The organism is Mucilaginibacter pankratovii (assembly GCF_014773265.1).
Taxonomy (GTDB): domain Bacteria; phylum Bacteroidota; class Bacteroidia; order Sphingobacteriales; family Sphingobacteriaceae; genus Mucilaginibacter; species Mucilaginibacter pankratovii.
Genome location: NZ_JACWMY010000021.1, coordinates 1 through 57,671, shown reverse-complemented (window position 1 = coordinate 57,671; position 57,671 = coordinate 1). Strand labels below are relative to the sequence as shown.

Genomic DNA, 57,671 nt, shown 5'->3' with positions numbered 1-57,671 from the left:
TTATTACCAGCAGCAGGTTGTTTGATGCCGACTTTAGCGCCTCCATCAGCTCCTCATCATACGCAGATTTGGCGGTTATCATGCCAGAGATGGTAGTAACCGCGTTTAGCGGCGTACGTATCTCGTGGCTCATGGTTGATAAAAACTCCTGCTTCATCCGGGCAGATTGCTCGGCGCGCTTTTGCTTTTCTTCGTTGGCCTCCCGCTCTTTCTGTAGTTTTGCTTCCTTCTCCAGCGATTCCATTTTGGTGATGAGCTCGTAATTCTCAATCACTTTAAGGGTTTGGGTATTAATAACGGCTTCCTTCTGATGCAGGTAAAGTTCCAGATATTCTAATGATTTCACCGTGTCGTTCTCCATTTTACTTACCTGGTAAAGCAGGTAATTGCATTTAAAGCGTATAATGGCTATAGTATACCGGTTGCAAAAATCGAGGCACTTTTGCAGGATGGCCTTGGCTTTATCTAACCGCCCCATGGCAATATATAGTTCGCCCATTTTTTGGTAGGCCATCCCAAGCCCCAGCTTTTCGCCGGCGTTTACATGGATCTCTATGGCGTTTTTATAATCGTTCTCGGCCTCCTGCAGCCGACCGGTAAACGCGTAAACCTTTCCACGCCCGTATAAAGCAAAAGCCAGCCCCCGTATATCGCCCGTTTTTGATTTTATGGCGATAGATTCCTGGATAATACGCAGGGCCTTTTCTACCTTACCCTGGTTAAGGTAAATGCCCGAGAGCGGATTGTACGCGTTTGATACCAAGTTAAGGTCTTTTACCCGGCGGGCGGCTTCTATGGCCGATTCGTAAGAACGTACGGCGTTTTTAGGGTCGCCAAAGTATTCGTATATGGTGCCCAATGATTTTAAGGTACGCGCCTGGTTGTGGTGATCCTGGTACTTGCGGTATATTTTAAGGCAATCAAAAAGGCAGATGAGCCCTAAATGGTAATTATCTGTTTTATAATAAACGCCTGCTATGCTGTATTTGGCATCAGCAATGCCCCGGTCGTCCTGCAGTTCTTCAAAATAGCGAATGGCTTCCTTGGCCATATTTACCGAGCGCTTATGGGCTCCCTGTATCATATAAAATAACGAAAGCTGGTTCAGGCTTTTACCTATAAGCGGCTTTTCGGCCCATTTCCGGCTCAGCATAAGGGCTTCGGTGGCCAGCTTTACGCTGTATTTTAAATTGTGGACACGGTTGCTGTATGCATCATCCAGCAATTGGTTGATGGTGCCGTATTCCGTAGTGTCTGCAGCCTCCATTATCCGTTTTTATACAATACTAATATACTGAATATTAATTTACAAACCCACCGGTGTTTAAACACAGCAGCGATAGATAAGTTGCTGACTACCAAAAATAAAAAAGGCCATACCATTCATTAACGAACGGTATGGCCTTTTAAGTTGCTTCCGCTTAAATTATTTTATCGCTTCAAATTTCACTACCAGTTCCCAGCGTTTTTTATTTTCAACAAGTTTAAACATCGGGTCGGCGCTATCGTTAAACTCGCAACGGCGGATATTGGTAAAACCGGCATCGCGCAGCTCTTTCTCAGTCGATTCCCAATCCCAAAGCCAAAGATGCTCCAAGTAGCCAAAAAGGTGCTTGGTAACCGCCATAAAATTGCGGGGGCGTACTTCTACGCCCATCATCATGCGTTTAATAAGGGTGATGGATGCCTCAGGATCGTGCTTTACATCTTTATCATGGATGTAATCGCGCACCAATACTTCCAGATCGGGCATAATAATGCGAAAGATGCCTCCCGGCTTTAGCATTTTATATGTATTACGTAAGGCGATGCGGAAATGCTCGAATGACATATGCTCCAGCACATGCGAGCAGTAGGCCCCATCAACGGTGCCATCTTTAATGCCCGGCAGCCCTTCGGTTATGTCGCCATAGCTTACATTGCCATCAAATACCTGGCCCAGGCTCTTTCTCATTAAAAACCCCAAAACCGGCGTTTTTTGAATACGTAATGTTGGCGATACATCGAAATTCCTCCACTCGGGAGGGGCGGCCTGGCCGCAGCCATAATGCACGTATATTTTTTCTTCTATGGGCATTTTTAAAGATGGATATGCTGTAAATTGATATTAAAAAGCAAAACTATTTGCCGTTTTAAATATAATTGATTTTGATAAATAAAGCAGAAAATTTAAATGTTATTGTAGTGTGTACACTTGCAGGTTGTGAGTAATTGAAAATAATATTATTAGTTTAGCAGAAAGAACCATTGCCATGTTAACCAACCGTAATATACTATGCATAAGCGGCACCGAATGGCATGGCAACTACATTAAGGCGGTTGTTGAACTGATGAAGGTTCTATCGGCCGATAATAAGATCTTGTTTGTTGAGAATGCCTACACTTATAAGGATGCCATTGCGGGCGTAAAGGGAAAAAACGAGGTAGATTACGTGCAAGCCCTTGGCCTTAAAAGCCGCCTCAGCGAGATCCATCCCGAGCATGGCGGCACAGTTTACATCCTTACTCCCCCCCTTGTTTTCCCGGTTAGTTTTTTACCTCCCGGCAGGTTTTACAAAGCAATGCTTAACTATAACGGCTGGTTGCTGCGCGGAAGTATCCGCAAAGCGCTAAAGCAGCTTAACATGAACCACGAACTGATCAACTTTGTATCGTTTAACCCGGGCATGGGGGTAATGACGGGGCGCCGGTTCAACGAAAAAACGCTGATATACCATTGTTATGATGAGGTAAAAGGCGCACACTCCTGGCTAAGCAAGCATGGCGTAAAGCTGGAGCAGACTTTTATGAAAATGGTGGATGCCGTTATCGTAACCTCCAAGGGGCTGTTTAATAGCAAACACGCCCAAACCAAACGCTGCTACATCGTAAATAACGCGGTTAAAGCGTCTTTGTTCCGCCAGGGTTTTAACCCGGTTGTTAGCCCCGATAAAAAAGTAATAGGCTACGTAGGCAGCGTGGATGACAGGCTGGATTACGATATATTACAGTACCTGTTTACCCAAATGCCCGATGCTACCTTCACTTTTGTTGGCCGCATCACCAGCGAGCGCGGGGAAGCAATCCTGAAGAAATACAAAAACGTAAAACTGGAGGGTGCCAAAGCCCCCGAACTGTTGCCTGCTTACTCCAGGGAGTTTTCGGTTGGCGTCATCCCGTTTATTAAGGATGAGTTTACTAAGGGTATCTACCCCATGAAGATAAACGAATACCTGGCCGCCGGCCTACCGGTGGTGAGCACGGATTTTAGCGACCTGTCGGATTTTGAAGATATCATCAGGATAGCTAACAACAAAGAGGACTTCCTTAAATATCTTTTAGAAGAAATAAACACCGATACCACTGCCAAACGCCAAAGCCGCCTTGCTATAGCCGAAGGCAATACCTGGGGCAAACGTGCCGAAGAACTTTCTGATGTAATAGAGAAAGTTGAAATGGAACTTTACCCGGCATAAACTCGGTATGCTTGGTTTATTAAAAAGATATATCAGCTTAAATGTTGAGATCGGCGACGCGGAGCTTAATCTGATTGCCAGCTATTTTACACCACTGAAAGCCAAACGCGGCACGCTCTTATATAGCCACGGCGATATTTGCGATAAGCTCTTCTTCATCAACCAAGGTTGTTTGAGGGTTTATACCTTTCTGAACAAGGTACCCAGCGCACCCGGTTTTTTGCTTTTGAAGGAATGACCTCAACCGCGCTGGCCAGCTTTATGTCCCGCGAGCCTTCATTTGAATTTGTGGAAGTATTGGAAGAAGCCGAACTGCTTGCCATCACCCGCGCCGATTTTTTTAAATTGACTACGGAGCTCCCCGCATGGAAGGATTTTTATTGCCGCCTGCTGGAACTGGCTTATATCCACAACAACCATATGATAGAAAGCCTGGTAACGCTTACCGCCAAAGAACGTTACCAGCAGCTGTTGAACCAAAACCCGCGTATTGTGCAGCGAATTCCTAATAAAATTGTGGCATCTTACCTCGATATCACTCCCGAAACTTTAAGCCGCCTTAAATCAAGCTGAATTTATTGACCTGTATCAATGCGTATTAAAATATAGCAGGCTACTATTGTTAAAAATATTCACCATGAATTTTGACCCGGAAAACAAAGTAGTAAAATTATGCGCACAAGGTATGCAGGCCGAAGCGGAAGGTAAAATTGACGAAGCCAACGCCTGCTTTAAACAAGCCTGGGATGCTGCCACTAATGATTTTGAACGCGTTACCGCGGCCCATTACTGCGCCCGCAACCAACCCAACCCATTAATAAACCTGCAATGGAATTTGGATGCTTTAAAGTATGCCGATGCCATTAAGGAAGACTCGTTAAAAGGCCATTACCCATCGCTTTATCTCAACATCGGCAAATCCTACGAAAACCTGGGTGATTTTGCATCCGCCGGTACTTATTATCAATTAGCTGCCGATAATGCCATTTACCTGCCCGAAGGCGGTTATGGCAATATGCTGAAAGCCGGCATAGCAGATGGCCTAAAGCGCACGGGGCTTAAACCTTTCAGCAACGCAGTATTGGATGGCTTGATAAGCGCCTGGTGCGAGCGTAAGGATCTGCGCCCGCTATCGCTGGTTTTGTCGGCCTACCTGCAGTGTATGGGTACAGAAAGCGATATTAATAAACTGATAACTGCATTGAGTTATTTGAGTGCAACACGTTGCCTTAGTGCGGAAGAGCAGGGGAAGGTTGAAGAGATTATTGCGGAGTTGGCGGGTTAATCAAACTCATACATTCACCCTTACGTCATTGCGAGGAACGAAGCAATCTCCAAACTATGCGTTCCGATTTGCTTAGCGGCTTGTCCAGCGTAGAGATTGCTTCGTTCCTCGCAATGACGCGGTTGTTTTACAAATACGTAACCCCATCAAATATCGATCGGGTATAATAGATCGGTTTAAAGGCTTCTTCATCTACAAACTCGCAGGCAGCGCGGATATTGGTGCAATACACATCACCAAAAATGCTGGCAATGGCGGCATCAGCGGCATCGCGACCGGTGGCTATTTTTACCAGGCCATTTAATGGTATCAGGCGGGTAGCATCAAACAATACCCAGTCGCCGCCCAAATAAGCTTCAAAGCAAGCATGAAAATCGGGTGGTCGCAACTGGTAGGCGTAGCCGGTAAAATAGCGCGCAGGGATAGTTAATGCCCGGCAAAGCGCTATACCCAAATGCGCAAAATCGCGGCAAACGCCGGCCTGCTGAGTAACGGTATCGTAGGCAGAAGTTTCGGAGTTAGTGAAACCGCTGAGGTATTCAACGTTTTTATAGATCCAGTCGGTAATGGCAAACACCTGCTCAAACGACGTGCGGATATTGCCGAAGGTATTGTTGGCTAAGCGGTATAGTTTGTCCGACTGGCAATACCTGCTTGGGTTTAAGTAGGGCAGTACCGATGCATCAAACTTGGCCACAGGGATCTCCTCCACATTGGAGTGGTCCTTCACTTCGTAGTAATTATCTACAATCGCCTCGTACTTAATATTGATGAGCCCGGTATCGGGGATATCCAGCCTGGCGAAACGGTTCTCGCCGTTCATGGCGTTCAGTTCTTCAATTTTTATGTAGGGAGAAATGAGGAGCGTTTCATTCAGCACGGTTTGGTGTGCTGTTCTTAGGGCATGTACGTTTAATATTAGGGTGCTCGGCGCCTTTACATCATATTCCAACTCCGCCGATACTTTAAATTTCATTGTGCTATTTTGGTATTTTTTTAAACGCTTTATCCATCCATTCGCCCGGAATGTTCACCAGGGCATTTTTCAACTCTTCGTCCCACTGGGCCGATATGTCTGCCATGTCCCGCTGTGTGTACCGCTGCTCCACAATTTCAAAAGAATCCTTTTTATACAGCGCCACATCTATCGGAAAATCTACATTGTTGCTGCTTACCCGCGTACTGTCGAAGGAGAGGAAACCTGCTTTCAGCGCCAATTTCATGTCCGAGTCTTCGTTTAGTATCCGGTTGAGTATTGCCTTACCATGCCCCGAGTTGCCTATCACTACAAAAGGTGCGCCAAGCCCAAGTTCTACCCAATTCCCCTCGGGATAAAGCAAAAACAGCTTGTGCTCCTCGTCATCTTTCAACTGCCCGCCAATAATGGTATTGAGGTCGAATTTGAAGCCGTTCTTTTCCAAAGTTTCACGGTCCTCATCAGCAACGCGCCTCACCTGCTGTCCAAAGGCATTTACGGCCTGGTACAACTTGCTGAATTCGGCGGTATCTAACAGTTCATCAAAATAAACAATGGCTTTATCCCTTACAGAGCGTAAGCCGCTGGTCATCACAAACAGGGAGTAGTGCTCTTTTTGAATAATGGTGATCTTCTTTTTAACCGTAGTATCTGTCCCTGTAGTAATGCGGGTATCGGCTATAGCTACTAATCCTTCTTTAACCTTAATTCCTAAGCAGTAAGTCATTCTAAAAAATATGTTTATAATTCCGTTTATTGCTGCTGCTGCTGTTGTTGCTGCTGCTGAATTATTTCCATATACCTTTCATAACTATTGCGTGATACGGTAGTTTTTTCGGGCGTTGGAAATGTTGAAACGGTAAATATATCTTTTTCCTGTGGTAAACTGCTTTCATCTTCGTAACCTACCGAAACCGACACTTCCAGTATGTGCCTTGCCGAACCTTTGTAAACACCTTTTACAGGCGAGCAATCACTAAAGTTACGGCCCACGGCCAGGCGCACGTGCATTTCGTTTGCTACACAATTGTTTGTAGGGTCTAAGCCCAGCCAGCCGTAACCCGGCAGGTAAGCTTCGGCCCAGGCATGGGTTGCACCTTCACCTCGCATACCATCGCGGTTGGGGCAAATGTAACCGCTAACGTAGCGGGCCGGGATACCAACCAGGCGCAGCATCACCATTAGCAGGTGTGCAAAATCCTGGCAAACACCGGCTTTAAGCGCCCAGATCTCGTCGAGCGTGGTTTCCACGGTGGTTACGCCTTTTATGTATTCAAAATTCTTGTAAACGTATTCGGTAAATTTTAAGGCTGCCCGATAAGGGGTATCGTTTGTTTGGCGTTCGCCCTCCACTATCGGGAACAGTTCGCTCAGCCCTTCAAAGTATTCCTGCTTTAAAAAATCGATATAGGGAACAATATATTTAATGCTGTATAACTCGTCCCACTGCGCTATCGAATCCACCTCATCTGTTGGCAAAGGGCGCGGATGCGTATTTACCGATACCTGCGAATTGATCACCAGCATATTATGCGGCTCGGTGTAGGTAAAACTGCCTACTTCGTTACCATAATAATCTACATAGGTATCTATCTGCGGGTGCCCGGTGATGATCAGGTCGTGCTTCAGCACATCCTGGTAAATATCCACAATCGGGAACAGGATGATCTTATTGGCGCTATCTCGTACAAGATTGTCGTACGAGTATTTGGTAACGTGCTGGATCTTAAATTCGGGCATGGTCGATCAATGTTTTAATTTGATGATTTGATGATTTGAAAATGAAGCACCGGAATACGCACATTTTCAAATCATCAAATCATCTCATTTTCAAATTAGAAATTAGGAGTTTGCAAAGTAGTATTCGTTTAGCGAATTACCAATTTTATAAAGATCATCTTTTATCAATGTTAAAAACTGGTGCAACCCCTGGTTGGTAATACTTTTTACCGAACTGTATTTGATGTTGCTTTGCAGCTTCCCTATCTGGAACGAGATCTCGCGGTAATCGTTCACATTGCTGTTATTCTTCAACCTGTCGAAATACCGCTGGATATTGTTTACCGAATAGATAACCGAACGCGGGAAATCATTGTTGAGGATGATCTGTTCAATTACGTTCTGCGCTTCTAACCCGTCGCGGTAGGTTTTCAGGTACAGCTCGTAACCGCCTATAGATAACAGCAGGTGCTTCCAGTAGGTAATATCCGTTAGCAGCGTTGGGTTAGTGTTGGTTGGCTTGTATTTGATATCGAGGATGTCTATCGATTGGATCGCCCGTTCCAAATACTTGCCAATATTCATAAAACTGCGTCCCTGGCCGCGCTCCATGGTAATTTCGGCGGTACCATAATACAGCATTACCTGTTTTATAATAACATCCAGCACGGTTATCGGGTCTTCCCGCTGCAGGCGGATATCCAGCTTGGGATCTTTTACGGTATGGTAATACTCGTTAAGGCATTGCCAAAGATCCTTCGGGATATGCTCCTGCACACTGCGGGCGTTTTCACGCGCGAAGGTGATGATGTTGAGGATGGAGTTCTGGTTACTTTTATCGGTAACCATATAACGTAAGATCGTACGGCTATCGTTGCCCAATTTCGCCTCCAACTCCTCATCCAGGCCCGAAAAAACACGGATAACGGGCGCCCATGTAAACCCCTCGGTAGAATCCTGCGAGGAGTTATAGTTGATCTTAAGCATCCTCAAGATCCCGTCACTCCTTTCAATATACCGGCTTAACCAATAAAAACTTGCTGCTACCCTGCTTAACATAATTTCTTTATTTCGGATGTCGAATTTTCGATCTCGGATTTATATTGATCCTTTGATTTCGAATATCGAGTTTTCAATTTCGGATTTTTTTTTGTCTTGATTCTTGCTTCTTATCTCTTGCCTCTTTTAAGAAAGCACCCATGTATCCTTACTTCCCCCGCCCTGCGAGCTATTTACTACCAGCGAGCCTTCGGTTAGTGCCACACGGGTTAAACCACCGGGCACTATTTCGATGCCATCCGGGCCGCATAAGGCGTATGGGCGAAGGTCGATCCTCCGTGGCTGTAACACACCGCCAATATAACAGGGTGCCGCCGAAAGGCTGATGGTTGGCTGCGCGATAAAATCCCGCGGGGCCTTTAGTATCTCCGCTTTGTAATCTTCAATTTCTTCCTCTGTAGATGCATGGCCCATCAGCATACCGTAACCGCCGCTGCCGTTGGTTTTCTTAACCACCATTGTGTTGATGTTTTTGAAAACGTGCTCGCGCTCGTCCGGGTCGCTCAGGCGATGGGTAGGCACGTTCTTTAGTATCGGCTCTTCGTTAAGGTAATATTTGATCATATCGGGCACGTAAATATACGTTGCCTTATCATCTGCTACACCATTGCCTATCGCGTTTACAATGGCCACATTGCCTTTACGATACGCGCCCATCAACCCGGCTACGCCCAATACGCTGTTCGGGTTAAACACCAGCGGATCTAAAAACTCATCATCCACGCGGCGGTAAATTACATCTATTTGTTGTAAACCCGTAGTGGTTTTCATGTACACTTTGTGGTTGTTCACTACCAAATCCCGGCCTTCTACCAATTCCACGCCCATTAAACGCGCAAGGGTGGTATGCTCAAAGTAGGCCGAGTTATAAATACCCGGACTCAGCAATACAATTGTGGGGTTACTTATCTGCCTCGGCGAAAGCGATAACAGGTTTTTATACAGGATTGACGGGTATTCGGTAACGCTGCGTACATTACAGTTCGGCAGCAGATCGGGAAACAGGCGTTTGGTTATCTCGCGGTTCTCCAGCATATAGCTTACGCCCGATGGGGTGCGCAGATTATCTTCCAGCACGTAAAAAGTACCGTCGTGATCGCGGATCAGATCGATGCCGGCGATATGCACATAAACGTCATAGGGCACGTCCAGCTGGTACATTTCGCGCAGAAAATGCGGGCAGGAGTAGATAATATCTATCGGTACAATGCCGTCCTTTATGATGAACTGGTTGTGATAAATGTCTTTCAGGAATAAGTTGAGCGCGGTAAGGCGCTGCTTTATGCCTTTCTCCACAAAGGCCCATTCTGCAGCAGTGATGATGCGCGGAATAATATCAAACGGAAAGATCTTTTCGATGCCCTCTCCGCTATTATAAACGGTAAAGGTGATCCCCTGGGTCATGAAAAGCCTTTTGGCCAGTTCTTCTTTTTTATTGAGATCATCCGGCGATTCGTTGGCCAGATATTCAATTACTTTTTGATAATGGTCGCGAACAATGCTGTTTTGATTGTACATTTCGTCCCATACGCCATTAATTAGATTGTATTTGTCAAAATGCTGCGATTGGTACATAAAAACTCCCCCTTGTTGCCTGAATTGTCGCTGAAATGGTTTATAAGATTGTAAGTATAATCAATAAACGCATTAAAGCAGTATATTTTTTGGTAAATTATGAAAAAAATAAGGTAATTAATGCAAGTTTTGTATTAATTTAAAATATAACTGCCAAAAAGCATGATAATTTCTGCAAAATACTGTCTGCTTAATTATCCGTTAAAAAGCAGCCTGGGGATCTTCTAAAAGTTTATAATTATATGTAGGCCGTAATTGCCATGTTTTAGCTCCATAATAACGCCGTTTAACCAGGAAAGTTTAATACAAAAACCCGCTAAATAAAAATGCCCCATTAATGGGACATTTTTATTTAGATTCATCATTCGGCGCAATAAAAGCTCCTGGGATTATCCTATATCTCGCTCAAATACTTATGCACAAAGCTGATAGCCATAGAGCCCTCGCCCACCGCTGAGGCAACCCGGTTCATGGCCCCGGCGCGTACATCGCCGGCCGCGAATATGCCGGGGATACTGGTCTCCAGCAAGTAGGGGTCGCGTTTAGATTTCCAGATCTTTTCAAAATCCTGGCAGGTATTCAAATCGCGGCCGGTTTCTACAAAGCCGCGGTCATTTTTTATAACAGCCTTGCCCAGCCATTCGGTGAAGGGTTTAGCTCCTATAAAAATGTAAAGCGCATCAGCATCAACTGTATTGCTTTCCTTTGTATCGAGGTTTTGTATTATCAGTTGCTGTAAACGGTTTTCGCCTTTTGCCTCCATAATTTCGCTGCAAGGCATCAGGGTGATGTTGCTCACGCCGTCTATCTGGTCGATAAGGTATGACGACATGGTAGCCGCCAAACTCTCCTTTCTGATCAAAATATAAACATGCCGGGCGAATTTAGAGAGGTACATAGCCCCCTGGCCGGCAGAGTTACCTCCGCCTACAATATATACATTGGCATCCTTGCAGGATGCAGCCTCCGTCATCGCCGCGCCGTAGTAAATACCAGCCCCGGTGAATTGCTCGATGCCCGGGGTTGTTAGCTGGCGATAATCAACGCCGGTGGTAATAACCACCGATTTGGTAAGTACCTCGGAATTATCATCCATTACTATGGTTTTATAATTATCCTTCAGTTTGATTTCTTTTACCGATTGCGGCGACAAAAAATCTGTACCAAAGCGGGTAGACTGCGTAATCGCCCTGCGCGTAAGATCAGCGCCGCTTAAACCCGCCGGGAAACCAAGGTAATTCTCAATCCGCGAACTGGTGCCCGCCTGGCCACCGGGTGCTTTGCGTTCTATCAATAAAGTTTTTAAACCCTCGGACGAGCCATAAACCGACGCCGCCAAGCCAGCCGGCCCGGCACCAATAATTACCACGTCATACAGTTCGTTTTTCGCCGATTGGCTCAGCCCTATCTTAGCTGCAATATCTTTTACAGCCGGTGTTTTAAGCACGGTACCGTCCGCGAAAATAATGGCGGGCAAGTCTTTGGCATCCAGTTTATTTAAACCGGATAACTTTTTGGCCTCCTCTGAGTTTGCATCCAGCCATAAATAAGGCACCAAGTAGCCCGACAGGAACTCCTTAATGTCGTGCGATTTGGGCGAAAACTGGTAGCCGATCACTTTGATACCCTTAAAGTCGGGCCGGTAATTGCCTTGCCAGTCTTCCAGCATATCGGTTATCAGCGGGTATAGTTTTTCTTCGGGTGGGTCCCAGGGTTTGGTGAGGTAATAATCAAGCTTTACATCGTTTATAGCTTTAATAGCAGCCTCAGTATCGGCGTAAGCAGTAAGCAAAACACGCTTCGCGTTCGGGAAAAAATTCATGGCTTTGCACAAGAAGTCTACGCCTTCCATCTCGGGCATGCGTTGGTCTGATACAAACATTGCCACTACTTCGCCTTTGTTCTTTAACTCCAAAAGGCTGTCTAATGCCTCTTTCACCGATGTGGTGCTTAGGATGCGATAGTCCTGCCGATAATGATTCTTCAGGTCGCGCGTTATGGCCCGCAATACCTGCGGGTCGTCGTCAATAGCAAATATGATAGGTTGGTCCATGTTGTTTTAAAATCTTAATTAATCATCATTAATAGGGAAGCAGATCACAAATTCGGTGCTCCCAGGTACCGAGTGCACTTTTACCGTGCCGTTATGCTGGCGGATAATGCGGGTAACCACGTCCAGCCCCAGTCCTGTGCCTTTGCCCATATCCTTGGTTGTAAAAAACGGGTCGAAGATCTGCGACTGCAGTTCCTCGGGTATGCCGGGGCCATTGTCTTTTATCGTAATCTGCACAAACTGCCTATCCTGCCGGGTTTCTATTTCCAGCGTACCGCCGCCGTTTACTTCCATGGCGTCGATGGCGTTATCAATCACGTTTGTCCAAACTTGGTTCAGTTCGCCGGCCATGGCTTTTACCTGCGGCAGGTTCAGGTCAAAATTTTCGACTAATTTAACATTGCCTTTCTTTAATTTATAATCCAACATAGTAAGGGTATTGCGGATGCCGGTGTGAATATCCAGCAATTGCTTATCGCCGTCCCTGTCCATGTGCGTAAAATTCTTTACCGAGTTTACCAGTTGCGATACCCGCTGCGATGACTCCTTTATATCGGCTATCATTTTGCTGGCCAACAAATAATTATTCACCCATGCCAATACGATCTCCAACTGCTGCGAAACCGGTGTACAGGCGTTCATGTGGTCCAGGTCCTCCGGCTTAAAATCAAAGTCGACCAGGTTTTCAGCAAATTCCAGCTTTTTTATTTCATGGTCCATCAGCCAGTCGGCCAGGTCATCCTCGCGGTCGGCCTTATCCATCATGCTTAGTACCGGCCTGTCGGTTTGGTTGGCGCGGGTAACCAGTAACTCGTTAATAGTATCAACTTTTTCGGGTGTCATGTTCAGGCTTACTATCGCCTTAAACATGGCCGGCAGGTTTTGGATCTGTGCATTTAATGACGATGCACCCCTGCTGATGGCTGCCGCCGGGTTATTCAACTCGTGCGCCAGCCCTGCGGATAGTTTACCCAAAGCAAACATTTTTTCGTTCTGCTGCTGTAGCGATGTAAAATCGCGGATGCGGCTGGTCATGGTATGTACCAGCGCTTCTGTCAATTCGTAATGGAGTTGGGTTGCTTCTTTTATCTTTTCGGCCGGCACCCTAAAAATACGTCCTCTTTTGGTGCATTCGCCAAAACCCGGCGTTTTCTTGGCCCGGGAGAATGGCAGGTAGCCCGTAATGCCCTGCTCGCGGATAACCGCTATCTCGCGGAATTTTCCGTTCTGCATTACACATATACGTATGCGACCCTCTAATACTATGGAGGTCATGTTTACGGGTTCGCCCACTTCAAATACGCGCTGGCCTTCTTCCATCTCTACTATTTCGCCATTATCCAAAAACCATTGCAGTTGCTCATCGGGCACCTCGCTTAGTACGGGTATGGCTTTTAATTCTTCTAAGGTTAACTCGCTCATGCTTCTGGTATATAAGGCCCGCCGGGTACGCCCCAACCCCATTTGGGCATTGGTGCATCCTGCTGTAAAGGGTTATCGGTTAGTTTTGAATTGATGACGGCAATACGGCTACCCCATTCCAGGTAAGCTACCAATGCCGAGCGGAACTCCGGGTCGTCGGCCAGTTGCAGTTCATCCACGCTTTGCAGCAACAGGGCTATCCAGCGTTGGCGCTGCTCTTCGCTCAGTAGCTTACCTATGTGGTGCGCTACCATTTTGGAGTGGCTGCCCTCATCGCCCTGCGTATATAGGGGCGGACCGCCAAACACTTCGCCTATAAAATGCGCCACGTATTTGGTATGCGCTGCCGACATGTTTTTAAACAACGGCTCCAGCAGATCATCCCGCAAAACTTTATCGTAAAAAACTTTGGTGAGGTTTTCTAAAGTCTCATTACCGCCCACCCAGTCGTACAAGGTTGGTATGTTTTTCATAGTTCATAAAATTAGTAATAAAAAATGCTTGGTTGCAAAGAGTCGGGAGGTGAAAATATTTAGAGGGTTTATAACCCGTTGCTCCTGAGCGGTTGCGTTAGATGCATTTTTATTCGCGGGCCATTAAGGTTTTTAACTGCAAACGCGGGCAAAAAAGTTTACAAAAGTTTACACACTTTCATATGTTAACTTTTTAAGTTACTCATAATCAAATAATTGTACTTTTACAGGGTTAACATAGAATGTGCGCTTTTAACGTTGCTTTTTTATTAAAGTGCTACTCTTTTCCCTAAAACCGTGAAGCTTGTTTTCTGTACAACCAACCCCGTAAGATATAGGCAACTGTATACAACCCGGCAACTACCCTCTTAAAGCAGTTTTCCATCAATTAAATTTATTTAAAAATAAATTTGCGTAAGCGAATGCTTACCTATTATATTTGTAAGCGAACGCTTACATAATGTACTGATGAGAAGAGATGTTTTCCAGGCCATTGCCGACCCAACCCGCAGAGATATTATCAATTTAATAGCCTATAAGCCCTTAAATTTAAACAGCATAGCCGACAATTTTGAAGTGAGCCGACCCGCCATATCGCAACATATTAAAATACTGATGGAGTGCGGGCTGATAGAAATGAAAAAACAGGGGCGCGAACGCTATTGCGAAGCCAAACTGGAACAACTGCACGAGGTATCGCAATGGATAGAGCAATACCGCAAGCTTTGGGCCGATAAGTTCGACCGGATGGACGATATTTTAGAGGAGTTAAAAAACGCCCCACCTAAATCCTCCCCGGAAGGGAGGACTCAGAATAATGCGAACAAAGCTTGAGTCTCCCCTTCCGGGGGAGATTAGAGGGGGCTAACATTGCTTGCGCGCCGCCTTTGGCCCGTTAAATGGTCGCATTACCACCCTATGGGAGTTGATGCACGACAGTACTTTTGATAAACACCTGTAAACTAAATATTATGCAAAAGATCACACCGTTTTTATGGTTCGATGGCCAGGTAGAAGAAGCTATCAACTATTACACTTCCGTTTTTAAAAATTCAAAGATCAAAGATGTGCGTAACCATCCCGATGAACGCCCGGGACAGAAAGGCAAGGTTTTCACTGCTACTTTCGAGCTGGAAGGCGTGGAGTTTATGATATTGGATGGGGGCCCGTATTACAAGATAGAGAACCCGGGCATATCCTTTTTTGTAAAATGCAAGGACCAGGCCGAAGTGGATGAACTATGGGATAAAATTGCCGAAGAAGGCACGCCCATGAGATGTGGCTGGATAACCGATAAGTACGGTGTATCCTGGCAGATCATCCCCGATATCTTAGGCAAAGTGCTTGGCGGCCCGGATCCGGCAGGGGCGCAACGCGCTATGCAGGCCATGATGCAAATGGTAAAATTAGATGTAGCCAAACTGGAGGCTGCTTACAACAATGAGTAAGCATTATGAGAACCCCAAAAGATGTTGAAGAGTATTTTACCTGGTTCCCGCAGGAAACACAGGAGAAAATGAAGCAGGTAAAAGCTACTATACTAAAGGCTGTGCCGCGGGCAGAAGAAAGTATTAGTTACGCTATGCCAACGTACAAATACAAGGGCTTGCTTGCGCATTTTGCGGCATACGAAAAGCATATCGGGTTTTACCCTGGCTCCAAAGCTATCGAAGTATTTGCAGATGATATTACGGGATATAAAAGCGCAAAGGGCTCCATACAATTCCCACTGAATAAGCCGATGCCTTTGGAACTGGTGACCAAAATTGTTGAATTCAGGTTGATGGAAAATTTAAAGGATCCAAAAAAATCTAAATAACACTACTATGGCAAGCAAAAATGAAACAAGCATTAAAGCCGAACCCGGCAAACAGGAGCTATTTATAACCCGCGAGTTTGATGCCCCGCGCGAATTGGTATTTAAAGTATTTACCGACCCCGAACTGGTCCCCCGCTGGCTTGGTCCGCGCGAATTGACCATGAAAATTGATAAATGGGATGCCCGCAGCGGCGGCCACTACCGCTACGTGCATTCGGATGCGCAGGGTAATGCTTATGGTTTTCATGGGGTGATGCACGAAGTAACTGCGCCCGAACGCATTATCCAAACCTTCGAGTTTGAAGGAATGCCCGAGCGGGGCCACGTATCATTAGAAATAGCGCGGCTGGAAGAGCTGCCCGGCGGCAGGACCAAAGTGGTAGTGCAATCCATCTTTCCATCCGTTGCCGATAGGGATGGCATGATCCAATCAGGCATGGAACGCGGTGTGAAAGATTCGCACAGGCGGCTGGATGAGTTGTTTGAGGAACTGGCGAAATAAAGTATTGTAAACGATGCAGATGCTTATATTTGATATAATCTAAATATAAGCATCTGCATTTAAATGAATTATTACGCCATCCCCTGCAAGCCAAACTTAAGCGCCCATGTGCGCTTCTTTTGGGTGCTGGAACATGATGGGGTTACCGCCGCCCGGCCCTACACCCACCGTTCTATGGCGGATGGTTGCTGCGAAATGGTGTTTCATTATAAGGGGCGCTTTACAGATATTGCTAACGATGGCTCGTCGAGTGCTTCTTTTACCTCGGGCGTTGGCGGCCCATCTCAACATTTCAGCAGGTTTCATGCGCAGGAGGCTTTTGGCATTTTCGGCGTGTACTTGTACCCTTACGCCATTGCTGCCTTATTCGGCGTGCCGGCATCTGCTATTGCCAATCAGCAGGTGTCGCTTTCAAGTCTTCTCGGCCAAACTGGGGCCAATATAGAAGAACAGGTAATGCTGGCTGCCGATAACCATGCGCGCGCTGCCATCTTAACCACCTTTTTCGAAGCCCAGCTTCAGCACCGCCATAAACAGCCACCCGCCGTTTTTAATGCCATCAGTTATATCATCAAAAGCAAAGGCACGGTTACCGTAGATGCATTGGCTCAAAAGCATTTCCTCTCTACCCGGCAGTTCGAGCGTAATTTTAAGGAGTTTGCAGGCTTTAGTCCCAAATTGTATTCGCGTATTATCCGTTTCCAGTCGGCAATAGAAAAATACAAGGATAAAGGCCGCTCGCTCACCGATATTGCTTACGATTGTGGTTATTACGACCAATCGCACTTTATTCACGATTTTAAGCACTTCTCGGGCTATCATCCCAAAACCTACTTCAAGGGCAATAACGAGGCTACTGATTGGAAAGAAGCGGAATAATGTCGCGTTTTTCCAATTTTGGCCATGCGGGGCAGGCTACTTTTGATGTATTATTTAACTAATCAACCAACAAAAATGGAGATCCCAAAAGTACACCAGGCCATTATGCCTTACCTGATGCTGAAGAATGCAGCCGGGTTTATTGATTTTACCCAAACTGTTTTTAATGCCGATGCGGGTATGAAGCGCCTGCGCGATGATGTTGAAACCATTATGCACGCCGAGATGATGATCAGTGGCTGCACCATTATGTTGTGCGAAGCCAGCGACCAGTGGGCCGTAGCCAATGCCAACCTGTTTATTTATGTGGATGACGCAGATACTACCTACAATCTCGCCATCGCCAACGGCGCAACAACGGTTATGCCACTCAGCGACCAGGATTACGGCCGTACCTGCGGCGTAACCGACCCGTTTGGTAATACCTGGTGCATAACGTCTGTAAAAATGTAAAGTCGCTTTTTAAATTAACAAGGCGGCCAGCTGGACCTGCTTTGTTAATTTAAACCCATTTTACCCGTTATTCTTATAGCCGACGTATAAATAACGTAATATGTTAGTTACCACGGCATAAACTAAAACAAAACGGGCTTATAACCTTTGTAAGATAAATTACTCGCAATGCCTAAGTGGTTAAAAATATTATTAAAAGTACTGGGAGCTTTGATCCTCCTTTTCATCCTGCTCGCAGTGGGGGTAACTATTTACGTGGCTAATAATAAAGAAAAGGTGCTGGCGCAAGTCACAAAAAAACTAAATGAGAATTTAGATGGTACGTTAACCGTAGGTGATATTAAGCCTTCTTTTTTTTCCAATTTTCCGGCTGTTTCGCTGGTGTTGAAAAACGTAGTCATCCGCGACAGGCAGTTCCCCAGGCATCATCATACCCTGCTTGATGCTAAGGACTTTAATGTGTCTGTAAATGCAGCTTCATTGTTTCGTGGCGTTATCAGCATTAACAATATAGGTATTAACAATGCATCTATTGATTTGTACACCGATAGCACGGGCTATAGTAATACGGCCGTTTTTAAAAAAGGCAAAAAAGACAGCGTTAAGGCAGATGCCAACGAGGGGAATTCATCAACTCAGCTCAAAAAATTCAGTTTGAGCAACGTGAGTTTCACCATCAACAATCAAAAAAATTATAAGCTCTTCAATTTTGCCGTGAGCAGCCTTAATGGCAAAATGAACTACCCGGATACGGGCTGGCACGCCAATGTGCATTTAAATGTATTGGCCAAAAGCATGGCTTTTAACACTAAACGCGGCAGTTTTATAAAAAACAAACAGATAAACACCGATCTGGAGGCTGGCTTTAATGAGGAAACGGGCAAGATCTCGGTAAAATCGGACAATTTCGATATCGGCGGCGATGTATTTGGGCTAAACGCGCTGTTTGTTACCGGTAAAGGTGATGACAGCTTTTCCTTTCATTTAACTAATGATAAACTGTTGTGGCGCAACGCATCGGCCTTACTGGCACCCAACATCACCAAAGTACTTAACAGGTTTAACCTGGATAAGCCCATCGGCGTTAAGGCTATCATCTCGGGCAGTTTTGACGGCGGAGACCCTTATTTTCATGTTGCCGCAGTGGTGAACAATAATAAGCTTACTATCCCCGGCGGTGTGATAGATGATTGTAACTTCAATGCGGTTTTTACCAATGAAAACATCAAAGGCAAAGGCTTTTCGGATGCCAACTCGGTTATCAAACTGGCTAAATTTAAGGGTAGCTACAGCAATTTACCTTTCGCGATAGATACCGGCAGCATTACCAACCTGGAAGTACCTATAGCCACCGGGAATTTTAAAGCAAACTTCCCGGTTACTAACTTCAATAGCCTGTTGGGTGCCAAAGTTGCTAAATTCACAAAGGGCACTGCCGATATGAACCTGCGCTACAAAGCAGACATTATTAACCTGCAGCTGAATAAACCGGTTGTACAAGGCACTATTAACCTCAAGGGCATCAATATCAGCTATATCCCACGAAACCTGAACTTAACCAATAGCTCTATCTCGCTGGATTTTACCGGCAACGATCTGCTGCTTAAAAACATCCGCCTGCAAAGCGGGCAAAGCATTGTGCGGATGGAGGGACAAGTGAAGAACTTTATGAACCTGTACTACAGCGCACCCGAGAAAATACTGATCAACTGGCAGGTGACCAGTCCGCAAATTTACCTGGCAGAGTTCCTGGGGTTTCTAAACACGGCCAAACCATCGGGCAAACCGGCTAAACGCACGAATAGCGAAAATGCCGTTAAGCAATTAGCCACCGTGCTTAATAGTGCCAAGGCCGATATGCACATGCGGATAAACGAATTGCATTACCGTAAATTTTTGGCCAGTAATGTAAATGCCGATCTGCTGCTCTCCGAGGATGGTATCCGCATTAACCAGGTGAGCCTTAATACAGCAGGAGGCTCGTTAAAATTAAATGGCAATTTGGTGCAAAAGGGCCGGGTAAACGATTTTATTGTGGCAACCACCATAAGCAGCGTAAACGTAAGCCAGTTTTTTTATGCATTTGACAACTTTGGGTTGACTGACCTGACCAATGAAAACCTCAGGGGCTTCCTATCAGCAAAAACAAGCACCACTGGCTCTATTACCAACACCGGCGACATTGTAAAACACTCTATCAGAGGCAAGGTACTGATCAATCTAAAAGACGGTGCTCTGTTAAATTTCAAGCCCATTAAAAGCGTGGGTAAGTTCGCCTTTCCTTTCCGCGATCTTGATAACATCACCCTGTCTGCTTTAAACGGCGATTTTGACATCATGGGCGACAGAATAACCATTAACCCAATGGAGATCAGTTCCAGCGTGCTGAACATGGACGTAGCCGGGGTTTATGGACTGACCAACGGTACCGATATTGCCCTGGATGTGCCCCTGAGGAACCCCAAAAACGACTCGAAAATAACCGATAAGGAAGAGTTACAAAAAAAACGGTTTAAAGGCATTGTATTGCACATCCGCGCGCACGAAGAAGAGGGCAAGCTTAAAATAGGCTGGAATAAAAACCATAAATAATTTGCATACCAATTGGTATATTTGCTGAATGGAAAGCAAATTATCCAAGGCAGAGAAAACCCGGCAGTTTATTATTGAAACCACGGCAGACATCTTTAATACAAAGGGTTATGCGGGTACTTCCATGTCGGATATTACCGATGCAACCCGCCTGACAAAGGGCAGCATCTACGGAAATTTTGAAAATAAGGAGGATGTAGCCCTTGCCGTTTTTGATCACAACCACGCCCGGGTGCGTAAGGTAATACAGCAACGCATGCAGCAAGCTGTTACCTATCACGAGAAATTAATGGTTTACGTGCAGGTTTATGATCATTTTACCCGTTTAAATTACTTCCCGCGTGGTGGCTGCCCCATCCTGAACACTTCGGTAGAAGCCGACGATACCAACAGTTTACTTAAAGAGCGCGCTGCCAAAGCGGTATTGGAATGGAAAAAAAACATACAGGCTTTGATACAGGAAGGCATCGCCGCCAAGGAATTTAAATACGACGTTGACGACTCGCGTATCGCCTTATCCCTCATCGCGCTGATAGAAGGCGGCATTATGATAGCCAAAGTTACAGATAGCCAGGCCAATTTAAACCAAGTGATGAAGACAGCCGAGCTGCTGATCAAAATGATCCGTGTGTAAAAAATTTGACATAAAATATACCGATTGGTATATTTTATGTTTTAACATTGCATCGCCAAAACAGAACAAGTGGCGGCATAAAAAATAAAAACGCTCACGAAACTAAAAATACCGATTGGTATAATATCATGTCGCCCTTAAAAAGACAACTCCTCATCTTCACCGTTATCCTGGCAGCCATTATGGAGCTGATAGATACCTCCATCGTTAACGTTGCGCTATCGTATATGAGCGGAAATTTAGGTTCCACGCTGGAAGATACCTCCTGGGTGATCACCTCTTACGCTATCGCCAATGTGATCATCATCCCCATGACGAGTTTCCTCACCGCCAAACTTGGCCGCAGGAATTACTATATCGGCTCTATCATCCTCTTTACCTTTTGTTCGCTGATGTGCGGGCTGGCAAGCAGCTTATGGACCCTGGTATTGTTCCGCTTTTTGCAGGGATTGGGCGGCGGCGCTTTGTTATCAGTATCGCAGGCCGTAGTGTTTGAGCTATTCCCAAAAGAAAAGCAGGGGGTTGCAAGCGCCTTGTTTGGCATAGGTGTGTTCCTGGGCCCAACCATTGGCCCAACGCTGGGCGGTTTTATTACCGAGCAAATTTCCTGGCCCTGGATCTTTTATATCAATATCCCTATTGGGATAGCGGCAGCCGTTTCCTGTTATTTCCTCTTAACCGAAGCCCCCATAAAGGTCGTCGTTAAAAGTATCGACTGGACGGGCATCGCACTGCTGGCAATTGGCGTAAGCACCCTGCAAACCGTATTAGAACGCGGCGAAACCGAGGACTGGTTTGAAACTAACTATATCATCTGGTTTACGGTTATCGCCATTATTGCTTTAACCGCCTTTATTCTTTGGGAGTTGAAGACCGAGCACCCCGTGGTGAACCTGCGGGTGCTTAAAAGCAAAACTTTAAGCATCGCAGCCATCTTAACTTTTGTTACCGGCATTGGCATGTTTACCTCTGTGTTTTTAACACCAGTGGTTGCACAGCGCTTATTAGGTTTTACACCCTCGCAAACCGGCTTGCTACTACTCCCGGGAGCAATTCTTGCCATTATAGGGTTGATGATATCCGGCACGCTTTTGCAAAAGGGTGTGCCCGCGGTTGGCATCATCGCGGTTGGGTTCTTCTGTTTCATTTATTTTAACTGGCGCATGGCGCAGATCACGCTGGAATCGCCCGCTTCTGAGATCACCTTCACTTTGGTTTTCCGTGCATTGGGGCTGGCCTTTCTTACGGTGCCATTAACGGCATTGGCCATCTCCTCGCTGGCGCCAGCCGACGTGCCGCAGGGTGCTGCTTTAAATAATATGATGAGGCAATTGGGCGGCTCATTCGGTATCTCCATCATCAATACCTACTCTTTCCAGCGCATTGCATCACATCGGGTAGATCTGATAACGCATGTTACCGCCACCAATACACAAGTTACCGATAGGCTGAACGGCTACGTAACCAATTTTCAAAAACACGGCATTGGTTTATTGGATGCCAAACAGAAAGCTATGAAATTGCTCGACCTCAGCATTGTAAAACAATCTACCCTGATGAGCTACCTCGACAGTTACATGCTGATAGGCTTGCTGTTCGTGCTGGCATTACCGCTGCTGCTTTTTGTACTGAAGGCGAAGAAGCCGGCGCCCGGAGCCATCATCTCAGATCACTAATTAATTCACAACAATCTATACACAACAATAAAATTTAACATCATGAAAATTACAAATAAAACAGTGCTGATAACCGGAGGAGGTTCTGGTATCGGCTTCGAAATTGCAAAACAATTGATCGAACAAGGGAATAAAGTGATCATCACCGGTCGTAGTGCCGACAGGTTGAAAGAAGCGGCCACCCTACTTAGCGGTGCAGATACTTTTGCATTTGATGTTACCAGCGCAGCAGATACCGATAATCTGGTTGCCTACCTCGCCGAGAACCACCCCACATTGGATGTGCTCATCAATAATGCCGGGCAGGCTTTCTATTACAACCTGGCAACCGAGGAAAACACCTACGAAAAAGCCAGTGCAGAAATGCTAACTAATTTTACAGCCATTCTGCGCCTTACTGATAAATTATTGCCGGTATTAAAAGCACAACCCGAAGCTGCAATTGTGAACGTGAGCTCCATTTTGGGCCTGGCTCCGCACTATACCATCCCAACCTATTCGGCAAGTAAAGCGGCTTTGCATGCCTATACCCAATCATTAAGGTACTCATTGCAGCAAAAAGGCAGCACTGTAAAGGTATTTGAGCTGATGCCGCCACTGGTAAACACCGAATTTTCTAAAGAAATTGGCGGCGAAAACGGCATCCCGGCTTCCCAGGTAGCAACGGAGCTTTTACAAGCTTTTGAAACCGACACCTACGAGATCCACGTTGGCGGCACAGCTGATTTTTACAATGGCTTTTTTACCAAATCAGAAGCGGCGTTTGCTGCGTTGAATAGTAAAGGTGAGTAATTGAAAAAATTTGGAATAAGATTCCTTTAGCAAATTGCTAAAGGAATTTCTATTCCGTAGGTAACTTACTTATATCAATAACCGGCGCTTTTCCATTTGCTGCCCGCTTAAAAGGCGTATTCAGCGGCACCAATTCATCAAAAAAGCCGCCGTTCTTTAAAAAGAACATGCCGCCATTGCTGCCGCCTGCATAATCTTTACGATAGTTGGCTTTGGCGGTTGCATCGCCGGTATAGGTGGCACCGATGGTTTCGTACCATTTATCGTTGGCATCGCCGAGCCATTGGTTTTTAAAATTGGCGAGTCGGATCTGGTCGCCGCTGTCGGGTTCGAAATTTTCTACAAAAGAATACAAGCTGGTTAAATAGGTATCGGTTTGCGGGCGGCTGAAACTGGCCACCAGCAACCATTTATCTGCTGCAACATCTTTAAACCAGGCGGTATAAGTGGTGTGCCTACTAACTTTATCAGGCTCGGCACGCAGCAGGAAAGCATAAGTTTTGCCGGCTTGCCATGGGTACAGCATATAGCTTTGTCCGCCCGAGCCTTCGTCGCCAAACTCGCCACCGTGTACCGTTGCACCTTTTTTCAGGAGTTTTACTTTGAGGCTATCGGGGATGCTTTTAGGGTCATCGGTAGTAAAGGGGCTCCATACGGAGAACAGCACGCGGCGTTCGGTGGGCGAATTTACCTGCATACCAAAATAGCCGCCGCTAAATCCGTCTGCCATAAAATAAGAACCTACCACATCCATCTTCGCGGGCACGCTGATCTCGTTATAAAACCATTTTACTTCTTTTTTAATTTCTCCCGGGATATCGTAACGCAAATGTACCGACGGCCCGCGCCGGCCGAAGTGGTAAGAAGAGCCAACCCTTACATAAGTAAATTTCTTCTCGTCTTCTGCGCCCGTAATAATAAGATCGGTTACATCGGCGTAACGAGGACCCGTTTTGCTCAACCCTTTCAAACTAACTTTTACATAGCCTGCCTGCCCGATATTTATTTTGCCGATGGCTATGGTGTCATAGGCAGCATTACTAAACTCCTTTGCAAACAGTGTTTTGCCAACGGTGATGCTGATCTTACTTTTCCCAGCGGGTACGCGTAAACGCAATGATAGCGTTAACTCCTGCTTATCTGGCACGCGGAAATAAATATTGGCGGTTGATTTTGGGCTTGTCCATTGCATCAGGCCGTCGTCCGTTATCAGTGCGCTGCCGTTGACCCAGGCATTTCCTCCAAGCGGAATTACAACTGGTTTTTCATCGCCAAAGGCGAAAGCAGTAAGTCCAAGAAAACAGGCTAATAGCAACAAGATCTTCTTCATAAGCAGAGAATGAGAACGCTAAATTAAAACTATTCCCATTTGATTACCATGGTTTCTTCTGTATCAATACTGATATGGTTGCCCCCCGTTTTGCCACCCTTGTTGGCAAATAACACCATCGGTTCGGGTGAGTTACCCTGCATCACAAGGTTGAACTCCTTGCGCTCAGCAGATTTATTGACGATGATGGTTAATGTACTGTCGCCGCTGCGCATAGTCTTCATCAGCATGCCTTTTTGCGGTGTTTCGAACATAAAAGGGATAGTCAGGCCGGAGTAATCGAGCGCCGATTTCAGGAAAATGTTAAGCCCGGTATAATCTTCCAATAACCTGCTGCCCAAACCGATCATCGACGGGATCCACCATGCCTCCCCTCTGCCGTAATTGTTTTTCACCGCACATATCTCCTTGTCGTTGCCTGCTATCGCGGTGCCGCTGGTTGGGCGAAGCAGCCCTGTCCATTGAAATGCGGGAAGCAATGTACCGGCAACGGTGAGGTCTGCTATATTGTCGATAGCTTTATACTCCAGAATATCCGCGCCAAACATAGCCTTCAACGGCGAACCCAGCCTCATGGTGCCAACCGCATTCTCGTCGTAATAACCGGTAAGTCCGTCGGCTATGAGTTTGCCGCCTTTCTGCACAAAAAGGTGCAAACTTGTCCAGTATTTGGATGGAATAGATACCTGGTGCGCAAGGATAATGCAGATTCCTTCATAACTCTCCTTCGAAAAATCAAACTCGCTGATCTCTTTAAAGTTCACCTGCAACCCGGCCTCGCTCAAAGCTTCAAAATAAGCCAGCGCCGATTTCATTACCCCGCCCTCGTCGCGGCCTTCGTAGCTTTTGCCGTGCATTTGCAATGTCCTCTCTATCCAAAGCGATTCGCGGGTGTAAAGGATGTTGATGCCCGATTCCACTTCTTTCGCGCTTTCAAACAGGTCGATGTTATCATTAATAACATTTGATACTTCCATAGCCGCCAGCATCCGGTCGCTGGGTTCGTTCAGGTAATTCAGCATGGCCCACTCGCCGGCTTCAATGCCCGAAGAGCGTGGATTAAGGCACCAGAATATCGCGCCCTTGCTTTCGGTACCCATCGCAATCCAAAGCCATTGGCAAATTTCTTCAGCGGTGGGGCAAAGCGCTAAAAAACCGCTGTAGGTATTATTCCCGCCCTGCAATTCGGTCATAAACCAGGGGATCTCGCCTGCGCCCGAGCGGATGATCTCGCAATTAGCTGCAACGGCCAAAGCATACTGCTCCCGGTTAAAATAGCCAAAATGCCAGCTGGCGTGCGCTGAACCGCCAAGGCTGGTTAAAAAGCTGCGCCAGGCCGGGAAATCGTACTCCGTCACATTTTTAAATATGGCGTGGTTGTTTACGTGGATAATGCTCCCCTCGTCGTATTTATGGATCTCATCGGTAAGCCATTGCAAAAACCAGGTGTTATAATAGAGGTGAAAGCGCTCATCAGCAAAATCGAAATGGTCGTAACCCATGCTGTTATATTCCGGGTTCGCCTGCGCGGCTTTCAATTCCTGGTATTTATCGGTGGCGTATTGTTCTTGCGGAAAATGCCCAACGCCCGGCTCATTCACCGGTACCCAGCCATAACATGCACTGAACTGCTTAAAGTGCGGTACAACATTTTCAACATATCTCGCTATGGCAATTAAATGATCCTCATCCTTAGGGAACTTCAATCCCCCGAGATCGGTAAATGCCGTTGCCGGGAACAGGTTGCCATATATTTTGATGCCATACTTTTCTGCTGCTTTGTAGGCCAAATCAAACAAAGTAAAATCCCAACTACCATCCGGCTTATGCATATAGGTTTCGAACAGGCGGATACGGGTTACCTCCATCCCGGCTTCCTTCAATCGCAAAAACCAGGTATCTATCTCTTCGGGCCTTTGCCCTGGCTCTATAAAAACCTCCGCGCCTATCATCAGCGGTGTAGCTTCTTGTTTTGATGAGTACTGCATGCTTTTTATAACCGCAGCGCCTAAGAATGGTTTGGATACCGTTAACGCTATATAACCATTTCAAGCTAAGGCGTTTTTACCAGCTCGAAACGCTTTTTTTTAACGTTCCAATTAATAGTTAAATAATCAGAGATACCTGTTCCATGTTTATCAATCATTACTATTTCAAAATAATAGGGTTTGATCTGAACCATTTTATAGCCATAAAAATCTTCTCCACTTACCTGTACATCAACGGTTTCCTTTCTAAAAAGGACGTTATTTTTTACCTGGTATAATGTATCCGTAACTTTCCCGGCTTGCTCCTTTACGATATATAGATGTTTGAATATGTTTTTTTTGATATAATCAACGTATAAGCTGCCGATAATTTCCCCGTTTTTGTCTTTAAAAGTTTTTAAAAGGGTTGAAGCAGCATGTTGTTTACTAAGCGCGCTTTTATTTGTTTGAGCCCGGAGGGTCACAGTATAGCAAATTATAAATATCATGCTAAGGGTAAAATTTTTCGTCATGTTTGTTTATCTTTTTATTTAATAATTATTGTACAACGCTTTTCTGCAGCATCAACATCCTGACTTAAAATTTGCATCCAAGACGACTCTGCTGTTAAACCAGCGCTCCGGCAGTTTGCTCTTAAAGAATCGGCGTTAATCACTAAAATTGATTCCGCCGCTTTCATTCTCGTGTTCATTATCCCCGTTTGGCCACTTTTGATAATTTTAGGATAGCTTGTGCCATCAAATTCAGAATCAGGTTCACAAAACCACCTTATATTTCTACCAGCTATATTGGTATCGCAACATTCATACTCGTCAATAAGGAAATCAGATTTGGTATTATTGATGATCGTAACCTGCAGATCTGGCGAGTGCTCAAAAACACATGATTGACACAACCATAAAATCAATATCGTTGTTAGTGCTTTTTTCATTACTGCAAATTAAGGTTAATATCTAACATCAATTCTAAATAATTTTAATTGGATCAAGGGTTTACCTGCCCCACAACAGCAATCCCGTTAATTAAAACTACCTTCACCAAAATGCAGGATCGCGAATTGCGGTGCACCCAGTTTGGAACAAACCTTCAGCGACCTCATCGACACCTACCTGGACACTCAAGTAGGTATCTCCGAAGATTTTCTCAGCCTCGCCCTTTCCGGCCATTTAAAGGATAACCTCATTGCTTTATTTAAAGATAAGCTGATGCTTGCCGCCGGCACCGGGAACGATACGCTAGTGGCGCACAACAAACTGGTACGGGGCGACAGCATTTACTGGCTTGACCGCAAGCATAACGATCCGCACGAGAACGCTTTCTTCGACCTGATGGACAGTTTCATCGAATACCTTAACCGAACCTGCTACACCGGTATTACCGGCTATGAGTTTCATTACACCCTGTACGAAAAAGGCGCCTTCTACAAAAAACACCTCGACCAGTTTCAAAACAACGGCAGCCGCGCCTACTCCATGATCATGTACCTGAATGCCGGCTGGGTACTGGCCGATGGCGGCGAACTATGCATCCATCACACCGGTCCTGAGCAACGTATCTCGCCAACTAATGGCAAAAGCGTGTTCTTTAAAAGCATCGAGATGGAGCACGAGGTAATGGTTACTACGAAATCGCGGATGAGCATCACGGGTTGGTTAAAGGTGAATTAATAGTAGTTTTTACCTTTTAAAATCCTTGTGTAGCCCATTTTATATGCTTTTATTTTGATAAATTGCTGCAAAGAAAAACGATGCTTTCCCGCCTTTCCACAATCATTTTAATAAGTTTTATTTGTTTGAATGCTAATGCACAAGTTGCACTCGAGTCGCAACGCGTGGCTTTGAAAAAAGGCGTCAGCATGGATTTGAAGATCCCGAAAGGGTATCATATTACTGTCGCTGCCGAAGGCATGCGCCGCCTGCGTTTCCTGGCCAAAAGCCCCGACGGACGGTTATTTGGTACCGATATGCACAGCCTGGCAGATAATAAACGGGGAAAAGTCTACATTTTCGAAAACTGGGACAACACCGCAAAGCAGTTTAAAAAGATAACACTGTTTGCGGCTAAGTTGCATAACCCCAACCAGGTAATGTTTTATACCGATAAGGGCGTAAACTATATTTACATAGCCGAAACCGGTAAACTCTCCCGTTATGAATACCATGCCGGTGATAGTACCCTGCACGGCACGCAGCAGATCCTTGCCCGCTTTCCCGATCAGGGGCTGAGTTATAAATATGGCGGCTGGCACCTCACCCGCAGCCTGGCGCAGCATAACAACAAGATTTACGTAAGCGTAGGCAGCAGCTGCAATGCCTGTGTAGAAAAGGAAGCCATCCGCGCCTCCATCATCGAAATGAATCCCGACGGCAGCGGACAAAAAACCTATGCCACGGGCCTTAGAAATTCCGTAGCCATTAAGTGGATAAAAGATAAACTTTGGGCCACCTTCATGAGCCGCGACCTGATGAAACCTGATAACCCCGAGGACCTTTTCGGTACTATTGAGCAGGGTAAAAATTACGGCTGGCCCTGGTACGCCCAATACAAACAGCAAATTTACCCCGATCGCCAGATGATGGATTCTGCCGAGATCCAAAATATCACCCCGCCGCCAAAGCCGCCCCTCGCCTATTGCGGTTTTAAAGCGCATTCGGCTCCGCTGGGCTTCGACCTGTTCAGCAACTTTAACGATGCGCAGTTAAACGGAAACTTCCTGGTGGCGTTGCACGGCTCTACCAGCGTGTGGCGGCAACGCGGCAATGCCGTGGTGATGGTAACCGGCAGGGATAGGTATGTGGAGATAGTAAGCGGTTTCCAGGTGGGTAAAAAAAAGAGCGACCGGCTTGGCCGCCCCTGCGATGTAATGATGAATGATGCCAACTCGTTTTTTATAACCGATGATAAAAATGGCGCGTTGTATTATGTATGGAAGTAACAATATTCAATATCCGCTGTCAAAACGCACAAGGAAAAAGAGGTATTATCTTTTTAATGCCTGATTATCCAATAAATTTATATTTTTGATTACACGAGAACCTGATCGATGCCTTATCAACCCGGCCTGCATATTTTAGCTGAATTTTCTGTTGCTGCTGTCACAAGCCTCTCGGCATCTGCTCCCTGTAAGTTATTTTTCGATGGGCTGATCGCCGAGTACGGGTTGGAGAAAGTAGGAGAAGTTTATCATGATTTTAACGGCGCGGGTTTTACCGGTGTGGTTTGCTTAACAGAATCGCACCTTTCTATCCATACCTGGCCGGAATTTAACCTCGCCACCTTCGATATTTTCCTGTCCAACTATCAAAAAGATAATTCTGAAAAAGTAAAAGCGATATACAATCGCGTATTAAGCTTTTTTGAGGCAACTGAAATTAAAAAAACCGAACTGGTAAGGTAATATGGCTACAATAAACCTAAGATCTTTCCCTTACGCAGAGGATGTTGCCTGCCCCAAATGCAAGCAGCAAATAACGCTTTACGACCCCGAGGGGAGCGAATACTGTGTTTGTATCTCCTGTAGCTCATTCATTCATTTTACTAATAACGATACTGCCCTCATTCAAAAGCAGGCGGACCCGATAGATCAACAACCGGTGCTCAAGCTGGGCAGCGTTGGTATGTTTAAAGGCTATCAGTTTAAAGTAATTGGCTACGTAGAAAAGAAGGAACAAGGCGCTTCCTATGCCTGGCGCGAATATATCCTGTATAACTACGAAAAAGGCTACGCCAACTTTGCCGAATACGACGGGCACTGGACCTTTGTTGCCGGTAAAGAATTTTATCCCGCCCTGGGCGAATTAAAAAACCGGGGCTGGACGTTTATTAATTACGAAGAGAACGAATACACGCTTTTTAGTAAATATACCGCGGTTACCACAGGCCTTATTGGCGAGTTTGACTGGGATATTTTGTTTGAACGCCCTAAAACAACCGAATTTGTAGCCCCTCCGCAAATTCTTTATATAGAACATGTACCCAATCAAACTGCCGGTCAGTTTTACCTGGGCGAGTATACCGAGCCTGCCGTTATCGCCGATGCTTTTAAAACAGACATCAAGCTGTTTCCTGAAAGGGTTGGCATTGGCGCCAATCAGCCATCGGTTCATGCGAAAAGGTGGTTCGCGATATATAAACTTATCCCGGTGATTGTCCTGCTGCTGGCAGTGGTTGGCTTTGGAGGGTCGTTCATATCGCCGGAATATCAGGTACTGGATAATTCCCGCAATATAGAAAGGGACACCACCAAGGCCAATGAATTTAAGCCTTACATCACGCCCTCATTTGAATTGAACAAGCAATCGGCACTAAATTTTAAAATACAATGTGCAGTTGATAATAACTGGCTGGAGGCTACCGTGGTGCTGGTTAACGAGAAGAACAACCAAAGCTGGGAAGTAACTGAAAGCATTGAATATTACCATGGCGTTGAGGGCGGCGAAAGCTGGTCGGAAGGTTCGCAGGAGGCCGATGTGTTGCTTTCTGCCATCCCGGCGGGCAAATATCATTTAAATGTTTATCCTGCGGCCGGCGATAATAATATAAAAGCGGCAGACCCTACCCTTAACATTATACCCGAACCCGGCATTCCGAATATCAACACCTCCGTGGGAGATATCAACGTAAAAACGATCCACATTAATGTTACTGCAAACCCTATTATATGGAAGAACTTTTGGGTTAGTCTTTCATTACTTTGCCTGTACCCGCTGTACACCTGGTGGCGAATGCGCAACTATGAAAAAAGGCGCTGGATGAACAGCGATTATTCACCTTACGAAACAGAGGAATAATGATGAAAACTATTAAAGACGCACGTTATTACCTGATTTTTGTACTACTTGTTGTAGGGTACTACGCCTATTCGGCAATCAACGGTATTGCTTTTTGGGAAAGCAGCAGCGTAACCCGCAACACCGAATACAACAACAATACCCGCACAAGGGGCGTTCACGCATTTTATCACAAATAAACCATTAACATTATGAGCTTACATGATTTAATTAACTTCAAATACATTATCGCTTCGGTATTGTATTCTGTAATAGGTATCGTTATTTTGCTGGTGTCTTTCTGGATAATTGAAAAGATAACCCCCGAAAATTTATGGAAAGAGATCGTACACAATAACAACACCGCTCTGGCTATCGTTTGCGCCTCGTTTATGATAGCGGTAGCTTTGATCATCAGTTCTGCTATACACGGGTAGGCTTATGAACAAAAAACTGCATGCGCTGCTGCTGATCTCCGTTTTTGTAGTAGCAACCTGCGGACTTATCTATGAGCTTATAGCGGGCACATTAGCCAGCTACCTCTTAGGCGATTCGGTAACTCAGTTCTCTACCATTATTGGGGTGTACCTGTTCTCTATGGGGATAGGCTCCTGGGTATCCAAATACTTCGAAAAAAATATCATTTCGTGGTTTATCCAGTTAGAGATCCTGGTGGGCCTGGTGGGCGGCACCAGTTCTACCATTTTATTCCTCGTGTTCGAGAGCATCGCCTCGTTCCGCATTATCCTTTATAGCCTGGTGGGCATTACCGGCATATTAGTGGGCCTGGAGATCCCGCTACTGATGCGCATATTGAAAGACAGGTATGAATTTAAGGACCTGGTATCAAAAGTATTCACCTTCGATTATATCGGCGCTTTACTGGCCTCGCTCATATTCCCCTTGTTGCTTATCCCGTATCTCGGGCTGGTAAAAACATCCTACCTGGTAGGTATCCTCAATGTGGCGGTAGCGCTTATTGTTTGCGTAAGCTTTAAAAAGGAGATAAAAGCCGCGATATACCTGCAAACAAGCGCCGTTATCAGCATACTTGTCCTTTTGGTGGGCTTTGTTTACGCGGGCGTTATCACCAATTTTTCGGAAAGCCTCACCTATGCCGATACCATCATTTACGCTAAAAGCACGCCGTACCAGCGCATTATACTTACCAAAAAAGGCAAAGTGCTGCGCTTGTTTTTAAATGGCAACCTGCAATTTAGTTCCGATGACGAATACCGGTACCACGAAGCATTGGTGCATCCCGGTTTGCAGGCTTTGCCCAACGCGCGCAATGTGCTGGTAATGGGCGGCGGCGACGGGCTGGCGGTACGCGAGATCTTGAAATACCCCAATATAAAGAGCATAACCCTGGTAGACCTGGATAAAGGTATGACGGGCCTGTTCAAATCAAACCGGATGCTGCTGGGCCTCAACAAAAACTCGCTGTTATCGCCAAAGGTAAAGGTGATCAACGCCGATGCATTTACCTGGCTGCGGCAGGATAAAACCAAGTTTGATTTTATGGTGATCGACTTCCCCGACCCTTCAAATTATTCCGTGGGTAAACTTTACACCAATTCCTTTTACAAACTGGCCAAAGGTGTGCTGGCGCCGGGCGGCATTATGGTTATTCAGGCAACATCGCCGTATGTGGCGCCCAAATCCTTCTGGACGGTTGATACCACCCTGCGTTCGGTAGGCCTGCATACTATCCCTTATCATAATTACGTACCATCATTTGGCGAATGGGGGTATATTATGGCAACAGAAAACCCGGTATACAAAAAGCCATCAACGTTTTTACCGGGGATGCGCTTTATCACCAAAGAAAGCCTCGACCTGATGTTTTACTTCCCAAAGGATATGGCCAAAGTAAAAACAGAGGTTAATAAGTTAAACAACCAGGTGCTGGTAAAATATTTCGAAGATGAGTGGTCGTCCGTTTTATAAACGCGCATGCTTTGTAAACGCGCTGAGCCGCCGTTCGTTCCTGCTCAAAGCGGGTATTGTTACAACGGGGATCCTATTAAGTGGCTGTATCCGTAAGCTTAAACCAAACGGGGCTTATAAAAGCATAAAAGGCAGCATTAAAGGCCCCAATGCCAAAGCCGGCCACATCCTGCGCGATAAACTGCCCTTACCCGCTCCCTCGGGCACCCGAAATGTAAATACACTTATCATTGGTGGTGGTATCTCGGGCCTTTCGGCAGCACGCTGGTTAAAAAAACAGGGGTATGATGATTTTGAATTGCTGGAGTTGGAAGACCATGTGGGTGGTAATTCACACTCGGGCAAAAACAGCGTATCGGCATACCCGCTCGGCGCGCATTACATCACTATAGCCAATAACGAGGATACGCTGCTCACCGGCTTTTTACAGGATTGCGGCGTAATCACCGGTTTTGAGAACAACCTGCCGGTTTACAACGATTATTACCTGTGTTTCGACCCGGAAGAGCGCCTGCTGATCAACGGGCAGTGGCAGGAGGGCATCGTGCCCGATTTTGGCTTGCAGCCGGAAGATAAGGCGCAGGTAAAGCAGTTTTTCGCGCTGATAGACGAACTTAAAAAAGCAAAAGGAACTGATGGTAAATACGCTTTTGATATCCCGATAGATGACAGCTCGGCCGACGAAAAGTATCGCGCCTTGGATGGCATCACTTTTAAAGATTACCTGCATCAGCAAAAGCTTACCTCTGTTTATTTGCTCTGGTATTTAAACTATTGCTGTAAGGATGATTATGGGCAGAGGATAGATAAAGTATCGGCATGGGCGGGGATGCACTACTTCGCCTCGCGACGTGGAAAGGCGGCAAATGCCGATACCAACGCCGTGTTAACCTGGCCCGAAGGCAATGGCTGGCTAACCAAAAAACTGGCCGCCGAAGTAAGCAGCCATATCGTAAAAGGCCATATGTGTTACAGCATCGCGCATAACCCACAAGGTAAGGTGGTCGCTTCTATCTACGATATAGCCAAAGGCACAACAAGCCTTATAACGGCGGATAACGTTATAATGGCCACCCCTCAGTTTGTAAATCAAAGACTTTTTAAAGATAGCGTAACCAGACCCGTTGATTATGCCGAACTGAATTATTCGCCCTGGTTTATTGCCAATATTACGGTTAACAGCTTGCCACAGGCAAAAGGCGCGGGCCTTTGCTGGGATAACGTGGCCTACGATACGCCATCGGTAGGGTATGTAAATGCCGGGCAGCAAAGTGTTAAGCTAACCGACAATAAAAGGGTTTTAACCTGGTACCTCCCCCTGTGCGACCACGAGCCGCGTGTGGCACGATTAGCAGCCTATACCCGCACTTACGAACAATGGATGGACATGATGATGCCCGAGCTGGAATACATGCATCCGGGTATTACAGATGCCATCGGAAATGTGGAATGCTGGATCTGGGGCCATGGTATGATATACCCGGCCGTAAACTATATTTGGGGAGCAAACAGGAAAGCGGCGCAGCAGCCCGTAAATAACAGCCTTTTTTTTGCTCATACCGATCTTAGCGGGGTATCCATTTTCGAAGAAGCGTTTCACCAGGGCATCCGTGCCGCCAACCAGGTTTTAGCCAGCTATGGAAAACAAGCTAACACATAAACAGCCCTGGCTGCATTCGCCTGTTATCGACGGGGTGTTTATCCTGTCGCCACCGTTTGTGGGCTTATTGCTTGTTATTTGCTTTCCCGCGCAGTTCCAGGCCGCGTCTGCCATACCTGTTTACTACTGGTTGTTCTTAGTGGTTTTTATTGATGTTGCCCATGTGTACAGCACACTTTACCGCACCTATTTTAACCAGGGCGCATATAAAAAAAATGCTTTTTTAATAGTTGTGCCCATTGCTTGCTATATGGTTGGGGTGCTGCTTTACAGCTATAGCGGGATGCTTTTTTGGCGGCTACTGGCTTAACTGGCAGTTTTTCATTTTATAAGGCAGCAGTATGGGTTTATGCGGCTCTATTCCAGGCAGGAAGGTGATAACTTTTGGTTCAGGGTTATCGATAAGATCGCTATTTACACCGCTACCATTTACCCCTTGTTTTACTGGCATTTGGAGGGGAACAGAAACTTCAGCTGGTTTGTAGAGAATGATATCCTGTCGTTTCATTCGCCCTTGTTGCTTGGTTGGGGTTCTGTGCTTTATCTTTTAATTATCGCCCTTTATGTAATTAAAGAAAGCATCTACATCCTTCGTACCAAAGCATTTAACCGGCCTCGTAACTTACTCATAGCGGGTACTTTTTTATCCTGGTATTTCGGCATTATATACTTTAACGGCGACCTGGCCTTTACTACCCTTAACGTGATCTCCCATGGCATCCCCTACATGGCTTTGATATGGATCTTTGAGAAAAAAAGGCATCAAAAAGCTAATAACAGCCAAAGCCTCATTTTAAGGTACACTTTTAGTAAATATGGCGGCGTGCTGTTTTTTGTGTTGCTGCTCGCCCTTTTCGCCTACCTGGAAGAAGGCCTGTGGGATGGCATGATCTGGAAAGAGCATGGCAGTGTGTTCGGTATGTTCTCGCACCTTCCGCAGATCAGCAATGAGCAGACACTCGCGCTTCTGGTGCCGCTGTTGTCGCTGCCCCAGTCTACCCATTACGTGCTCGACGGTTTTATATGGAAGATCAAAAAAGAAAAGCAGCTTAATAATAGTTGATGATTATAATATCTCAACATAGCCGTCTGTCCCATTCACTCTTATCCTCTGCCCGTCTTTGATCAGAGTAGTGGCATTTTCTACGCCTACAACTGCCGGCAAGCCATATTCGCGTGCGATAACCGCGCCATGGGTCATCAGGCCGCCGACTTCGGTTACCAGGCCTTTTATGGATACAAATAAGGGTGTCCAGCTGGGGTCGGTAAAGGTGGTCACCAATATATCGCCATCTTCCAGTACCGCATCTTCCATGCTTAAAATAACACGTGCCCGCCCTTCAATAACTCCCGAAGAAACAGGCAGGCCCACAATAGCACCTGCCGGGAGGTCTTCCCGCTTGTATTTCCCCGTAATGATCTCGCCGTCGGACGTGATCACGCGCGGCGGGTTCAGTTTTTCATATAACTTGTGATCTTCTCTCCGATTATTGATGACTTGCTGATCGAGTTTATTGGTACGTACCACCTCGTGCAGCTCCTCGAAAGTGAGATAGTATATATCTTCCTTTTCACGAATAACCCCGGCTTGCACAAGTCGTTCGGCTTCTTTTAGTAAAGCCTGCTTATAAACAAAGTAGCGGCTGATCATGCTATATTTTGGGTACTCCCGGTACCCGGCAAATTTCCTCACCAGGTTTATCATTCGTTTTGTTTCTGCAGCTTTTTGCTCACCATCGGGCAGTTCCATTAAGCGGCGTAATAGCTCTTCCTCTTTTTTAAATGCTTCCTGCAGCCCTTGGTCAAATTTCAGTTTGGCGGCACCGGGCCCAAAGTTTTTAATGTTACCGAGGATCGTCGGGACAAGGGTAATTGGTTTTTCGCTCCAGCGGGTTTTGGTGATATCAATTTCCCCGCTGCATCGCATGCCATATTTGTCGAGATAAGCATGGATAGCGTCCCGGGCTTCCTCTCCGCCATCAAATTGAACCAGTTTATCCAAAAAATCATCCTCTTTTACATCCTGCAAATAGGCCACTATACCCGGATAAGGGCGAATAACATCCGCCACATCCAATAGCGCCAATCCCATTTCGGATGTGATATTGTTGGGTACAGATTGTGCGATCGCATCCGCCGCGTTTTTTTCGCCCAGCCATTCCTGCATTTTTTCATTGATCCAAAATGAAGCATCCATGCCGGCCATGATGACAGCCAGGCTTTTGGAGTCGGATATCACTTTTTTTAGCTGCGGAATGTCCTCCAGGATAAAATCAAATAACGCCGGCCCCGATTTGGTTTGTATGTTTTGTTTGGCCAGCTCTATAGAGTTTTGGCTGTTGCCGATGAGGTGAGCAACAATATCCGGCTCATTTTCGATCTCTGCCTGTGAAACCGAAGGCTGCATAACTCTATTGGTTGGGGCTGGATTTTGTTCTTCATCTGGTAAGAGTTTTATAAAATCGGGCCGCTCAATGATGGTCACTAATGCGTCTTTTATCAGCGGGTCGGATTTCCCCAGGGCATCCACAACCCATTTCCGGCTGGCTGGCGATGCCAGGTACTGCGTTACATCTACAAATAACCTTCCACCGGCTTTGCGCATGGGTGCCGGCGTGATCAGCAGGAAAAAAGACAATCCCAATGGTTTCATCGGGTCAGTCATCATTTGCTGATGGCCAACGGATACGTAAACATGATTGTCCTGGTCATTCGTCTCGGGGATGGGGAATAAAGTAGTGATGGGGCGGCTCTGCACGATATAAAATGTATCGTCGGCCAAACACCATTCAATATCCTGCGGACTGCCGAAATGTTCTTCTATCTTCCTGCCCACGCGTTCAAGCATCAAGATCTGTTCATCCGTCAGCGCCTGGCTATTCTGTTTTGCGGGTTCGATCTTCTCTTCTATCGTACCGCCACCTTTTAAGGCGTAAATTGCCAGTTTCTTGGTGGAGATCTTCTTATCGATAATATTTCCGTTGCACACTTTATAGAGATCGGCGTTCACCAGGCCCGACACCATAGCCTCACCCAACCCAAAGCCGGCATCGATAGATACTATTTTCCTGTTAGCGGTAACAGGGTCGGCAGTAAACAGGATGCCTGCCGCCTGCGGGAAAACCATTTGCTGAACAACTACAGCCAGATGCACTTTTCGGTGATCAAACCCGTTTTGCAGGCGGTAAGTTACTGCCCTATTTGTAAACAGCGATGCCCAGCATTTGCTGATATGTTTGATAATAGCGGCCTTCCCGATGATGTTTAAATACGTATCCTGCTGCCCCGCAAAGGATGCGGTGGGCAGATCTTCCGCTGTTGCACTGGAGCGCACGGCAAACGCCTCATTTTCATCAAACTTTGCGAGATGCTCTTCAATCACATCCACTATACCTGCGGGAATAGGCGTTATTTCGATGGCCTCGCGGATCTTCGCGCTGATCCCGCTGATATTTTTCCGCTCGATCGCATTCAAATGCGCCAATTCATCAAGCAAGCTATTAAGTTCCCGGTTGTTTTCGGTTATTTTTTTATACGCTTCGGTGGTAACGCAAAAGCCATCGGGTACCCGTATTTCTTTGATGCCAAACAATTCGCCGAGGTTAGCGCCCTTGCCACCGGCAACCATGAGCCATGCTCGGTCGATTTCCTTTAAAGAAACCACATAGATGTTCTGCGAGCTTTCTAAAGCTTTATGTTTGTTTTCCGGCATCATATTTTTGGCTTTTTAGGATGTACAAAGCCAAAAATATAAGGTAGAATTTATCAAAACACGGTTTTTTAACTATATTTTTTTAGCCGCAATATGATGAAAACATGGCCGTTATCTATACAACGAAACAGATTGAAGAGATTGTTATTGATTAGCTTTTTATGCCGCTTGCAGACCGGTTTTTTATTGGGGGTGTAGATTACCCTGCGCCAAATCTAAGCGGCGAATTTCGCCGAACTGGCATTGTAATATTAGAAACAAAAAAAGCGCTTAGATCTCTCTAAGCGCTTTGATTTTCCTGCGGAATGGACGGGTCATGAACTCGGTTCACAACATATTCATTATCTGTATCTTATGTAAAACAAATTTCAAGTACTTTATGAATCACGCAATGCAAACATTGTGATTCTAAATCGTTGAATAAAAATAGTAATTAATCTTAAGATTTCCATCAATGTTTTTTGTAAATAATTACAGCTGACTTATCAATATTTGAAACAATTGATAGATCACTCAAAGTTTTTAATTGATGTGCTAGGTAACCATAAAAGATGTTCGACTCCCTATGATGGTATGAGCAATACTTAGGTTCGAGCCCAGTCAGGAGCTCAGGGACAAGGTTATTATCATTGCACCCCAATGGATACTTCTCGAACCATTTTATAGATGATTTGAGAAGATTGGCTTCATTAGCTGTGTTATGAAATACGTGGTTCGAGTCCATTCTCTGGATAGTCCCAAAAACCGTTTGGACATTAAAACTTACCCTCAAAAGAATCATATACCACATCCTAAATATCTTCTACCGAATTCTCATTGCATATTGGTTCCCTGAAAAATTTAAAGCAAGTTTGTTCAGCTAAAGACCAACAGACGGTATGCTTTTAAGAACTAAGTGTTTGCAGAATTACCATATGGCCCTAATATACCGGGGGGCTTTGTTATTGGTACTTATGCAAATGATCAACCTTAAGCTTTTCGCACAAAAGGAGGTCGATCTACCCTTTGGAAACAATTTTCAGTTCGAAACGCTGATGACCGACCTGAAGACCATGGTCACCGAACCGGTATATATTACTGTTAGTGACAAGCATATTTACCAGGTATTTGATAAGTTTAAGAAAAACAAGAAAGTCGTATTTACACCTATAAGTCCTATCCTCCTTGGTGTTAAGCTTAACCCAAAGCTTACCCAATATTACGCTAATTCGGTTCAATCACTATCCAAGGACTATCAAACTTTTGTCATAGCCGACAGTTCCGAAGCTATACTGATCGCGATGGGGATTAACGCCGGGAATATACGGGATTATCGATATCACGTGATCGTCAATGACAGTACCGAGGTAGTGCCCTGGTCGTTCATACCCAGGTTAGCACAAGGTTATGGCGCCAGGCAGCCTTATGGTTTTATCGGCAAATTTAAAGCGCCGGGCAGTCGGTTGGTGGTGGAGGTTGTCAACATCAAGAATTACAGTATCCGCGAAGGCCTGATCCTGGATTGGCGCAGGAGTTTCAAACCGGTATTAGCCGAGATAAGGTTAAGTACGCCTGCTGCTTATTTTAATCTGGGCCGATCTCAACTCAATCGTGGCTATGCCACCAGATTTGACCGGTCAGGTATCCCTATTGACCTGCATTTTTACGCGGATAGTGTTGCCCGGATCATCTTACAGTTAAAAAGGCAGGAAACATTATTACACTCAGCCTATCTGATCAAAACGATCAATGGCCGGAAAGATACCTCTGAATGGCTTGGTTTTGTAGACCGGTATGGTTTCTTCCAGCTCGACAGATCTGCGTTTACCGCCGCCGGTCATTATGAACTGATCATCAAAAAACAAGAGCGGAGGGTCCTTTGGAAGGAGGGGGATATGTTGCGTATCCCCTTTGAGGTATTGCCGCCACCTCTGCTGGCAAAAAAGCTAACTTTAAAACTGTTTTTATTGGTTTGTGGTGGTATGGCCGTCGTGTTTGTGATCTACTTGTTGTATAGCAAACGCATATTGCAGCGCACACAACAGCAAGAGGCCGCCACGCAATTAAAGCTGAGATCCCTCCGTTCACAATTGAACCCGCATTTTATGTTCAACGCGCTAAGTTCTATTCAAAACCTGGTCAACAAAAATGAACTGCTGCAGGCTAATCTTTACCTCTCCAAATTTGCCGGGCTTACCCGTAAAGTTCTAAATAGTACAGTACAAGAGCTGATCAGCCTGGAAGAAGAACTGATCATTGCAGATGATTACCTGCAAATGGAGCAGCTGCGTTTCGGTTTTGCCTATCAAATAACAGTTGATCCTGCGCTCAGTCAAACCAATATTGATATCCCGGCAATGATAATCCAGCCCTTTATCGAAAACTCGGTGAAACACGGTATTGCTACCTTAAAAAAGGCCGGTTTGATCCGGTTGCACGTTTTTACTAAGGGATATGATCTTATCCTTTCGGTGGAGGACAACGGCAAAGGATTTGATACCCATAAGATCCGGTCAGAAGGTTCTTTTGGGTTGAAGCTCAGCCAGGAAAGGATTAGTTTGCTTAATCAGATCTACAAACATCAGCCTGCTGAATTGAATATTACTTCCAGGCCGGGCCAAACCACTATACTCATCACTTTAACAAACTGGATCTGATATGAATATTAATGCAGTAATTATTGACGACGAGCCTCACAATATAGAGAACCTGCAGGGGATCTTAACTAAATGGTGCACGGGGGTAACGATCAACGGTACAGCCGAAGATGTGGAAAGCGGCATAGCGCTGATCAGGAATACGGCACCTGATCTGGTTTTCCTGGATATCCAGCTAACGGAAAGTTCGGGATTCGACGTACTGAAGGCTTTTACTACCATTACATTCGAGGTGATCTTTGTTACCGCCTATGATCATTACGGCATACAAGCCATCAAATTTTCGGCGCTTGATTACTTGCTCAAGCCGATCAACGTATCGGAATTACAGCAGGCCGTAGAAAAAGCCAAATCGCGCCTTGCAGCGCGTGAGCAAAATCTGAGTATCGCGAACCTTGTCAGCTTCTTTCAAAAATCACAGCAGGAGTTTCCCAAGATAGCCTTACCCACGTCCCGGGAAACCCGTTACGTAAAGGTCGATCAGATCATCCGTTGCGAGGCATCTAATAATTATACTACCTTTTTTATTCAGGGCGGCGACCAGGTACTGGTCTCTAAAACGCTGAAGGAATTCGAGGAACTTTTAAAGCCTTACGATTTTCAGCGGACGCATCAATCACACCTGGTCAACCTGCAGTATGTTAAAAGCTTTTTAAAAGAAGATAACGGCATGCTGCTGATGGACGACCGGTCTAAAATACCCATATCCCGGCAAAGCCTGGAAACGGTCAAAAAAGCGTTGAATGCCATGAGCTGATCCGCTTTATCTACTAACAATTCTTATCTAAATATCCATGAAAAAATTAATCTTATTACTCATGGCTGCCTTTGTTGTGGCCATTGCTTTTGGTAAGCCACAGGAAATGGGCACTGTTATCATAACCGGGAAAGTGATCAATGTTTCGCCGGCCACGCCTAAAGTAGTCAAATTCAACTTCTGTAACCCCCTGATACCGGGCGGAAAGAGTGTGCAATTGAACCACCGGGATGAGTTTGTGGTGAGCGAGCATATGCTGTATACACAAAATATGACGGTCCATTACCTCAACAATTTTATCAATCTCTATGTGCAGCCAGGCGATTCTATACATCTTACTATTGATGCGGCTTTACTGGACAAGCCCAATTTCGCCTGGCTGCGCATTAGCGGTGATCATGCGGTTTTCAGCACCCAATTAAATTCATGCGTGGACTACCTGTATAAGTTGCCTGTACATCACAATAACCCTGCGCTGGAGCCGGCCGCTATGCTGGTAGCTGTTCAGCAAGACTACCAGCGTTATGTAAGGAAGATCGATCAATATGCGGTAGAGCATCAGCTTTCCAAAGCAGTGGTAAACTGGGCAAAAAGGGATGTAAAATACCTGATCGCGAACGATATCGGGGATTACGGTAATACAGGGAAGTACCGTCTCCCGGCCGAGCGCATCGCGCGTATTCAATTTTATACCGAATCGTTTTTTGACATCTATGATCCGGCTAATTTCCAGTCGATGATGTTCCCCTATCATCTCAGCAATTATATTTATTATAAAATACGGACCGACAGCACCATTGATCAGGCCGCTAAACAAGGCCGTATCGCTGAGGCGGAGCAAAGGGCCGTGCGCATCATCCTGAAAGAACCGGCCGGCGAATGCCGGGACTATATGCTGTATAATCATTTGGCGGGTACAGTAAGTCAATTTCCGGGGATATTGGATTCCCTTGCAAACGCCGGGCAATGGTTTACAAAAGCCGTTTATTACGATGCTTTAAAAAGCCTGTCGGAAAAGATCACCAAACCCAGTTTCCCTCCAACCAAGATCAATGGCGTGAACTATTTGGATCAAAATAAGGTGATTGATTTACCGCCGACAGATATATTCACTCATTTCCGCTCCAAATATCCAGGGAAAGTGGTGTATGTGGATATTTACGCTACCTGGTGCGGACCCTGCCTGGAGGAGATGAAAAGTACGCCGGCGCTTTATCGTGCGATGCAGGGTAAGGACATCGTCTTTGTCAACCTTTGCCTGCAATCAACAGAAATTAAGTGGCAGGCCTTAGTCAAAGAAAAACACCTGGAAGGTGAAAATTATTTCTTCAGCGATGATGCCACCAAACTATTCATGGGTACCTATCGATTATCAGGCTATCCATCCTTTATCCTGATCAACAAGCAGGGGCAAATAATAACAACAAATGCGCCAAGGCCCTCTGACAGGGCGTCTATAACCAAAGCGATTACTCAATTGTTACAAGAAAAATAACATATAGCCCCTTAGCCGCTACAAATCTATTGTCGATGAGAAGATTTTAGACGTTAAATAAAAGTGTTAAATTTCCAATTTACGGTCCGAATACCATGCAGTTAGGGGCGCATGATAGAGCTCGGATCAACTGTTTCGAAAAGATTTAATTGAGATAATAATCTTAAGTTTTCCAGCAAATGGTTCGAATTATGTCCAGTCTGGGGAACATGGCGATGAAGCGGCCAGGTTAAGCGCAGCGAACGGTCCGCTTCGTCTAAAGGGTAGGCGTTCGGCTTACGGGATCTTGCTGCGCGCCCGGAATCTTGATCTCTATAAATTTTTGCCCGACGAAAACGCGAATGATCCTGAATTTGATCGGGATTTTATGGCAACCACCTTGCCTGAAACAATTTCGGTCGCCATGAAAGCATTGATAGCCTTTGACCATTATTTTTCAGCCACCAGGGAGGTATGTCGACGGCGCGCGTGAAGGCTTCATCTAAAGACAATCACAAATGCCCTTTTTACACCTGCTGTGACTTAAAAGATCGGCAGGATAATAGTGATATTTGCTGCGCAAAACCTTGGAGGATGTATGAAATTCAATTCCAACGTGACAAAAAGTATTGTTGGTATGCCATCGGCGTTTTGGAAGCCAAGGGGCATACCGTTCGGCGAAACTGAACCGTCATCCCTGCGAATTTTGAAATAAGTATTTAGAAAGGTCAGTATCCCCATTAATTAGCTTTTTTGACAAAAAAATCCTCTTTATACAGTTCTTTGTAACTGAGTTCTACATCGTTTAAAAAAATCATAAAATCGTAATTTCTTGACCTGAAAAGATCATAAGTCCATTGAAGTGCTTTTTGAAAATGCTTCTTGGACTTATCATATCTTCTTAATGTTAACAGATTCATGTGTATCATGCCGCCTGCAAGCCTAACATTATCCAAGTCCAAGTGACAAGCTATAAGCATTGTTAGTGTGTCTGATGCCGATAACCATATGTCGTTGTCATCTGACAACAGAGCCGTTTGAATTTCTATTGCTTCGTTTAGTGGGATCAACGCATCCTTTAAACTCCCTCGATCACCTAACATTTTGCCTTTCTTTACCAGGACATCAGCAAACGGAAGTTTATAGAAATCTTTATCCTTTGTAACTATATTTCTGTAGATCGTGATCGCTAAGTCGATAGACTTCTCGAATTCAGGATCGTCGAGATCATGTTGTACATAGGCTATGTTTGTAAGGATATTTGCTCTTAAACTGCTAACAGCAAGTTTTTCATCATCTAGCCCACCTTCCGCGATCGCTAAAGCCTTTTTAAAATCCTCCAGTGCTCTTTCCAAGTTTCCCATCGATCTGTAAAGTCCTGCTCTATTATTGTATACAGACAATTTTGATGACTCAAAAGAGGGATTCTTTAACGCTAACTTTTCTTTGATCGACAAAGATTCGTTGTAGGAAACTTCCGATAGATCGTATTTTCTCTGTTCAGCATAAATTACTCCAAGATCCATGTAGGCCTTGGCTATATTGACTTGGTATTTCTCTGGTAATAATTCTGAATGTTTTCTATATCGATCCAATCCCGAAAGCAAAATTTCTTCGGCTTCGTCTAATTCGCCAAATTCTCTCTTACATGCGCCAAAATGACAAAGCAGATTAGTTAATACTGGCCCAAAAGCATTTTCAGACTCTTTAGCCAATGCTTCTGCAAGTGTAATACCGTGTTTATATATCCTTTCCGCTTCATTTTTCGCGCGAGCTTTTTGTAACACCTGCCCGAGCGTAAGATATATTTCAACTAACGGTTCAAGTACTTCAACCGTGGGTGACTCATATTCTTTAATGATATCAACTGCTTCCTTACAGTATCTCTCCGCAATTATGTATTGTGATCGCATAAAATGAATCTGAGCGAACTTATTTAATAGCCTTGCTTTGCGTAATTTAATTGCAGCGGTGGGGGCTTTTTCTATTGCCAGGTCCCAAAGAAGCAGCGCTTGATCATAAAATTCTCCGGCATTATAAAGATCATGGTATTCTAACCAATAGTCTCCAAGGTTAGTAAGGGAATGCGCAGTGTCCTCCGCTGATTTTAAACCATCTTTATACATCCCGTAGTCAGTTTTTGCCGCGAGTTCTAAGAACCCTAACGCATCTTCAAGATTGTTGAGTTTCATTTCAATTACGCCAATGTTTCCGATCACCGTCGCGGCCGAGGAAATAGCAAATTGATCTTTGTTATCTCTAAAAGGTATGATGATTTCGTAAGCTTTCCCCAAAAAACTTTTAGCTTTTGTCAAATCGTTATTTTTAAAATAATCCACACCGATGACGTTAAATATCAGTGCTATTTGGACGGTATTTTGTTCCTCGGAGGTAAGCCTACCTACGAAATGTTCAAAGTATGGAATGTGGTTTTTCGATTTTAATAATGTTAAACCTTCCATGATTAATTTTTTGTAGCGAGTTTATAAAATGTCTGGAGCAATGGCTGAACGTCTTTCAAACTTGGATTTAATTTATAAAATATCATCTCTTGGATCAATCGATGCATTTTGCATGAATTGTTCTCTACATAAAGCCAACCTTTTTCGCTTAATTGAGATATAGTCCTGTTGAACTGTCTCAGATCCTTTTCCGGGATATTTAACCACTCCGCCAATAATTTCACTTCATAAAATTCAGACGGTAGGTAATAAAAATATTTAAGCGTACTGATCTCTGCATCACTGAATTTGGCCATATCAAATGTCATTATAAGTTGTTCAAATAGTGTTGTTGACATTCCTGGCTTTGATATTTTGATCAATTCATTGATGTTAGGGTCATGTAGTTCATGATTCCTAAACTTCAATTCGATATCAGACACACTAATAAATCCTTTTGACGCAGTAATAGTCTTACTAATTAATTCCGTCATAAGCGTATGATAGTCAATCAATTTTAGTAAAGTACCAACTTCTTCCTCGTCAATTATTGCAGGATGCCAATAACGGAATAGTTTAATGGTGTTTGTAGGACTTAACGATGTGAGTTCCCGGGTTTGGAATCCGTCGATTTCCTCTCGACTTGAGATCAGAGTTCTCCAAGTTGGAGGGCTTGGGATAATATCGATCAACTTAACTACGCTTTCATCAGCATTGTCAATGACCATTAAGTTAAGTCCGGGAATATTCTGTAATTGAAACATAATTTGCCTGCACTTGAACATATTGGTTGCATCCTCATTGAATGTGAGCCCCAGGTTTTCAATCAAAATATCATCTCCAGCAACCAAATTAACAAAGCGTTCCGGATCACTTAGAGTCAACTCTTCGTTATTGGAGAACTCAAAAAAAACGATGTGATTGAACTGTTCTCGATATTTTCTTAAATAAGCTTTCAGAAACGTTGACTTTCCGATACCCCCAATTCCTTTAATTAAAATGTTACTTTCACAATTTACTAAATCTTCGTTCAATAATTCTAAATCCTCATTTCGCCCTATCACCTCCCCCAAGTATTGTGGCAGAATATTAAGGGATTTTCTCTCAACAGCGGTAGTACCTTGGGTAGATAATGATGAGATTTCTCTTCTGATCGTGATCAATTCATTTTTTAAATCATCGATCTTGAATTCAGATCTCTGTGCGATAACAAATGTCTCTGTTGTTGTATGATCGATTTGCTTTAAGCTGGTTTTTAAAGTCTTTATCCAACGATCTAGTTTCGGCCCGAGCTTTTCAATACTTCCAAGTTTTGGGAAATACTTTTCAGGGTCGTTTAAAACTTTGGCCATATCAAGTCGAATATTTTCGGTTTCGATCTTAATATCTGATAACAAACGCATTTGAAATGCTAATTGCGCTTCCGCATTACCACTGTCCTTAAGTAGGGCTGCGAACTTCAAAGCCATTAGTTCAAACCAATCGATAAATTTACCATCTAAAAACCACCCATTAATGATCATCTCGTTCAACTTAGCGGGAAAGGCGTTTAAGCCTAAATCTTGCTGAAGCTGTACCACGTAACGTGATTTTATTTCAGCGGATAGTCGATTTCTAAATTGAATAATATTTTCTTGATTTGCAGAAGAAGCCGCTAACAACCCTTCGATCCTTCCGTAAGCTTCATCGTGTTCTAACTCTGGGTATGGCAATTCAAGTATAGCTTCTTGATTATTTAGATAGACGTCGAATGTTGCCCTAAATGCATCATTTTCGATCCCGAGTGGCCATTCGCCGGTTAGCCGCTCCATAGTTTCTGCTTCACTTAAGAATGCCTCAAATAAAGCCTGCGAGGCGAATAAACTCGCCTTTTTAAGCATTCTACCGAGATGTTCGTTAACGGGAAGACCATTTTGGTCTACCTTAGGTTTTAGGCCATCTAACACGGGATCAATGATGTGATTTACCGTCATGGCATCTACGCGATTTCCGATAAATCCCCCTAACGCGGAGCTGCCTATAAATGCGGAAATAGTCCCTAAGGTGAGTGTTATTACCATAATTTTGCTCTGGTGACTGTGATTTCTACAAAGGCTTAAAATAATAATAGTCCGCTGAAATGTTGTAATGTTTGCGGAAATTATTGCGACTATAAAATTGATATCTAAGGCATGAAAAACATTCTTCTAATTGGAAAACGGCCTGTCGAGTATGGTTTTATTATTGGAAGAAATTAACTGCGTTTTAAGCCCTCGGATCTCCTGCTGCATGTCATTCAGCGTTCTATAGATTTGACCAATCCGCTGGTCCAGTAAGCCCAAAAATCTGCGGTTACTGTATTGCTCTAATTCCTCCATTTTGATTGCCAGAGCCTTATTCAGCAACTCGCGGTTAACCATCCGCTGATCAGGGTCTTTCAATTGCGAGCAGCGACATATTTCCGACAGTAAAACCTCCATTAAGAAGGCGGGTTGTTTATCGTCAAATTTCGGATTGCTTAATAGGGCTAAAATTTGATTGTAGAGCATTTCTACTGCTGCTTCCGGGACTTGTCCTGAAAAATCCCAGCTAATTCGTTTGATGAAGTCTGTTAAAAGTTGAGTGGTAATCTCGTCGTTAATGGAATTGAAATAAGCCTTGATCTCATTTTTATGATTAGCGGGAAGGGAGTCTGATGATAAATGACCATCCCTTAGAACTGTGGAATTTCGTCTTATCAATTGGAGAAAGGACAATGCGCGCCTCAACATTAGCGATCAGTTGCACAGTGTTTTCGGCGCGCAAAGTCATTGTTGGTTATATAATAAAACTCACAATCAACTTGGCGATTTCTCCAATTTGATCTTCCAGGGTTCTGGCTGGCTGTGCAACATTAATATAGGCACGATTAGATTTTGATTTTCTACATCCATTTTTCCCAATGCCAAACGCTCTTTGTAGCGCGGTTTTGCAAGCAACCTTACATTAGTCCGATTGTGGCTAATCGGTATCTTAGCGGGAGCAGGACTCGAATCTTAAACAGTATTTAAACAACTCTAAATTTCTTCGATTCTTTTGCTTCTTTTCTTCCAACAAATCAAGGTCGGGAATACTAAGGTTAAATAATTTTATGTTAACTAATTTTTAAAAGGAATATTTTGCAATCTTTTAATAAATGTTTCAATTTCAATACGTTGATAATTGTTATGGCGCGGCCAACAATCTTAAATCATCTAAAAAGAGGTTCGAAAAGCTTCCTCTACGAGCTACGTAATAATAATAGTTATAGATGGTGTATCTGTAATGTATTTTTTGTAATTTGGGTTAGCTTTGAACATTACAATAAATATGATGAATGCAAAACCTACGATGGCTGAGTGCCTCACAAATGTTTATCAGGCATCTGATTCCTGCGCAGAAGGTAATTGTTTATATCGAGGTGAAGATAGTTTATATCCTACTACATATTCGTCCCATTATCGCCTGTTCTTTAAATCTAACCGCTTCACAGATAGTCAAACACAAGCAGTCAAGGAACGGTTATTGATAATCGCGCAAATGATGGAAGTAATTGGGCTTGGTAAGCCCCTTTTTTCATCCGAAACAGATGGTGCGAAGCACGTTGAGGATTCCTCATTTCAATCTATAAACGAGGTGATTTACTGCTTTATGCAACATTATCACTTAGCTACACCGTTTATTGATTTGACAACTGATATTGAAATTGCAGCTGCTTTTGCAACCTTCGGCGCGGCTAAGGAAAATCCGTCTAAAAAGAAACAAGGAGTGATATATTTATTGAACAAATCAGAGCTTGAAAATAACGGATACCGAATTACTGCTTCAGGCTATTCTAAAGCGAGACGCCCTATTGTACAAAAGGCTGTATCACTTTTCTTGGATCATGATACTGACTTCCAAATGCTACCAACTTCAGTTATAAGCCGTTTTGAATTCGAAGACACATGTGATAATTTGTCGAGATATGATAAACCAGAAATTTATAATGCATTAAATGATAAAATCGCCGAAGAGGTTGCCAGATTATCATATAGATGTGCTTATGGGGATTTGGCATCCGACGATCCAAGTCATGGAAGAGTTTCGAAGTATTTTGAAGACATTGCGTACCTCCTCGCTGATGCAGGCGCTATTCCACGGTCCTAGATTTTTACTGTTTGGAAAATACGAGGCAAAAGGAAAAATCAGGCAAAAGGATATCTATTACTTAGCCCTAGGGGAATGTTTTCGAACCCCTTTCTCGCAGATTTAAGAATTTTAGCTGCGTCCTGATTTTACCTAATGCTTTGATTTGCAATTCCTTAAAATTTCATGCAATTTAATTTATACGTAATTTCACTTAACATAAATATGTTTTGAGTGTTGCGCTACGGACTTCTTTTCTTGTAAAAAAAGAAGCAAAAAAACTAAGCTATAAAGATTTTGAGGATTTACATTGATTTAGCTGGTCTTGTTTTTTTGCGAAGGTATTGTATTTGCCCTCCCCCATGGTAGTGTTATAAAACAAAAAGCAACCCAGAGATAGGTTGCTTAAATTATGTATGTACTTGGAGCTCTGCTGCTATGCGCCGGTAAATTATTGGTTATGATTATTTATGAATGCTCAAATTAGATAACCACTATTACTACTCGTGTACGATCACCATACTTTTTACCCATAATTTGTGCACCTCCTTCCAAAATCGTTATAGACTTTGGAACCGATTTTGTGCTAATCGTACCCTCTTTTTTGATAACCCACTGTGAATTTGAAATCTTTTCAACCAAGTAGTAAGATTGTGGTGAAAATTTATTTACAGTTTCAATAATATTATTCAAACAACTTTTTTCTGAACATGTAATAACGCTTTCTCCTGAATATTTAAACTTTTCATTCTGTTTCAACGTGATGGTATCTGAATTCAAAGTAGATTTTGATACGGCCAGATCGCTACAGAATGATCTGCTTGTAAAAAAAGTTGCTGCAACTGCTACTAAAATAAACTTTTTCATATATTTTTTAAGGACGTGGTGATAGCATTATGACACAGTACCAATAACGTTTTGCTAATATAAATATTATCTTAAAATTAATTTGCATTGAAATTAAAAAATTTGTTTTTCTAAAAGAAATATTTTAATTTTACGTTACAACGCCTAAGCCATGAAAAACTATATATCATTCGTTTTCTATACTTGTTTAGTCCTTTTGGGAACTGCGTGTCAGAATACAATTAATTATGACTATCAGGAAAATCTTGAATCGTTTGTAAAAAAGGAAAGCGGATTTGATTTAGCAAAGGAGAAAAAATCGGTTGTGCTCATTCTACAAAACGAGGATTGCATTTGCACAAAAGAGGACATTGAATTGTCCAAATCCATTTATAACAGCTTGGAATACAAAGATTACAAGTTTAATGTAATTTTAAGCAGCAGAAAACACAAGTTCTTACGCGAAATTTCCCCAACCGCTGCCAAAAGACAAGTCAACATTATATATGATGAAAATAATCTGTTGATAAATAGTGGATATGTAGCCGTTACGGATCGGATAATAGTTTACAATGACGGTAAACCCACCTATTTCGCAGATATGCATGTCACTAAACCTAGCCAGATTAGGGAACAATTGCTTTAACTAATAGTATATATATCAATAATTCTTTAAATCAAACATTATGAAATCAAAATTCTTCTTATTGCTTGTTCCTTTTGGAATGCTGTTGTTAAGTTCATTTACACCTGCTACAACATTCACTCAGCAGATGTATAACACCGGCGTGTGTTCAAAGACAGATGCAAATGGGAATACTACATGGGGCAGCCAATGTAATAATCCAAACCCGGACGGGCCTTGTACCAGGCAAACCGAATGTAAGTACGAATAATGATAATACTGCATTTCATAAAAATTTATGAAATGCAGTATTATTTACTGGCCTAATCTTATCCGTAAACATTATCGTATTATATGCCAAACAAAAACTGGTTCAACCTTCCAGCGGGTCTAGTTGCATTTATTTTAATTTACTTCGTAAGCTGCAATGTCGAAAACAATTCGTTTAAATTAACGCCAACCGGTTATTCAAATTCCGGTTTTAAAATCGATACGTCAACACTTATTATAGATGCCGATACGCCTAAAGTTTTTACTTACAAAATATTTTCGGTAGATAAGGACGGTACGTTTGCCGGCTATAACGAATATGATCATAAAGTACATTTATATTCATTGGATCATAAAAAAGCATTTAGCAAATTTAGCTTAATTCCTAAATCGCTTTCTGGGACTCTTCCGTTTATTACAGGTTTATACCTTCAAAACAGAGATTCGATATTTGTTCTTTCTCGAACAGAAATAGGATTATACGATTATAAAGGAAATTTAAAAGAAACTTTTGTGATTAACGCCGTCGATGATTACTTTAAAGCAAATTACTTAATGGATTTTTCCGAAGCTTTAAGTTTTGAGTTTGATTCAAACTCAAAAAAGCTGTTGGTTCCTACTATTAATCCACTGGCAACCAACGTCAATCATTTTAATTACTCATTTATTACAGAAATCGACACCCGATTAAGGCGCTCTTTTAAAAGACTGCCAATTCAATGGAGCGAGCTATATAAAAATGGGTACTATGGATTTATGATAGATCCACAATATTCAATTTCTAATATTAATGGGCATAATTCTATTTTGTACAATTTTGTAGTCGAACCTAATGTATATGTTTTAGACTTAAAAACAGGTAAAGTTTCGATACATGGTGGTAAGCCTTCTAGTAAGTTACCATATAGTGAAGTCGCAAATCCTATTGATGGTAAATGGGCGCATTATGACGACAAAAAAATTGTTCATTTCCTTGAAAATGTGCGGTATTTTAAAATATTAAAAATCAAAGGAGGTTATATAAGAGCTTTCGAAGAACCAGTAAAATACTCAAAAAAATCAAACGGTCAGTTCCCCGATTTCAAGGATAAAAGAAGATTCATAACTGTATTTGATGAAACGTTCAAGGTTTTAGGAAACATTGACTTAAACGATAAATGGTATTTTCTGGGAAGGAGCTTTGTGGTAAATAACTCGATTTTTGTTCCTTATCCTTCAAAAAAAGATTTCCGATTTAAACAAATAAAAATAACATATATTAAAAATTAATCATTATGAAAACTAAACTTTTTTTACTTACAGCTGCAATATGCTGTACAGCTATTGGCAGCGTAAAATCTCAAAAAGCACAACCGAATGTCGTGCAATGGTACACTTGGGATACTGCGTTATGTTATAAAGAAACATCCACTGGAACTACAATGTATTCAAGATGCGTTACTCCTGCAACTGATGGGCCTTGCATTACTCAGCAGTCTTGCCCTCCTGGAAGTGAAACCGGTGGCTTCTAAATCTGATTTTCAGCTTAAATATTAGCTTCTAATTGGAGGAGAGGCTGTCTCAAAAAGTCCGAGGCAGCCTCTTTTTAATTGGTTTATACAGATAGAAGAATGTGGCAATTTCCGCTGATTGATTTAACAATTCGAATTTTACTTTTAACACAACCCCTTTCATTACTCACAGTTACTTTCATAGATTGATTTGATGAAGATATTTTATTCTTTTTTGCTTTTTTGTTCTTTCGCAATCTCAAGCTTTGGACAAAACAACGGTTTAATTAAAGGTAGAGTTATTGACACAGCAATTAAACAGGCAATTTTAAATTCAACTGTTACCGTATTCCGTGCTAAAGACTCTTTATTGCAGGCTTTTTCATATCCAGATAAGTTCGGGGCTTTCACTGTCAGCAATTTGCCTCAGGGACAGTATTTTCTCATGATAACTGCAAAGAATTACGTTGACCATATAGTATTATTAGAACTTAACTCTAACTCAATGCAAAAGGATGTTGGCCAAATTAGCTTGTTGCTTAAAACAACTTTTTTAAATGAAGTTCTTATTAAAGGTAAAGTTAAGTCGATAAAAATTAACGGTGACACGACAGAATACAATGCAAAAGCGTATGTAATCCAACCCAATGATAAAGTAGAGGACCTTCTTAAGCAATTGCCTGGAATTCAAATTGATGAAAACGGGAATATTAGCGCAAATGGACAAAAGATCAATAAGATATTGGTTGACGGCGAGGAATTTTTTGGAGATGACCCGACACTTGTAACGCGGAACATAAGAGCTGACATGGTGTCAAAAATCCAGCTTTACGATAAAAAAAGCGACCAAGCTACGTTTACAGGTATTGATGATGGCTCAAAAAAAAAGACTTTAAACGTCAAATTGAAGGAAGATAAGAAAAATGGAACATTTGGTAAAGTGAATGTTGGGATAGGCTCTCATGATATTTACAGCAATCAAGGGATTTATAATAGGTTTAAGTCGAATGAAAAATACTCTGCATATGTCACTGCTGCAAGTGACGGAAAAACAGGATTAAAATTTGGTGATAGCAATAATATTGGTGCATTAGGTAATGTTCAAATTGCGGAAGATGGGTTAATAACCACAACTGGGGATAATAACGTTTTAGATTCATTTAATGGAATGTATGATAACCGCGGTTTGCCGGAAGCTATAAACGGTGGAGCACATTTCGATAAAAAAATGGGCAATGGTAATCAAACCATTAATGCAAATTTTAAAATTGGGTCGTTTGATGTTAGTGGCTCGACAAATACCAGCACTTTGGTAACATTGCCAGTTGGTGCAATAAATGGATCATCTTTTCAAAAATTCTCGAACGAACTCAGTAGGCAAAAACTAGATGGGACATACCAGATAAAATTTGATGGTGCTACAACGTTAAAGGTGGCCTTGGATGAAACAGGCAAATCAGCTAAGTCGTTTAATAATTATGATTCACAACAAATATTAAACGGTTCTTTATTGAACGTTCAACGACGAACATTAGATAATAATAGTGATCAACAAATAGTAAATTTCGCTGCTCTATTGACGAGAAAATTCAAAAAAAATCGGAGGACCCTTGCCTTAACAATAGCTCGTTCCTCAAACGATGAATCAATTAAAAGCTATCTTAACTCAGAGATAGACTACTATCGTTTGAATACAACTCCCGATAGCATAGTTAAAGTAAATCAATACAAAACTAATAATTTATATAAGTCGACGTTAAGTACAAATATTGCTTATTCAGAACCAATAACGAAAAAAATATCTTTAACATTAAACTATGGATTTGGGACAAATAATTCTGAATCAAATCGCAAGTCTTTTAATCAATCTGCCTTAGGCACTTATGACTTAATAGATAAAGACTTTACTAACGACTATGTCTTTAAGCAACTCATTAATCAATTTGGCGCAATTCTAAACTTCTCATCAAATAACGTTCTGGTGAATTTGGGGAATAAAATTTCAATTATTGACTTCAATCAATCCGACAAAATACAGAACATTCAAACGAGTAGAACATTTTTGAATTACTATCCCCAAGCAAATTTTCAACTTAAACTCGCCCAAGAAACCTCTTTTAAATTCAATTATCTAGGAACCCCGTTAATACCGAGTATCGAAAAAATCCAACCGGTGCAAATTAATAATGATCCATTAAATGTAATCATTGGTAATCCAACTTTAAAGCCCTCTTTTACAAATAGCTTTAATTCTTCGTTTAGTTCTTTCAAAGAAATAACGGAAGAGAGTATGGAAATTTACGGCTCGTATGCTTTTACTGGAAATGATATAATTACGAAAACTTATACAGATAATTTTTCTGGTAAATCGATAACAAATTATGTTAATCTCAATGAAAATAATTCTCATAATTACTATATCAATTTAAATTATGGCAGAAAGTTGAAAAAATACAACATTGGAGTTAATCTCAATTTAAGCACTTCAGGGGATGTCTATTATTCCTATATAAACGATGAATTGGGTAAATCAAAAAATGGCAGTTACGAATTCAGCTTAGGGTTAAGTAAATATTTGGTCGAAAAATACAACTTAAGCTTTAACGTCGGGCCAATTTACAACATCAATCAATTCTCTTTGCAGCCAGGCAACAATAATGCTTGGGGAGTAAATACAAATGCGGCGATTTTAATATATCTGCCAGCTAAATTTCAACTGACTACTAATTTTAAATATAATTATTTAGCAAAAACTCCGCGGTTTGATTCCCAGAAACGAGCGATCTTAAATGCTTCGTTTAGTAAAACTTTTTTGCCGACAAATAAACTGAGAGCATCATTATTAGTAAATGACATCTTGAATCAATACGTGAATTTTTATCGAAATATATCTGACAATTCAATAATACAAAGCGAAACTAATGGCATCAGAAGGTATCTTTTATTGTCGGTTAGTTACGATTTTACCAAATTCAGATCTGTTAAGGAGAAATAAATTATGAGAATATTTTCAATCATTTTTTTGTTGTTTTTGTGTTTTCCGGCTGTCACCAGATCACAATCGGCACTTGGCCATTCCGGTGTTGTAGAATACGAGAAAAAAGTAAATATCCATGGAATTTTAAAAAAAACAATTGGAGGATCACAAGATGTGAATCAACAAGTTTATGATGATTATGTAAACAAAAACCCCCAGTTTGCAATTTTGAATAGTAGGCTGACATTTAGTACTGATGAGTGTTTGTTTGAGCCCTTAACAAGCCCGAATTTAAATAACAGTACGCTATTCGGGAAAATCCCCCTATCAGAGCAGATAAATATAACGTATTCGGACCTTAAACAAGGGTTGACGTGGACACGCAAAAATGCTTTTAACGAGCAGTTTCTAATAGAAAATACAAGGAAAATTCGTTGGAAGGTTACTAACGAATTAAGAGACGTGGCAGGGTTTAAATGCCGCCGGGCTAATGCAATAATTATGGATTCCATTTATGTTGTTGCTTTTTATACAGATGAAATTCACGTTTCTGGCGGCCCCGAAACTTTTGGTGGTTTGCCTGGGTTAATACTTGAAGTTGCATTGCCAAACGATAATATTCATTGGGTGGCAAAGCGTGTGAATTTTAATAGTAGTTCTCATCCAATAGTAAAGACAACTCAAGGCAAACCAATAACGGATACAGATTTCACAAAATTAGTTATCACACGTTTTCAATCAGATAAAAATCGTAAGAGAGCACGTCTAAACATAATTAATTATTTGCTTTGAAAGGACGGATTGGCAGAGGTGTGAAATACTGATACGAAAAAAATTCTGCGACTTTACTTCAAAAATAAACCTAATGGCTCAATTAAAGCAAGCCATGTTTTGGTCGGACCAAAACGCTTGCCGGGACACCCGTACCCGGTATGCTTTCACTTTGTTCTGCATAAAAATTTGGACAGGGAGCAGCAAATAAATACCTTTGAGTATGGCATAGTTGCCGGGCCGTTTTCACAGCCAATAAACGCGGGGTTGCCCTGCGGCCCTTGCGGGGTTTTAAATTGCTCATTGCCTTGAGCAATTCCATCAAACATTTTTTTGAGTACTTATGGCAAGGCCAAAAGTTTCTCCATCAGAAAAGCGGTCTTTAAAGATCACTTTCAGGGTAACCGAAAAACAACGGCAGCGATTGTTGACCCTTGCAGATTCGTGTGGTACTAAGCCAGGCGACTTGGTCAGGACTAAGATATT

53 protein-coding genes (1 of these 53 running past the window's edge) are annotated in these 57,671 nt (G+C 43.4%); 34 read left to right on the top strand and 19 right to left on the bottom strand.

Annotated features, from left to right (window positions below):
- Positions 1-1,267, bottom strand: the 5' portion of a protein-coding gene (locus tag IDJ77_RS27095) for a tetratricopeptide repeat-containing hybrid sensor histidine kinase/response regulator (RefSeq protein ID WP_191192133.1). It extends 932 nt beyond the left edge of the window; the window shows 1,267 of its 2,199 coding nt (coding positions 1-1,267); its start codon is at positions 1,265-1,267; its stop codon lies off the left edge, out of view.
- 159 nt (positions 1,268-1,426) lie between these two features.
- Complete coding sequence (locus IDJ77_RS27090; protein WP_224751262.1) at positions 1,427-2,077, bottom strand: class I SAM-dependent methyltransferase; 651 nt, start codon at positions 2,075-2,077, stop codon at positions 1,427-1,429.
- Positions 2,078-2,252: 175 nt separating this feature from the next.
- Here IDJ77_RS27090 and IDJ77_RS27085 point away from each other — a divergent pair, with 175 nt between their 5' ends.
- The 4 genes from IDJ77_RS27085 to IDJ77_RS27075 all read left to right on the top strand — a co-directional run bounded on the left by IDJ77_RS27085 (position 2,253) and on the right by IDJ77_RS27075 (position 4,740).
- Entirely contained in the window at positions 2,253-3,455 is a 1,203-nt protein-coding gene (locus tag IDJ77_RS27085; protein ID WP_191192132.1) for a glycosyltransferase, read from the top strand.
- A 7-nt stretch (positions 3,456-3,462) separates the two neighbouring features.
- Positions 3,463-3,693, top strand: coding sequence for a cyclic nucleotide-binding domain-containing protein (locus IDJ77_RS27770; protein ID WP_224751261.1), 231 nt, complete (start codon positions 3,463-3,465; stop codon positions 3,691-3,693).
- Complete coding sequence (locus IDJ77_RS27765) at positions 3,690-4,028, top strand: Crp/Fnr family transcriptional regulator (RefSeq protein WP_224751260.1); 339 nt, start codon at positions 3,690-3,692, stop codon at positions 4,026-4,028. The genes IDJ77_RS27770 and IDJ77_RS27765 overlap by 4 nt, the downstream gene beginning before the upstream one ends.
- Positions 4,029-4,092: 64 nt before the next feature.
- A complete protein-coding gene (locus IDJ77_RS27075; protein ID WP_191192131.1) occupies positions 4,093-4,740 on the top strand; it encodes a hypothetical protein in 648 nt (215 codons plus the stop codon).
- Positions 4,741-4,867: 127 nt separating this feature from the next.
- Here IDJ77_RS27075 and IDJ77_RS27070 read toward each other — a convergent pair whose 3' ends face one another.
- The 8 genes from IDJ77_RS27070 to IDJ77_RS27035 form a co-directional block, all read right to left on the bottom strand.
- Positions 4,868-5,716, bottom strand: a complete 849-nt coding sequence (locus IDJ77_RS27070; protein WP_191192130.1) for a transglutaminase-like domain-containing protein — start codon at positions 5,714-5,716, stop codon at positions 4,868-4,870.
- Positions 5,717-5,720: 4 nt separating this feature from the next.
- Complete coding sequence (locus IDJ77_RS27065) at positions 5,721-6,443, bottom strand: peptidase (protein ID WP_191192129.1); 723 nt, start codon at positions 6,441-6,443, stop codon at positions 5,721-5,723.
- Positions 6,444-6,469: 26 nt separating this feature from the next.
- The gene (locus IDJ77_RS27060; protein WP_191192128.1) at positions 6,470-7,456 is read right to left on the bottom strand and encodes a transglutaminase family protein; all 987 of its coding nucleotides are present in this window, start codon (positions 7,454-7,456) and stop codon (positions 6,470-6,472) included.
- Positions 7,457-7,558: 102 nt separating this feature from the next.
- Positions 7,559-8,494, bottom strand: a complete 936-nt coding sequence (locus tag IDJ77_RS27055; protein WP_191192127.1) for an alpha-E domain-containing protein — start codon at positions 8,492-8,494, stop codon at positions 7,559-7,561.
- Between the two features lie 126 nt (positions 8,495-8,620).
- Positions 8,621-10,069, bottom strand: a complete 1,449-nt coding sequence (locus tag IDJ77_RS27050; RefSeq protein WP_191192126.1) for a circularly permuted type 2 ATP-grasp protein — start codon at positions 10,067-10,069, stop codon at positions 8,621-8,623.
- 394 nt (positions 10,070-10,463) lie between these two features.
- Positions 10,464-12,122, bottom strand: a complete 1,659-nt coding sequence (locus tag IDJ77_RS27045; RefSeq protein ID WP_191192125.1) for a response regulator — start codon at positions 12,120-12,122, stop codon at positions 10,464-10,466.
- An 18-nt stretch (positions 12,123-12,140) separates the two neighbouring features.
- Entirely contained in the window at positions 12,141-13,544 is a 1,404-nt protein-coding gene (locus IDJ77_RS27040; RefSeq protein ID WP_191192124.1) for an ATP-binding protein, read from the bottom strand.
- On the bottom strand, positions 13,541-14,017 hold the full coding sequence (locus IDJ77_RS27035) for a group II truncated hemoglobin (RefSeq protein ID WP_191192123.1): 477 nt from the start codon (positions 14,015-14,017) through the stop codon (positions 13,541-13,543). The genes IDJ77_RS27040 and IDJ77_RS27035 overlap by 4 nt, the downstream gene beginning before the upstream one ends.
- A 468-nt stretch (positions 14,018-14,485) precedes the next feature.
- Between IDJ77_RS27035 and IDJ77_RS27030 the strand changes: the two genes are divergently transcribed.
- The 10 genes from IDJ77_RS27030 to IDJ77_RS26985 all read left to right on the top strand — a co-directional run bounded on the left by IDJ77_RS27030 (position 14,486) and on the right by IDJ77_RS26985 (position 23,364).
- Positions 14,486-14,851: an ArsR/SmtB family transcription factor gene (locus tag IDJ77_RS27030; protein ID WP_191192122.1), complete on the top strand. Its 366-nt coding sequence runs from the start codon at positions 14,486-14,488 to the stop codon at positions 14,849-14,851.
- A gap of 137 nt (positions 14,852-14,988) precedes the next feature.
- Positions 14,989-15,465, top strand: a complete 477-nt coding sequence (locus IDJ77_RS27025; protein WP_191192121.1) for a VOC family protein — start codon at positions 14,989-14,991, stop codon at positions 15,463-15,465.
- A 5-nt stretch (positions 15,466-15,470) separates the two neighbouring features.
- Positions 15,471-15,836 (top strand): iron chaperone, encoded by a 366-nt coding sequence (locus tag IDJ77_RS27020; RefSeq protein WP_191192120.1) that lies wholly within the window; start codon positions 15,471-15,473, stop codon positions 15,834-15,836.
- A 7-nt stretch (positions 15,837-15,843) separates the two neighbouring features.
- Positions 15,844-16,338: an SRPBCC family protein gene (locus tag IDJ77_RS27015; RefSeq protein WP_191192119.1), complete on the top strand. Its 495-nt coding sequence runs from the start codon at positions 15,844-15,846 to the stop codon at positions 16,336-16,338.
- Positions 16,339-16,401: 63 nt separating this feature from the next.
- Positions 16,402-17,217, top strand: coding sequence for a helix-turn-helix domain-containing protein (locus tag IDJ77_RS27010; RefSeq protein ID WP_191192118.1), 816 nt, complete (start codon positions 16,402-16,404; stop codon positions 17,215-17,217).
- Positions 17,218-17,292: 75 nt separating this feature from the next.
- Entirely contained in the window at positions 17,293-17,670 is a 378-nt protein-coding gene (locus IDJ77_RS27005; protein ID WP_191192117.1) for a VOC family protein, read from the top strand.
- A 168-nt stretch (positions 17,671-17,838) separates the two neighbouring features.
- Positions 17,839-20,262 carry an AsmA family protein gene (locus IDJ77_RS27000; protein ID WP_191192116.1) on the top strand — a complete coding sequence of 808 codons (2,424 nt, stop codon included), beginning with the start codon at positions 17,839-17,841 and terminating at the stop codon, positions 20,260-20,262.
- 28 nt (positions 20,263-20,290) lie between these two features.
- Positions 20,291-20,896 (top strand): TetR/AcrR family transcriptional regulator, encoded by a 606-nt coding sequence (locus IDJ77_RS26995; protein ID WP_191192115.1) that lies wholly within the window; start codon positions 20,291-20,293, stop codon positions 20,894-20,896.
- Positions 20,897-20,913: 17 nt separating this feature from the next.
- The gene (locus IDJ77_RS26990; RefSeq protein WP_317174375.1) at positions 20,914-22,572 is read left to right on the top strand and encodes a DHA2 family efflux MFS transporter permease subunit; all 1,659 of its coding nucleotides are present in this window, start codon (positions 20,914-20,916) and stop codon (positions 22,570-22,572) included.
- 42 nt (positions 22,573-22,614) lie between these two features.
- Positions 22,615-23,364 (top strand): SDR family oxidoreductase, encoded by a 750-nt coding sequence (locus IDJ77_RS26985; RefSeq protein ID WP_191192114.1) that lies wholly within the window; start codon positions 22,615-22,617, stop codon positions 23,362-23,364.
- A 49-nt stretch (positions 23,365-23,413) separates the two neighbouring features.
- Here the strand turns inward: IDJ77_RS26985 and IDJ77_RS26980 are convergent, their stop codons facing one another.
- From IDJ77_RS26980 to IDJ77_RS26965, 4 genes are all read right to left on the bottom strand, one after another.
- Positions 23,414-24,694: a DUF3472 domain-containing protein gene (locus tag IDJ77_RS26980; protein ID WP_191192113.1), complete on the bottom strand. Its 1,281-nt coding sequence runs from the start codon at positions 24,692-24,694 to the stop codon at positions 23,414-23,416.
- 29 nt (positions 24,695-24,723) lie between these two features.
- Complete coding sequence (locus tag IDJ77_RS26975; protein WP_191192112.1) at positions 24,724-26,682, bottom strand: beta-galactosidase trimerization domain-containing protein; 1,959 nt, start codon at positions 26,680-26,682, stop codon at positions 24,724-24,726.
- 65 nt (positions 26,683-26,747) lie between these two features.
- Entirely contained in the window at positions 26,748-27,194 is a 447-nt protein-coding gene (locus IDJ77_RS26970; RefSeq protein WP_191192111.1) for a hypothetical protein, read from the bottom strand.
- 14 nt (positions 27,195-27,208) lie between these two features.
- Positions 27,209-27,613 (bottom strand): hypothetical protein, encoded by a 405-nt coding sequence (locus IDJ77_RS26965; protein ID WP_191192110.1) that lies wholly within the window; start codon positions 27,611-27,613, stop codon positions 27,209-27,211.
- A gap of 142 nt (positions 27,614-27,755) precedes the next feature.
- Between IDJ77_RS26965 and IDJ77_RS26960 the strand changes: the two genes are divergently transcribed.
- The 10 genes from IDJ77_RS26960 to IDJ77_RS26920 all read left to right on the top strand — a co-directional run bounded on the left by IDJ77_RS26960 (position 27,756) and on the right by IDJ77_RS26920 (position 36,124).
- Positions 27,756-28,349: a 2OG-Fe(II) oxygenase gene (locus tag IDJ77_RS26960; RefSeq protein ID WP_191192109.1), complete on the top strand. Its 594-nt coding sequence runs from the start codon at positions 27,756-27,758 to the stop codon at positions 28,347-28,349.
- A gap of 188 nt (positions 28,350-28,537) precedes the next feature.
- Positions 28,538-29,617: a PQQ-dependent sugar dehydrogenase gene (locus IDJ77_RS26955; protein WP_191192108.1), complete on the top strand. Its 1,080-nt coding sequence runs from the start codon at positions 28,538-28,540 to the stop codon at positions 29,615-29,617.
- Between the two features lie 108 nt (positions 29,618-29,725).
- On the top strand, positions 29,726-30,079 hold the full coding sequence (locus IDJ77_RS26950) for an S-adenosylmethionine decarboxylase family protein (protein WP_191192107.1): 354 nt from the start codon (positions 29,726-29,728) through the stop codon (positions 30,077-30,079).
- A gap of 1 nt (position 30,080) precedes the next feature.
- Positions 30,081-31,472 (top strand): DUF4178 domain-containing protein, encoded by a 1,392-nt coding sequence (locus IDJ77_RS26945; RefSeq protein ID WP_191192106.1) that lies wholly within the window; start codon positions 30,081-30,083, stop codon positions 31,470-31,472.
- Entirely contained in the window at positions 31,472-31,651 is a 180-nt protein-coding gene (locus IDJ77_RS26940) for a hypothetical protein (RefSeq protein ID WP_191192105.1), read from the top strand. Before IDJ77_RS26945 ends, IDJ77_RS26940 begins: the two co-directional genes overlap by 1 nt.
- Positions 31,652-31,663: 12 nt before the next feature.
- Entirely contained in the window at positions 31,664-31,888 is a 225-nt protein-coding gene (locus tag IDJ77_RS26935; RefSeq protein ID WP_191192104.1) for a DUF350 domain-containing protein, read from the top strand.
- A gap of 4 nt (positions 31,889-31,892) precedes the next feature.
- Positions 31,893-33,401, top strand: a complete 1,509-nt coding sequence (locus IDJ77_RS26930; RefSeq protein WP_191192103.1) for a polyamine aminopropyltransferase — start codon at positions 31,893-31,895, stop codon at positions 33,399-33,401.
- Positions 33,379-35,061: an FAD-dependent oxidoreductase gene (locus IDJ77_RS26925; protein WP_191192102.1), complete on the top strand. Its 1,683-nt coding sequence runs from the start codon at positions 33,379-33,381 to the stop codon at positions 35,059-35,061. Before IDJ77_RS26930 ends, IDJ77_RS26925 begins: the two co-directional genes overlap by 23 nt.
- Complete coding sequence (locus IDJ77_RS27760; protein ID WP_224751258.1) at positions 35,039-35,371, top strand: hypothetical protein; 333 nt, start codon at positions 35,039-35,041, stop codon at positions 35,369-35,371. Before IDJ77_RS26925 ends, IDJ77_RS27760 begins: the two co-directional genes overlap by 23 nt.
- 39 nt (positions 35,372-35,410) lie before the next feature.
- Positions 35,411-36,124, top strand: coding sequence for a hypothetical protein (locus tag IDJ77_RS26920; RefSeq protein ID WP_224751257.1), 714 nt, complete (start codon positions 35,411-35,413; stop codon positions 36,122-36,124).
- Between the two features lie 3 nt (positions 36,125-36,127).
- Here IDJ77_RS26920 and ppsA read toward each other — a convergent pair whose 3' ends face one another.
- On the bottom strand, positions 36,128-38,776 hold the full coding sequence (gene ppsA / locus IDJ77_RS26915) for a phosphoenolpyruvate synthase (RefSeq protein ID WP_224751256.1): 2,649 nt from the start codon (positions 38,774-38,776) through the stop codon (positions 36,128-36,130).
- 956 nt (positions 38,777-39,732) lie between these two features.
- Here ppsA and IDJ77_RS26910 point away from each other — a divergent pair.
- From IDJ77_RS26910 to IDJ77_RS26900, 3 genes are read left to right on the top strand one after another with little or no spacing between them, the layout of a single operon-like run.
- Positions 39,733-41,409, top strand: a complete 1,677-nt coding sequence (locus IDJ77_RS26910; protein ID WP_191192101.1) for a histidine kinase — start codon at positions 39,733-39,735, stop codon at positions 41,407-41,409.
- Position 41,410: 1 nt separating this feature from the next.
- Complete coding sequence (locus IDJ77_RS26905; RefSeq protein WP_191192100.1) at positions 41,411-42,166, top strand: LytR/AlgR family response regulator transcription factor; 756 nt, start codon at positions 41,411-41,413, stop codon at positions 42,164-42,166.
- 37 nt (positions 42,167-42,203) lie between these two features.
- Positions 42,204-43,661, top strand: a complete 1,458-nt coding sequence (locus IDJ77_RS26900; RefSeq protein WP_191192099.1) for a TlpA family protein disulfide reductase — start codon at positions 42,204-42,206, stop codon at positions 43,659-43,661.
- 719 nt (positions 43,662-44,380) lie between these two features.
- Here IDJ77_RS26900 and IDJ77_RS26895 read toward each other — a convergent pair.
- From IDJ77_RS26895 to IDJ77_RS26885, 3 genes are all read right to left on the bottom strand, one after another.
- A complete protein-coding gene (locus IDJ77_RS26895) occupies positions 44,381-46,102 on the bottom strand; it encodes a tetratricopeptide repeat protein (RefSeq protein ID WP_191192098.1) in 1,722 nt (573 codons plus the stop codon).
- A 2-nt stretch (positions 46,103-46,104) separates the two neighbouring features.
- Positions 46,105-48,141, bottom strand: coding sequence for a hypothetical protein (locus IDJ77_RS26890; protein ID WP_191192097.1), 2,037 nt, complete (start codon positions 48,139-48,141; stop codon positions 46,105-46,107).
- Between the two features lie 126 nt (positions 48,142-48,267).
- Complete coding sequence (locus IDJ77_RS26885; protein WP_191192096.1) at positions 48,268-48,831, bottom strand: hypothetical protein; 564 nt, start codon at positions 48,829-48,831, stop codon at positions 48,268-48,270.
- Positions 48,832-49,408: 577 nt separating this feature from the next.
- Between IDJ77_RS26885 and IDJ77_RS26880 the strand changes: the two genes are divergently transcribed.
- Positions 49,409-50,227, top strand: coding sequence for an FRG domain-containing protein (locus IDJ77_RS26880; RefSeq protein WP_191192095.1), 819 nt, complete (start codon positions 49,409-49,411; stop codon positions 50,225-50,227).
- 462 nt (positions 50,228-50,689) lie between these two features.
- On the opposite strand, the gene IDJ77_RS26875 is transcribed toward IDJ77_RS26880, so the two are convergent.
- The gene (locus IDJ77_RS26875; protein ID WP_191192094.1) at positions 50,690-51,073 is read right to left on the bottom strand and encodes a hypothetical protein; all 384 of its coding nucleotides are present in this window, start codon (positions 51,071-51,073) and stop codon (positions 50,690-50,692) included.
- Between the two features lie 151 nt (positions 51,074-51,224).
- On the opposite strand from IDJ77_RS26875, the gene IDJ77_RS26870 reads away from it, so the two are divergent.
- The 6 genes from IDJ77_RS26870 to IDJ77_RS26845 all read left to right on the top strand — a co-directional run bounded on the left by IDJ77_RS26870 (position 51,225) and on the right by IDJ77_RS26845 (position 57,206).
- The gene (locus IDJ77_RS26870; RefSeq protein ID WP_191192093.1) at positions 51,225-51,698 is read left to right on the top strand and encodes a hypothetical protein; all 474 of its coding nucleotides are present in this window, start codon (positions 51,225-51,227) and stop codon (positions 51,696-51,698) included.
- A gap of 40 nt (positions 51,699-51,738) precedes the next feature.
- A complete protein-coding gene (locus IDJ77_RS26865; RefSeq protein ID WP_191192092.1) occupies positions 51,739-51,948 on the top strand; it encodes a hypothetical protein in 210 nt (69 codons plus the stop codon).
- Positions 51,949-52,031: 83 nt separating this feature from the next.
- A complete protein-coding gene (locus IDJ77_RS26860) occupies positions 52,032-53,216 on the top strand; it encodes a hypothetical protein (protein ID WP_191192091.1) in 1,185 nt (394 codons plus the stop codon).
- 5 nt (positions 53,217-53,221) lie between these two features.
- Positions 53,222-53,458 carry a hypothetical protein gene (locus tag IDJ77_RS26855; protein WP_191192090.1) on the top strand — a complete coding sequence of 79 codons (237 nt, stop codon included), beginning with the start codon at positions 53,222-53,224 and terminating at the stop codon, positions 53,456-53,458.
- Positions 53,459-53,651: 193 nt separating this feature from the next.
- Positions 53,652-56,432, top strand: coding sequence for a TonB-dependent receptor (locus IDJ77_RS26850; RefSeq protein ID WP_191192089.1), 2,781 nt, complete (start codon positions 53,652-53,654; stop codon positions 56,430-56,432).
- A 3-nt stretch (positions 56,433-56,435) separates the two neighbouring features.
- Positions 56,436-57,206, top strand: a complete 771-nt coding sequence (locus tag IDJ77_RS26845; RefSeq protein ID WP_191192088.1) for a GLPGLI family protein — start codon at positions 56,436-56,438, stop codon at positions 57,204-57,206.
- Positions 57,207-57,671: the final 465 nt, after the last annotated feature.

What these genes read in the sequence shown, in the direction of transcription:
- IDJ77_RS27090 (WP_224751262.1), bottom strand. Translation starts at nt 2,077, where the DNA reads ATGCCCATAGAAGAAAAAATATACGTGCATTATGGCTGCGGCCAGGCC.
- IDJ77_RS27085 (WP_191192132.1), top strand. Translation starts at nt 2,253, where the DNA reads ATGTTAACCAACCGTAATATACTATGCATAAGCGGCACCGAATGGCAT.
- IDJ77_RS27770 (WP_224751261.1), top strand. Translation starts at nt 3,463, where the DNA reads ATGCTTGGTTTATTAAAAAGATATATCAGCTTAAATGTTGAGATCGGC.
- IDJ77_RS27765 (WP_224751260.1), top strand. Translation starts at nt 3,690, where the DNA reads ATGACCTCAACCGCGCTGGCCAGCTTTATGTCCCGCGAGCCTTCATTT.
- IDJ77_RS27075 (WP_191192131.1), top strand. Translation starts at nt 4,093, where the DNA reads ATGAATTTTGACCCGGAAAACAAAGTAGTAAAATTATGCGCACAAGGT.
- IDJ77_RS27070 (WP_191192130.1), bottom strand. Translation starts at nt 5,716, where the DNA reads ATGAAATTTAAAGTATCGGCGGAGTTGGAATATGATGTAAAGGCGCCG.
- IDJ77_RS27065 (WP_191192129.1), bottom strand. Translation starts at nt 6,443, where the DNA reads ATGACTTACTGCTTAGGAATTAAGGTTAAAGAAGGATTAGTAGCTATA.
- IDJ77_RS27060 (WP_191192128.1), bottom strand. Translation starts at nt 7,456, where the DNA reads ATGCCCGAATTTAAGATCCAGCACGTTACCAAATACTCGTACGACAAT.
- IDJ77_RS27055 (WP_191192127.1), bottom strand. Translation starts at nt 8,494, where the DNA reads ATGTTAAGCAGGGTAGCAGCAAGTTTTTATTGGTTAAGCCGGTATATT.
- IDJ77_RS27050 (WP_191192126.1), bottom strand. Translation starts at nt 10,069, where the DNA reads ATGTACCAATCGCAGCATTTTGACAAATACAATCTAATTAATGGCGTA.
- IDJ77_RS27045 (WP_191192125.1), bottom strand. Translation starts at nt 12,122, where the DNA reads ATGGACCAACCTATCATATTTGCTATTGACGACGACCCGCAGGTATTG.
- IDJ77_RS27040 (WP_191192124.1), bottom strand. Translation starts at nt 13,544, where the DNA reads ATGAGCGAGTTAACCTTAGAAGAATTAAAAGCCATACCCGTACTAAGC.
- IDJ77_RS27035 (WP_191192123.1), bottom strand. Translation starts at nt 14,017, where the DNA reads ATGAAAAACATACCAACCTTGTACGACTGGGTGGGCGGTAATGAGACT.
- IDJ77_RS27030 (WP_191192122.1), top strand. Translation starts at nt 14,486, where the DNA reads ATGAGAAGAGATGTTTTCCAGGCCATTGCCGACCCAACCCGCAGAGAT.
- IDJ77_RS27025 (WP_191192121.1), top strand. Translation starts at nt 14,989, where the DNA reads ATGCAAAAGATCACACCGTTTTTATGGTTCGATGGCCAGGTAGAAGAA.
- IDJ77_RS27020 (WP_191192120.1), top strand. Translation starts at nt 15,471, where the DNA reads ATGAGAACCCCAAAAGATGTTGAAGAGTATTTTACCTGGTTCCCGCAG.
- IDJ77_RS27015 (WP_191192119.1), top strand. Translation starts at nt 15,844, where the DNA reads ATGGCAAGCAAAAATGAAACAAGCATTAAAGCCGAACCCGGCAAACAG.
- IDJ77_RS27010 (WP_191192118.1), top strand. Translation starts at nt 16,402, where the DNA reads ATGAATTATTACGCCATCCCCTGCAAGCCAAACTTAAGCGCCCATGTG.
- IDJ77_RS27005 (WP_191192117.1), top strand. Translation starts at nt 17,293, where the DNA reads ATGGAGATCCCAAAAGTACACCAGGCCATTATGCCTTACCTGATGCTG.
- IDJ77_RS27000 (WP_191192116.1), top strand. Translation starts at nt 17,839, where the DNA reads ATGCCTAAGTGGTTAAAAATATTATTAAAAGTACTGGGAGCTTTGATC.
- IDJ77_RS26995 (WP_191192115.1), top strand. Translation starts at nt 20,291, where the DNA reads ATGGAAAGCAAATTATCCAAGGCAGAGAAAACCCGGCAGTTTATTATT.
- IDJ77_RS26985 (WP_191192114.1), top strand. Translation starts at nt 22,615, where the DNA reads ATGAAAATTACAAATAAAACAGTGCTGATAACCGGAGGAGGTTCTGGT.
- IDJ77_RS26980 (WP_191192113.1), bottom strand. Translation starts at nt 24,694, where the DNA reads ATGAAGAAGATCTTGTTGCTATTAGCCTGTTTTCTTGGACTTACTGCT.
- IDJ77_RS26975 (WP_191192112.1), bottom strand. Translation starts at nt 26,682, where the DNA reads ATGCAGTACTCATCAAAACAAGAAGCTACACCGCTGATGATAGGCGCG.
- IDJ77_RS26970 (WP_191192111.1), bottom strand. Translation starts at nt 27,194, where the DNA reads ATGACGAAAAATTTTACCCTTAGCATGATATTTATAATTTGCTATACT.
- IDJ77_RS26965 (WP_191192110.1), bottom strand. Translation starts at nt 27,613, where the DNA reads ATGAAAAAAGCACTAACAACGATATTGATTTTATGGTTGTGTCAATCA.
- IDJ77_RS26955 (WP_191192108.1), top strand. Translation starts at nt 28,538, where the DNA reads ATGGATTTGAAGATCCCGAAAGGGTATCATATTACTGTCGCTGCCGAA.
- IDJ77_RS26950 (WP_191192107.1), top strand. Translation starts at nt 29,726, where the DNA reads ATGCCTTATCAACCCGGCCTGCATATTTTAGCTGAATTTTCTGTTGCT.
- IDJ77_RS26945 (WP_191192106.1), top strand. Translation starts at nt 30,081, where the DNA reads ATGGCTACAATAAACCTAAGATCTTTCCCTTACGCAGAGGATGTTGCC.
- IDJ77_RS26940 (WP_191192105.1), top strand. Translation starts at nt 31,472, where the DNA reads ATGATGAAAACTATTAAAGACGCACGTTATTACCTGATTTTTGTACTA.
- IDJ77_RS26935 (WP_191192104.1), top strand. Translation starts at nt 31,664, where the DNA reads ATGAGCTTACATGATTTAATTAACTTCAAATACATTATCGCTTCGGTA.
- IDJ77_RS26930 (WP_191192103.1), top strand. Translation starts at nt 31,893, where the DNA reads ATGAACAAAAAACTGCATGCGCTGCTGCTGATCTCCGTTTTTGTAGTA.
- IDJ77_RS26925 (WP_191192102.1), top strand. Translation starts at nt 33,379, where the DNA reads ATGAGTGGTCGTCCGTTTTATAAACGCGCATGCTTTGTAAACGCGCTG.
- IDJ77_RS27760 (WP_224751258.1), top strand. Translation starts at nt 35,039, where the DNA reads ATGGAAAACAAGCTAACACATAAACAGCCCTGGCTGCATTCGCCTGTT.
- IDJ77_RS26920 (WP_224751257.1), top strand. Translation starts at nt 35,411, where the DNA reads ATGCGGCTCTATTCCAGGCAGGAAGGTGATAACTTTTGGTTCAGGGTT.
- ppsA (WP_224751256.1), bottom strand. Translation starts at nt 38,776, where the DNA reads ATGATGCCGGAAAACAAACATAAAGCTTTAGAAAGCTCGCAGAACATC.
- IDJ77_RS26910 (WP_191192101.1), top strand. Translation starts at nt 39,733, where the DNA reads ATGATCAACCTTAAGCTTTTCGCACAAAAGGAGGTCGATCTACCCTTT.
- IDJ77_RS26905 (WP_191192100.1), top strand. Translation starts at nt 41,411, where the DNA reads ATGAATATTAATGCAGTAATTATTGACGACGAGCCTCACAATATAGAG.
- IDJ77_RS26900 (WP_191192099.1), top strand. Translation starts at nt 42,204, where the DNA reads ATGAAAAAATTAATCTTATTACTCATGGCTGCCTTTGTTGTGGCCATT.
- IDJ77_RS26895 (WP_191192098.1), bottom strand. Translation starts at nt 46,102, where the DNA reads ATGGAAGGTTTAACATTATTAAAATCGAAAAACCACATTCCATACTTT.
- IDJ77_RS26890 (WP_191192097.1), bottom strand. Translation starts at nt 48,141, where the DNA reads ATGGTAATAACACTCACCTTAGGGACTATTTCCGCATTTATAGGCAGC.
- IDJ77_RS26885 (WP_191192096.1), bottom strand. Translation starts at nt 48,831, where the DNA reads ATGTTGAGGCGCGCATTGTCCTTTCTCCAATTGATAAGACGAAATTCC.
- IDJ77_RS26880 (WP_191192095.1), top strand. Translation starts at nt 49,409, where the DNA reads ATGATGAATGCAAAACCTACGATGGCTGAGTGCCTCACAAATGTTTAT.
- IDJ77_RS26875 (WP_191192094.1), bottom strand. Translation starts at nt 51,073, where the DNA reads ATGAAAAAGTTTATTTTAGTAGCAGTTGCAGCAACTTTTTTTACAAGC.
- IDJ77_RS26870 (WP_191192093.1), top strand. Translation starts at nt 51,225, where the DNA reads ATGAAAAACTATATATCATTCGTTTTCTATACTTGTTTAGTCCTTTTG.
- IDJ77_RS26865 (WP_191192092.1), top strand. Translation starts at nt 51,739, where the DNA reads ATGAAATCAAAATTCTTCTTATTGCTTGTTCCTTTTGGAATGCTGTTG.
- IDJ77_RS26860 (WP_191192091.1), top strand. Translation starts at nt 52,032, where the DNA reads ATGCCAAACAAAAACTGGTTCAACCTTCCAGCGGGTCTAGTTGCATTT.
- IDJ77_RS26855 (WP_191192090.1), top strand. Translation starts at nt 53,222, where the DNA reads ATGAAAACTAAACTTTTTTTACTTACAGCTGCAATATGCTGTACAGCT.
- IDJ77_RS26850 (WP_191192089.1), top strand. Translation starts at nt 53,652, where the DNA reads ATGAAGATATTTTATTCTTTTTTGCTTTTTTGTTCTTTCGCAATCTCA.
- IDJ77_RS26845 (WP_191192088.1), top strand. Translation starts at nt 56,436, where the DNA reads ATGAGAATATTTTCAATCATTTTTTTGTTGTTTTTGTGTTTTCCGGCT.